48 protein-coding genes and 1 pseudogene (2 of these 49 cut by a window edge) are annotated in these 57,671 nt (G+C 62.5%); 29 read left to right on the top strand and 20 right to left on the bottom strand.

Going from position 1 to position 57,671, the window contains the following annotated elements; translation table 11 throughout:
- Positions 1-285: the 5' end (the start) of an AraC family transcriptional regulator gene (locus AD659_RS02660; protein ID WP_053118109.1), read on the bottom strand. Its footprint begins 507 nt before the window's first position; 285 of the gene's 792 nt are visible here — the first part of the coding sequence; the start codon lies at positions 283-285; its stop codon lies off the left edge, out of view.
- Between the two features lie 79 nt (positions 286-364).
- Here AD659_RS02660 and AD659_RS02655 point away from each other — a divergent pair, with 79 nt between their 5' ends.
- Positions 365-1,393, top strand: a complete 1,029-nt coding sequence (locus AD659_RS02655) for a bile acid:sodium symporter family protein (protein ID WP_053118107.1) — start codon at positions 365-367, stop codon at positions 1,391-1,393.
- Here the strand turns inward: AD659_RS02655 and AD659_RS02650 are convergent.
- Positions 1,380-2,657, bottom strand: coding sequence for an acetyl-CoA C-acetyltransferase (locus tag AD659_RS02650; protein WP_053118105.1), 1,278 nt, complete (start codon positions 2,655-2,657; stop codon positions 1,380-1,382). The genes AD659_RS02655 and AD659_RS02650 overlap by 14 nt on opposite strands.
- Positions 2,658-2,924: 267 nt before the next feature.
- On the opposite strand from AD659_RS02650, the gene AD659_RS02645 reads away from it, so the two are divergent.
- Positions 2,925-4,277 (top strand): 3-oxoacyl-ACP reductase, encoded by a 1,353-nt coding sequence (locus tag AD659_RS02645; protein ID WP_053118103.1) that lies wholly within the window; start codon positions 2,925-2,927, stop codon positions 4,275-4,277.
- Positions 4,278-4,279: 2 nt separating this feature from the next.
- On the top strand, positions 4,280-5,134 hold the full coding sequence (locus AD659_RS02640; protein ID WP_053118101.1) for a MaoC family dehydratase: 855 nt from the start codon (positions 4,280-4,282) through the stop codon (positions 5,132-5,134).
- Positions 5,135-5,228: 94 nt separating this feature from the next.
- Here AD659_RS02640 and AD659_RS02635 read toward each other — a convergent pair whose 3' ends face one another.
- Genes AD659_RS02635 through AD659_RS02620 form a run of 4 tightly spaced genes read right to left on the bottom strand, consistent with a single transcriptional unit; the run spans position 5,229 to position 7,488 of the window.
- On the bottom strand, positions 5,229-5,786 hold the full coding sequence (locus AD659_RS02635; RefSeq protein ID WP_053118099.1) for a DUF4136 domain-containing protein: 558 nt from the start codon (positions 5,784-5,786) through the stop codon (positions 5,229-5,231).
- A 20-nt stretch (positions 5,787-5,806) separates the two neighbouring features.
- On the bottom strand, positions 5,807-6,424 hold the full coding sequence (locus tag AD659_RS02630; RefSeq protein WP_053118097.1) for a DUF4136 domain-containing protein: 618 nt from the start codon (positions 6,422-6,424) through the stop codon (positions 5,807-5,809).
- Between the two features lie 12 nt (positions 6,425-6,436).
- Positions 6,437-7,186, bottom strand: coding sequence for a methyltransferase (locus tag AD659_RS02625; protein ID WP_053118095.1), 750 nt, complete (start codon positions 7,184-7,186; stop codon positions 6,437-6,439).
- Complete coding sequence (locus tag AD659_RS02620; RefSeq protein ID WP_053118093.1) at positions 7,183-7,488, bottom strand: MazG-like family protein; 306 nt, start codon at positions 7,486-7,488, stop codon at positions 7,183-7,185. Before AD659_RS02620 ends, AD659_RS02625 begins: the two co-directional genes overlap by 4 nt.
- A gap of 164 nt (positions 7,489-7,652) precedes the next feature.
- Between AD659_RS02620 and AD659_RS02615 the strand changes: the two genes are divergently transcribed.
- Positions 7,653-7,946, top strand: a complete 294-nt coding sequence (locus tag AD659_RS02615) for a hypothetical protein (protein WP_018607618.1) — start codon at positions 7,653-7,655, stop codon at positions 7,944-7,946.
- Between the two features lie 198 nt (positions 7,947-8,144).
- Positions 8,145-9,494, top strand: a complete 1,350-nt coding sequence (locus AD659_RS02610) for an MATE family efflux transporter (RefSeq protein ID WP_053118091.1) — start codon at positions 8,145-8,147, stop codon at positions 9,492-9,494.
- Between the two features lie 3 nt (positions 9,495-9,497).
- On the opposite strand, the gene AD659_RS02605 is transcribed toward AD659_RS02610, so the two are convergent.
- From AD659_RS02605 to AD659_RS02580, 6 genes are all read right to left on the bottom strand, one after another.
- Complete coding sequence (locus AD659_RS02605; RefSeq protein WP_053118088.1) at positions 9,498-10,298, bottom strand: DUF4123 domain-containing protein; 801 nt, start codon at positions 10,296-10,298, stop codon at positions 9,498-9,500.
- Complete coding sequence (locus AD659_RS02600; RefSeq protein ID WP_053118086.1) at positions 10,295-11,602, bottom strand: type VI secretion system Vgr family protein; 1,308 nt, start codon at positions 11,600-11,602, stop codon at positions 10,295-10,297. Before AD659_RS02600 ends, AD659_RS02605 begins: the two co-directional genes overlap by 4 nt.
- A gap of 396 nt (positions 11,603-11,998) precedes the next feature.
- Positions 11,999-13,912, bottom strand: coding sequence for an arginine decarboxylase (speA, locus tag AD659_RS02595; protein WP_053118084.1), 1,914 nt, complete (start codon positions 13,910-13,912; stop codon positions 11,999-12,001).
- A 211-nt stretch (positions 13,913-14,123) separates the two neighbouring features.
- Entirely contained in the window at positions 14,124-14,495 is a 372-nt protein-coding gene (locus AD659_RS02590) for a translation initiation factor Sui1 (RefSeq protein ID WP_053118082.1), read from the bottom strand.
- 169 nt (positions 14,496-14,664) lie between these two features.
- Positions 14,665-15,222, bottom strand: a complete 558-nt coding sequence (locus AD659_RS02585) for an NUDIX hydrolase (RefSeq protein WP_053118081.1) — start codon at positions 15,220-15,222, stop codon at positions 14,665-14,667.
- A 3-nt stretch (positions 15,223-15,225) separates the two neighbouring features.
- The gene (locus AD659_RS02580) at positions 15,226-16,293 is read right to left on the bottom strand and encodes a DUF2333 family protein (RefSeq protein WP_053118079.1); all 1,068 of its coding nucleotides are present in this window, start codon (positions 16,291-16,293) and stop codon (positions 15,226-15,228) included.
- A gap of 284 nt (positions 16,294-16,577) precedes the next feature.
- On the opposite strand from AD659_RS02580, the gene AD659_RS02575 reads away from it, so the two are divergent.
- From AD659_RS02575 to accC, 5 genes are all read left to right on the top strand, one after another.
- Positions 16,578-18,248 carry a GGDEF domain-containing response regulator gene (locus tag AD659_RS02575; protein WP_053118077.1) on the top strand — a complete coding sequence of 557 codons (1,671 nt, stop codon included), beginning with the start codon at positions 16,578-16,580 and terminating at the stop codon, positions 18,246-18,248.
- 52 nt (positions 18,249-18,300) lie between these two features.
- Positions 18,301-20,247, top strand: a complete 1,947-nt coding sequence (locus AD659_RS02570; RefSeq protein ID WP_053118075.1) for a methyl-accepting chemotaxis protein — start codon at positions 18,301-18,303, stop codon at positions 20,245-20,247.
- A 268-nt stretch (positions 20,248-20,515) separates the two neighbouring features.
- Positions 20,516-20,968: a type II 3-dehydroquinate dehydratase gene (gene aroQ, locus AD659_RS02560; protein WP_018605716.1), complete on the top strand. Its 453-nt coding sequence runs from the start codon at positions 20,516-20,518 to the stop codon at positions 20,966-20,968.
- A gap of 48 nt (positions 20,969-21,016) precedes the next feature.
- Positions 21,017-21,481 (top strand): acetyl-CoA carboxylase biotin carboxyl carrier protein, encoded by a 465-nt coding sequence (gene accB, locus AD659_RS02555; RefSeq protein WP_053118072.1) that lies wholly within the window; start codon positions 21,017-21,019, stop codon positions 21,479-21,481.
- Between the two features lie 17 nt (positions 21,482-21,498).
- A complete protein-coding gene (gene accC, locus AD659_RS02550) occupies positions 21,499-22,854 on the top strand; it encodes an acetyl-CoA carboxylase biotin carboxylase subunit (protein WP_053118070.1) in 1,356 nt (451 codons plus the stop codon).
- A gap of 81 nt (positions 22,855-22,935) precedes the next feature.
- On the opposite strand, the gene AD659_RS02545 is transcribed toward accC, so the two are convergent.
- Both AD659_RS02545 and AD659_RS30110 read right to left on the bottom strand, forming a co-directional pair.
- The gene (locus AD659_RS02545; protein WP_231987630.1) at positions 22,936-26,451 is read right to left on the bottom strand and encodes a dermonecrotic toxin domain-containing protein; all 3,516 of its coding nucleotides are present in this window, start codon (positions 26,449-26,451) and stop codon (positions 22,936-22,938) included.
- 3 nt (positions 26,452-26,454) lie between these two features.
- Positions 26,455-26,907 carry a hypothetical protein gene (locus tag AD659_RS30110; protein WP_231987632.1) on the bottom strand — a complete coding sequence of 151 codons (453 nt, stop codon included), beginning with the start codon at positions 26,905-26,907 and terminating at the stop codon, positions 26,455-26,457.
- A gap of 190 nt (positions 26,908-27,097) precedes the next feature.
- On the opposite strand from AD659_RS30110, the gene prmA reads away from it, so the two are divergent.
- The 8 genes from prmA to AD659_RS02505 all read left to right on the top strand — a co-directional run bounded on the left by prmA (position 27,098) and on the right by AD659_RS02505 (position 37,445).
- Positions 27,098-27,976 carry a 50S ribosomal protein L11 methyltransferase gene (prmA, locus tag AD659_RS02540; protein ID WP_053118068.1) on the top strand — a complete coding sequence of 293 codons (879 nt, stop codon included), beginning with the start codon at positions 27,098-27,100 and terminating at the stop codon, positions 27,974-27,976.
- Between the two features lie 30 nt (positions 27,977-28,006).
- A complete protein-coding gene (locus tag AD659_RS02535; protein WP_053118066.1) occupies positions 28,007-29,230 on the top strand; it encodes a DUF3426 domain-containing protein in 1,224 nt (407 codons plus the stop codon).
- Positions 29,231-29,414: 184 nt separating this feature from the next.
- Positions 29,415-30,422, top strand: coding sequence for a tRNA dihydrouridine synthase DusB (dusB, locus tag AD659_RS02530; protein ID WP_053118064.1), 1,008 nt, complete (start codon positions 29,415-29,417; stop codon positions 30,420-30,422).
- On the top strand, positions 30,419-30,739 hold the full coding sequence (fis, locus tag AD659_RS02525; protein ID WP_003186237.1) for a DNA-binding transcriptional regulator Fis: 321 nt from the start codon (positions 30,419-30,421) through the stop codon (positions 30,737-30,739). Before dusB ends, fis begins: the two co-directional genes overlap by 4 nt.
- Positions 30,740-30,822: 83 nt before the next feature.
- Positions 30,823-32,430 (top strand): bifunctional phosphoribosylaminoimidazolecarboxamide formyltransferase/IMP cyclohydrolase, encoded by a 1,608-nt coding sequence (purH, locus tag AD659_RS02520; protein ID WP_053118062.1) that lies wholly within the window; start codon positions 30,823-30,825, stop codon positions 32,428-32,430.
- Between the two features lie 188 nt (positions 32,431-32,618).
- Entirely contained in the window at positions 32,619-33,914 is a 1,296-nt protein-coding gene (gene purD, locus AD659_RS02515; protein ID WP_053118060.1) for a phosphoribosylamine--glycine ligase, read from the top strand.
- 99 nt (positions 33,915-34,013) lie between these two features.
- Positions 34,014-36,788 carry a hybrid sensor histidine kinase/response regulator gene (locus AD659_RS02510; protein ID WP_053118058.1) on the top strand — a complete coding sequence of 925 codons (2,775 nt, stop codon included), beginning with the start codon at positions 34,014-34,016 and terminating at the stop codon, positions 36,786-36,788.
- A 60-nt stretch (positions 36,789-36,848) separates the two neighbouring features.
- The gene (locus AD659_RS02505) at positions 36,849-37,445 is read left to right on the top strand and encodes a MarC family protein (protein ID WP_053118056.1); all 597 of its coding nucleotides are present in this window, start codon (positions 36,849-36,851) and stop codon (positions 37,443-37,445) included.
- 20 nt (positions 37,446-37,465) lie between these two features.
- Here the strand turns inward: AD659_RS02505 and AD659_RS02500 are convergent, their stop codons facing one another.
- On the bottom strand, positions 37,466-38,287 hold the full coding sequence (locus AD659_RS02500) for a hypothetical protein (protein WP_053118054.1): 822 nt from the start codon (positions 38,285-38,287) through the stop codon (positions 37,466-37,468).
- 238 nt (positions 38,288-38,525) lie between these two features.
- Here AD659_RS02500 and AD659_RS02495 point away from each other — a divergent pair, with 238 nt between their 5' ends.
- Positions 38,526-39,173, top strand: a complete 648-nt coding sequence (locus AD659_RS02495) for a hypothetical protein (RefSeq protein ID WP_053118053.1) — start codon at positions 38,526-38,528, stop codon at positions 39,171-39,173.
- 77 nt (positions 39,174-39,250) lie between these two features.
- Here the strand turns inward: AD659_RS02495 and AD659_RS02490 are convergent, their stop codons facing one another.
- From AD659_RS02490 to cobG, 5 genes are all read right to left on the bottom strand, one after another.
- Entirely contained in the window at positions 39,251-46,330 is a 7,080-nt protein-coding gene (locus AD659_RS02490; protein ID WP_053118050.1) for a TcdA/TcdB pore-forming domain-containing protein, read from the bottom strand.
- A gap of 391 nt (positions 46,331-46,721) precedes the next feature.
- On the bottom strand, positions 46,722-48,407 hold the full coding sequence (cobJ, locus tag AD659_RS02485; protein ID WP_408003318.1) for a precorrin-3B C(17)-methyltransferase: 1,686 nt from the start codon (positions 48,405-48,407) through the stop codon (positions 46,722-46,724).
- 11 nt (positions 48,408-48,418) lie between these two features.
- On the bottom strand, positions 48,419-49,150 hold the full coding sequence (locus AD659_RS02480; RefSeq protein ID WP_053118048.1) for a precorrin-2 C(20)-methyltransferase: 732 nt from the start codon (positions 49,148-49,150) through the stop codon (positions 48,419-48,421).
- Complete coding sequence (locus AD659_RS02475; protein ID WP_053118045.1) at positions 49,150-49,776, bottom strand: precorrin-8X methylmutase; 627 nt, start codon at positions 49,774-49,776, stop codon at positions 49,150-49,152. The genes AD659_RS02480 and AD659_RS02475 overlap by 1 nt, the downstream gene beginning before the upstream one ends.
- Positions 49,776-51,089 carry a precorrin-3B synthase gene (gene cobG / locus AD659_RS02470; protein WP_280140185.1) on the bottom strand — a complete coding sequence of 438 codons (1,314 nt, stop codon included), beginning with the start codon at positions 51,087-51,089 and terminating at the stop codon, positions 49,776-49,778. The genes AD659_RS02475 and cobG overlap by 1 nt, the downstream gene beginning before the upstream one ends.
- A 370-nt stretch (positions 51,090-51,459) precedes the next feature.
- Here cobG and AD659_RS02465 point away from each other — a divergent pair, with 370 nt between their 5' ends.
- From AD659_RS02465 to AD659_RS02420, 10 genes and pseudogenes are all read left to right on the top strand, one after another.
- Complete coding sequence (locus tag AD659_RS02465; RefSeq protein WP_053118041.1) at positions 51,460-52,671, top strand: bifunctional cobalt-precorrin-7 (C(5))-methyltransferase/cobalt-precorrin-6B (C(15))-methyltransferase; 1,212 nt, start codon at positions 51,460-51,462, stop codon at positions 52,669-52,671.
- Positions 52,664-53,761 (top strand): cobalt-precorrin-5B (C(1))-methyltransferase, encoded by a 1,098-nt coding sequence (locus AD659_RS02460; protein ID WP_053118039.1) that lies wholly within the window; start codon positions 52,664-52,666, stop codon positions 53,759-53,761. The genes AD659_RS02465 and AD659_RS02460 overlap by 8 nt, the downstream gene beginning before the upstream one ends.
- Before the next feature lie 11 nt (positions 53,762-53,772).
- On the top strand, positions 53,773-54,495 hold the full coding sequence (locus AD659_RS02455; protein ID WP_053118183.1) for a cobalt-precorrin-6A reductase: 723 nt from the start codon (positions 53,773-53,775) through the stop codon (positions 54,493-54,495).
- Positions 54,496-54,854: 359 nt separating this feature from the next.
- Positions 54,855-55,214, top strand: a complete 360-nt coding sequence (locus AD659_RS02450; protein ID WP_053118037.1) for a DUF6124 family protein — start codon at positions 54,855-54,857, stop codon at positions 55,212-55,214.
- A gap of 220 nt (positions 55,215-55,434) precedes the next feature.
- Positions 55,435-55,587 (top strand): annotated as a pseudogene (locus AD659_RS02445) (addiction module antidote protein); the annotation flags it as partial.
- Between the two features lie 195 nt (positions 55,588-55,782).
- Positions 55,783-55,983 (top strand): helix-turn-helix domain-containing transcriptional regulator, encoded by a 201-nt coding sequence (locus tag AD659_RS02440; protein WP_408003287.1) that lies wholly within the window; start codon positions 55,783-55,785, stop codon positions 55,981-55,983.
- A gap of 153 nt (positions 55,984-56,136) precedes the next feature.
- Complete coding sequence (locus AD659_RS02435) at positions 56,137-56,535, top strand: DUF2946 domain-containing protein (protein WP_053118035.1); 399 nt, start codon at positions 56,137-56,139, stop codon at positions 56,533-56,535.
- A gap of 46 nt (positions 56,536-56,581) precedes the next feature.
- The gene (locus tag AD659_RS02430; protein ID WP_053118033.1) at positions 56,582-57,061 is read left to right on the top strand and encodes a copper chaperone PCu(A)C; all 480 of its coding nucleotides are present in this window, start codon (positions 56,582-56,584) and stop codon (positions 57,059-57,061) included.
- Between the two features lie 58 nt (positions 57,062-57,119).
- Positions 57,120-57,515 carry a DUF2946 domain-containing protein gene (locus AD659_RS02425; protein WP_082343503.1) on the top strand — a complete coding sequence of 132 codons (396 nt, stop codon included), beginning with the start codon at positions 57,120-57,122 and terminating at the stop codon, positions 57,513-57,515.
- Positions 57,516-57,598: 83 nt separating this feature from the next.
- On the top strand, positions 57,599-57,671 hold the beginning of the coding sequence (locus AD659_RS02420) for a TonB-dependent copper receptor (RefSeq protein ID WP_053118029.1). The gene runs 2,054 nt beyond the window's last position; only the first 73 of its 2,127 coding nucleotides appear in the window; the start codon lies at positions 57,599-57,601; its stop codon lies beyond the right edge, outside the window.

The following is a 57,671-nucleotide window of genomic DNA, read 5'->3' as shown; positions in this document are numbered from 1 at the left end:
ATGGACATACAGGCTGCGCATTTCCGCCCGGGTGGAAGTCACCACCTGATGCTCCAGGTCCGCCGGGATCCAGATGCCCCGTTGTGGCGGGGCAAAGAAACTTCCCGCAGCGGTGTGTACGCCAAGAACACCGCTGATGGCGTAGGAAAACTGCACCCAGTCATGACAATGGGCTTGGGTCCAGGAACCGGCGTTCAAGCTTTCGACACGGGCGTAAAGCGGCCTCGGCAATTGCGCCAGGTCGGGAATGCGTCGTTCGAGCTGCTGGTGTCCGTTAGGCGGCATTGATTGGCCTTATGTCGCAAGACGACTGATGAGGACGACGTTAGGCTAAGTCGACTTTTCTTACAACTTGCGGTGCCCTATGCAGATCTTCAGACACCTCAAACGCCTGGTGACCGACTGGTTCCTGTGCGGCATGTTGCTCGCCACGTTGCTGGCGTACTTCTTTCCAACCTTCGGTGCCACGGGCGGCGCCATGCATGCCGAATGGGTAGTCAATATCGGCATCTTCGTAGTGTTCTTCCTGCACGGGGTCAACCTCTCCGGCGAACAGATCCGCCACGGCCTGAAGAACATCCGGCTGCACGTGATGGTGCAGGCGTTCACCTTTGGCGTATTTCCGTTGCTCTGGCTGCTCAGCAACTGGCTATTGGGCAGCCATGTGCCGGCGCTGCTGATGCTGGGGTTCTTCTACCTCTGCGCCCTGCCCTCGACGATTTCTTCCTCGGTGGCCCTGACCGGCAGTGCAAAAGGTAACGTGCCGGCGGCGATTCTCAACGCGAGCCTGTCTAGCGTACTGGGGATTTTCCTGACACCGTTGCTGGTCAGTTTCGTCGTCGGCAGCGGCGCCGGGGGCATCGACCTGGGTTCAACCTTGCTCGACCTGTGCCTGATGTTGTTGCTGCCGCTGGTACTGGGGCAGTTCCTGCGGCGTTGGCTGGCCGGCTTTTTCGGGCGGTACAAACGCTACACCAGCATCATCGACAAGCTGGTGATCCTGCTGCTGGTCTATGCGGCGTTCTGCAATTCGATGGTGTCCGGCATCTGGCGCCAGCAAGGCAACGGCGTGTTGCTCAGCGCAGCGATTGGCAGCGCCGTGCTGCTGGCAATCATCCTGTGGGCGACCACCCGCACCGCCCGCGCCCTGAAATTCAGCAGTGCCGATGAAGTCGCCGCGGTGTTCTGCGCCAGCAAGAAATCCCTCGCCGCCGGAGTGCCGATGGCCGCACTGATTTTCGGCAACCACCCGGGCCTGGGCCTGATTCTGCTGCCGATCATGATCTACCATCCGCTGCAGTTGATCGTCTGCTCGATCCTGGCCGAGCGCTACGCCAGCCAGCACCAGGCACTGGCGTCCCGCCAGGAGGGCGTCCTCGTCAACGCTCGATGATCGCCGTTACGCCCTGGCCGGCGGCGGCACAGATGGAGATCAACCCGCGACCTCGCCCGGCGGCATCCAGCAACTTGGCGAGGTTGGCGACAATGCGCCCGCCCGTGGCGGCAAACGGATGCCCGGCGGCCAGGGAACTGCCCTTCACGTTCAGCCGACTGCGGTCGATGGACCCCAGCGGCGCGTCGAGGCCCAGGCGGCTCTTGCAGTAGTCCGGGTCTTCCCAGGCCTTCAGCGTGCACAACACTTGGGCGGCGAACGCTTCGTGAATCTCGTAGTAATCGAAATCCTGCAAGGTCAGGCCGTTGCGCGCCAGCAATCGCGGCACGGCGTAGACCGGGGCCATCAGCAGCCCTTCGGCGCCATTGACGAAATCCACCGCCGCCGTTTCGCCGTCGCGCAGGTACGCCAGGATCGGCAGTCCTCGGGCCTTGGCCCACTCTTCGCTGCCCAGCAGCACCAACGAGGCGCCATCGGTCAGCGGTGTGGAGTTGCCGGCGGTCATCGTGCCCTTGGCGCTTTTTTCGAAGGCCGGCTTGAGGGAGGCGAGTTTTTCCAAGGTCAGGTCCGGGCGCAGGTTGTTGTCCCGGGTCAGGCCGAGAAACGGTGTCATCAAATCGTTCTGCCAACCTTCGGCGTAGGACGCGGCCATTTTCTGATGGCTTTCCAGGGCCAACTGGTCCTGCGCCTCCCTGGGGATCTGCCAGGTCTGGGCCATCAACTCACAGTGCTCGCCCATGCTCAGGCCGGTGCGCGCTTCGTTGATGCGCGGCAGGTCCGGCATCAGGTGTCGAGGGCGCAATTGCAGGAAGGTCTTGATTTTATCTGCGGTGGTCTTGGCGCGATTGGCTTGCAGGAGGATCTTGCGCAGCCCCTCATTGACGGCGATCGGCGCGTCCGACGTGGTGTCGACGCCGCCGGCAATGCCGCTGTCGATCTGGCCCAGGGCGATCTTGTTGGCTACCAGCAGCACCGTTTCCAGGCCCGTGCCGCAGGCCTGTTGTACGTCGTAGGCCGGCGTGGTGGGCGACAGCCGCGAACCGAGCACACATTCACGGGTCAGGTTCATATCCCGGGAGTGCTTGAGCACCGCACCGGCGGCCACTTCGCCGATGTGCAAGCCATGCAGGTTGTAGCGTTCGATCAACCCCTCGAGGGCGGCCGTCAACATCGCCTGGTTGCTGGCGGTGGCATAGGGCCCGTTGGAACGGGCGAAGGGAATGCGGTTACCACCGATGATCGCGACGCGGCGTAGCTGTGTCATGAAGAACTCCCTGTGTAGGTCTGAATGTGCCCATCACCTTATGAAACTCAACCGATCACCTGTGGGAGCCGAGCTTGCTCGCGATGAACGATGACGCGATCGCCCTGAAGAAACGAGGTGTCTGCATCGCGAGCAAGCTCGCTCCCACAGGGATCCGGAGCTCTGGAAAAAGCGCTCCCGCTCAAGCTTAGGCTTTATCTCGCCGATCGAACGACTGATTGCCAATCATGGTCCACACTTGGAACCTCATCAGCCGGAGTGTGTTCCATGTCTGACCGTTATATCGACTTCGCCAATTCGCCCATCGGCCGGCGTATGGTCGGGTCCCTCGGCTTGCCCTCGCCAGTGCGCCTGGAACGCTGGCAGGCCGGGCGGCTGCGGCCGATCGAAGGCGCACTGCTGCTGGGCGGTGGGCCGTTGACTGAACAGATCGGCATGTTTGCCAAGCGCCTGACCGACAGCATTTTCATCTACGGCGGCGAACCGACCCTGGCCACCGAGTGGATCCCCGGCCACGGCCCGAAAATCAAGGCCGTGGTGTACGACGCCAGCCATCTGGTGCAGGCCGACCAGCTCAAGCAGTTGCGGGAATTTTTCCAGCCGCTGATGAAGAACCTCGACCACGGCGCCCATCTCGTCATCCTGGGTCGCGCCCCGGAAAACCTCGCAGACCCGTTCGCCGCCAGCGCCCAGCGGGCGCTGGAGGGTTTCAGCCGCTCCCTGGCCAAAGAGCTGCGCCACGGCGCAACGCTGCAACTGTTGTACGTCGGCGACGGCGCCGAAGCCCAGTTGGAAGGTGCGCTGCGATTTTTCCTGTCGCCCAAGAGTGCTTTCATTTCCGGGCAGGTCATTCGCCTCAATGCCTGTGACACCCAGGTGCAAGACTGGACCCGACCGCTCACGGGGCTCAAGGCGCTGGTCACTGGTGCGGCCCGCGGGATCGGCGCGTCCATCGCCGAGACCCTGGCCCGCGATGGTGCCGACGTGATCCTGCTGGACGTCCCCCAGGCCAAGACCGACCTCGACGCCCTGGCGGCACGCTTGAGCGGACGCAGCGTCACGCTGGATATCTGCGCCGACGATGCGGCCGCCCAGTTGATCGAGCACCTGCCCGACGGCGTCGACATCGTGGTGCACAACGCCGGCATCACTCGGGACAAGACGCTAGCCAACATGACCCCGGAATTCTGGGACGCCGTGCTGGCCGTCAACCTCAACGCCCCGCAAGTGCTGACCAAGGCGCTGCTCGACAGCGGCACCCTGCGCGACAATGGCCGGGTCGTTCTGCTGGCGTCCATCAGCGGCATTGCCGGCAACCGTGGGCAGACCAACTATGCGGCGAGCAAGGCCGGGCTGATCGGCCTGGCCCAGGCTTGGGCACCGCTCTTGCAAACACGCGGCATCAGCATCAACGCCGTGGCGCCGGGCTTCATTGAAACCCGCATGACCGCCGAAATCCCCTTCGCCTTGCGCGAGGCCGGGCGGCGCATGAGTTCCCTCGGCCAGGGCGGTTTGCCCCAGGACGTCGCCGAAGCCGTGGCCTGGCTCGCACAACCGGGCACCGGCGCCGTGACCGGGCAGGCCTTGCGGGTGTGCGGACAAAGCCTGTTGGGAGCGTGACCATGACGATCCAATGGCATGAAGTCAGCAGCCCGCCATCGATGTCCGGGCTGTATTCAAAAGCGGCGACACGGCGCAAGGTCACCGGAACGACCTTGCCCGAGGCGGGCCTGCGCCAAGTGCTTCAGGTCGACCCGCAACGCCTGGCGGCTTATCGCAAGGTCTGCGGTTTCGCCGATAACGGGCTGCTGCCGCCAACCTATCCCCACGTCCTGGCGTTCGCCCTGCAAATGCAATTGCTCACGGCTCGGGACTTTCCCTTTCCGTTGTTGGGGTTGATCCACCTGAGCAACCGCATTCGTGTATTGCGGCCCATGGGCGGGGTCGGCCAGGTGCGGACCAGCGTCCATGTCGAGAATCTGCAAGCCCACCCCAAGGGCGCGGTGTTCGACCTGGTGACCCGCCTCGATGATCAATTGGGGCCGCTGTGGGAAGCCCGGAGCCAGATGTTGTGCAAGGGTGTCCAGCTTGACGGGACGCTCGTGGAGGACTCGATTCAGGCTAGCCTGCCATTGGTTGAGGTGGCGCGCTGGGCCGCACCGGCTGACATCGGTCGGCAATACGCCAAGGTCTCCGGCGACTACAACCCGATCCACCTGAGCGGTATCAGTGCCCGGCTGTTCGGCTTTCCCACCGCCATCGCCCATGGCCTGTGGAACAAGGCCAGGACCCTGGCGGCGCTGGATGACCACCTGCCCGAGGCCAACATCGAGATCGATGTCACCTTCAAGAAGCCGGTGCGCCTGCCCAGCGAGGTGACGCTGCTGGCCAGCGCGGCGGGCTCCAGCGGGCAACTGCAACTGGTGGGGGCTGGAGGTTTGGAGCATATGGTAGGAGAGTGGCGGCCGGTGGCCTGAGCACCATGAGGGTCTCCATACCCTTCCCCCTGTGGGAGCGAGCCTGCTCGCGATAGCGGTGGGTCAGCTTGCATCCATCTTGAATGCGCCGTGGTCAGCGCGGCGGGTAGTTGGACAGGATCCGCCCCACCGTCTCGCGCACGGCCGTGTTGCGGTCGGTCGGATTGGGGGAGTTGCTGAGCAGTTGTTCATCACTGCCACGCCACACCAGCTTGCCGTCCTTGCCATCGAGCAGGTCGATCTGCACGGTCGCGACTTTGTAGCTGATGTTGCGGGTTTCGTTGTACATCGGCCCGCCCCAATAGCCATTCCAAGGGCCGCCCCAACCGCCGCCGTAGTTGGTGGTGACCTGTTGCTGGCGGTCCTCGACAATCAAGTAGGCCTGGACCTGCACATCGCCACGCCCACCCACCGCAGCCGGGCGCAGGCCACGCTGGTCGAGTTGATCGGCCACCGCCTGGCGGATCCGCTGTTCGGTCAGGTCGCTCTTGATGCGCGGGTCATCGGGGCGATATTGCAGCGCCGGGTCTTTCCAGCTCCAACTGCGATACGCCGCGAAATCACGGCTCGTGTCGAAGTCATGATTGACTTGGTTTGCGGCACAGGCCCCCAGCAACAGGGTGAAGGCCAGTAGAGCAAGACGGCGAAACATGGTTTTTCTCCGTTGCGTAATCAACTTGGGGGATACGCCGACATGGCTTTTTCCACCGCTTCGCGAATGGCATCGGTGCGCTCGGTCTGGCTGCCCCGCTGGCCGGTCTCGGCGCTGGCGCTCCACACCGGCTGACCGGTGCGGGCATCGAACAGGTCCACCCGAACCACCACGACTTGTTCCTGATACGTGCGCACCATCGGCACCGGATGGTACATGCCATAACCCGGACCGTAGCGGTCATAACGGTTATAGCCGCCGTAGTAACCGGCATCATAATCGTCCCGAACCTGACGCACGCGGGTCTCCAGGCGCAGGTCGGCGCTGACGAACAGGTCGGCGGGCCGGTTGTCATGCAGCGGCCGCAGGCCACGTTGGTCAAGGGCATTGCTCACCGCTTCGGCCACCTGGGCCGAGTCCGCCCAGGCAGTACCCGATGGCAGGCGTCCGTCGCGCCAGGCCCAACTGCGATAGCGTCCGTAGTCACGGGGCGGCGCAGGGTAGGCGCTACGGTCGAATACCGAGGCGGCCTCGGGCGGCGCCGGCGGCAGCGGATTGGAGGTGGCGACATAGGGGTTGCTGCCCTGGCAGGCCACCAGTCCCAGGCACAGCACCAACAACCCTGAACGAACTTTCATTTCGCGCTCCGCTTACACCGGACGGCAGATCCAGTGCAGATAACGTCCCAGCCCGGCAAACGCCGGATGGCGACGGTGGGCCAGTTCCATTTCCAGCAACTGCGCAAGCTCCACTCGGCCCTGGAACTCCACCGGCATGTAGTCATGGAAAACCCGCACGCCACTCTGGCTTTCGACCTGCCACAGGCCTTCAAGTTGCGCCGCCAATTCGCGCGGATCAAGGGGTTGTTGCGGCGTCAGGCTCTGTTTTTCACCGGCCATGTCGTTTTTGCGCAACTTGCGGAAATGCCCCTTGAGCAGATTGCGATAGACCAATGCGTCGCGGTTGTAGAACGCCAGGGACAGCCAACCGCCAGGCGCCGTCAGTTGATGCAGCACCGGCAGGATCGCGTGGGGCTCGGCCAGCCACTCCAGCACCGCGTGACACAATACCAAGTCGTAAGGCTCGGTCAGTTGGCCGAGCAGGTCCTGCCACGGCGCCTGGATGAACGTGGCCGGCTGGCCGGCCTCGGCAAAACGCTGGCGGGCACCGTCAAGCATGGGCTCGGCCGGCTCGGCCAGGGTCACTTGGTGGCCGTGCTCGGCCAGCCACAACGACATGTGGCCCAGGCCAGCGCCGATGTCCAGCACACGCAACGGGCGTTGCGGCAAGCTTTCCAGCAAATCGGCCTGAAGCACTGCCAGGCGGATCGCGCCCTTGGCCCCGCCGTAGATTTTCTCCGCGAAACGCGTGGCGAGCTGATCGAAATGACGGTCGCTCATTGGCCGAACCGCCGTTCGCTGTCGGCCAGCTTGCTGCGCACCACCGCGTCCATGTCCAGGCCCAACTCGCTGCACAGCAGCAACAGGTACAACACGATGTCACCGACTTCCTGCCCGGCGTGGGCCAATTTCTCCGCCGGCAACTGGCGGGACTGGTCCTCGGTCAGCCATTGAAAAATCTCTACCAGCTCGGCCATTTCCACACTGGCGGCCATGGCGAGGTTTTTCGGGCTGTGGAATTGCCGCCAATCGTTACGATCACGAATGGCATGCAGGCGTTCGGTCAGTTCAACAAGGTTCATCGGGTTCTCCTGAATGCGCATAGCTTCAGGGGGATGACCGGGGAAGGCAAGAGCCTCGATACGAAGCGGCGGTTTGCCCCATAATCGAACCAACTCGGCCGCCACAGCTCCTACAATCAGGAGCCAACGGCTCAACGCAGATTCCCTCCCATCAGGATGCACATATGCAGGCAGAAAGCTTTTTCGAATGGCTCGGCCAGGCGCTCGGTTCGGTGATCCGGTTCATCGTCGACCTGCTCAGCGGCCTCTTCAACACCCTGGCCAACGCCGGCGGCAACTTCGTCGATGGGCTGTCACGCACCCTGGGCATGGACACGTCGATCATCAGCATCATCGCGCTGATCCTCGGGCTGATGCTGCTGTACTCGGCCATCCGCGCCTTCATGCGGGCCTCGATTGTCATGGGCATCATCTGGCTGGTGCTGGGGTTGTGGTTGTTGAGCTGGATCATTCACTAAAGCCCTCACCGATCCCAAGCAGAACACCACCTTGTGGCGAGGGAGCTTGCTCCCGCTGGACTGCGCAGCAGGCCTCCCAAAAAACAGGGCCGCTACGCGACCCAGCGGGAGCAAGCTCCCTCGCCACAATGGCTCCGACTTACGCACAGAACGACCAGGCGAGAACCCGCTACAATCGCGCTCCATCAAGGAGCCCGCATGTCCAACCTGATCACCGACTGGCGCGACCGCCTGACTCATCGCCGGGTCTGGGCGCTGGCTGCGCCGATGATTCTCTCGAACATTTCCGTGCCGCTGGTGGCGCTGGTGGACAGCACGGTCATCGGCCATCTGCCCCATGCCCATCAGTTGGGCGCGGTGGCGGTCGGGGCGAGTTTGTATACGGTGCTGGCCTGGGCCATGGGTTTCCTGCGCATGGGCACCACCGGGTTCGCCGCCCAGGCCGCCGGGCGTGGCGACGGCGCGGCGTTGCGGCAAGTGTTGCTGCAAGGCCTGCTGTTGGCGATGGGGCTGGCGGTGCTGCTCGGTGCCGTCGGCGTGCCGTTGAGCGACGTGGCGTTGCACTTCATGCAGCCGTCCGCCGAGCTCAACCAGTTGACCCGCGACTTCTTCCACACCCGACTCTTCGGCTTGCCGGCGGCGCTGGCCAGCTATGCGCTGGTGGGCTGGTTCCTCGGCGCCCAGAATGCCCGGGCGCCGTTGGCGATCCTGCTGGTGACCAACCTGGTCAACATCGCCCTGAACCTGTGGTTCGTGATCGGCCTGGACTGGGGCGTGACCGGTTCGGCCCGAGCGTCGGTGATTGCCGAGTGGACCGGTGCGCTGGTCGGCCTGGCACTGGCTCACAAGACACTGCGGGCCTGGCCCGGACAAATTGCCTGGACGGCCCTGGGCGTGTGGCGGAACTGGCGTCCGCTGCTGGCGGTGAACCGGGACATTTTCATTCGCAGCCTGGCACTGCAAGCGGTGTTCTTCCTGATCACAGTGCAAGGCGCACGCCTGGGAGACGCGACCGTGGCGGCCAATGCCTTGCTGCTCAACGGCCTGCTGTTGACCGCCCATGCCCTGGACGGCCTGGCCCACGCCGTGGAAGCGCTGTGTGGCCATGCCATCGGCGCTCGCGACCGCCTGGCCCTGCGCCGCTCACTGGTGGTGGCCGGCGGTTGGTCGCTGATCGCCAGCCTCGGTTTTGCCCTGCTGTTCCTGCTCGCCGGCCACTTGTTCATCGACATGCAAACCGACATCCCTGACGTGCGCGCCACCGCCTACGGCTACCTGCCTTATCTCGCGACGTTGCCGCTGATCGCGGTCTGGAGCTACTTGCTCGACGGCCTGTTCATCGGCGCCACCCGCGCCCGGGAAATGCGCAACGGCATGGTCTTGACCCTGCTGCTGGTGGCGCCAATCGCCTGGATGCTTCTGGGTTTGGGCAACCATGGACTGTGGATCAGCTTCCTGCTGTTCATGGCCCTGCGCAGCCTGACCCTCGGTGCGTTTGCCTGGCGCTTGCAGCGGCACGACCGTTGGCTCGGCGCGCCGACGCAATAACCTTCACCCTTGACGGCCCTGCCAGCGCCGCCGCAGGCGATCGAGTCGCTCGCGCTGCGAACCACCACCCTCCGGCCCTGGCATGGGCCGGGCATCGGGGTATTGCAGGCGCAGCCACAGCCAGTCATCGAGCACCGTCCGCTCGGTAAACCCCAGCGCCAGCCCCTGCTGCAAATCTTCCCAGAGCCGACGGTAATCGCGCCCGGTGGAAAGGGACCATTGCCACGCGTGACGTTCCAGCAGGCATCGCTGCAACTGGCCCTGCTGTCGGTCGCTGAGGCCGTGCTCCTTTTCCAGCGCCGCCACCGACAATCCGGGGTTGGACAGTTGTTGCCAGCCTTGGCTGCCGATCGCCCGGTCGGCCCATGTGCCACCAAACCAGCGCAACAGGCTGATCGGCCCCAGCCAGCAACTGAGCTCATGGGAATCGCAACCGTCGAAGAAGTAGCTGGCGGTGTGCGGGTTGTAGTAGTTCAACAAGGCTTTGTGGTGCAGGCCCAGCGTCACCGTCAGCATGCGCCGCAGATGCGCCAGCAGTTGCACGGCAGGCTTTGGACTGACCAACAACAGCCCCGGCCAGGCGCGCGGGTCCAGGTGACAAAGGCTGGCCAACGCAGGCGATTGGCGCAGATCCACCAACAGCGGACCGTGCTCGCGAAGCCCATGCAACTCGGTGCCTTCGAACAGGGCAAAGCACTGGGCGTCGGCGAACTGCGCGTGCACCCGCTGCGCCGCCTCAGGCGCACTCGGTCCGTCGAGCAGCAACCACTGTGGCGTCGATCCAGGCACGACCACGGCGCTCATCGAGCAACGCCCGCGCCGCGCCCCATGAGCATGCGGCAGGTGCACAGGGGTTGGGCGCAGGGGCTGAAAGACCCGCCCTCGGGCAACAAGCACAACAACACCAGTGGCTCGGCCTCCCGTATCGCCGACAACAGCACCGGATCGACCACCGACGACTCGCGTGTTTCGCCTGGGGATGACTCATCGGCGATCTCGGCCGAGGCTGGCTCGCTGAGAAATGCACTGATCAACGGCCGATCCGGATCGCCTTCGATAAAGCTCACCAGCACCTCGGTCCCGTCACCCAGCGCGCCCGCTCCGCCAGCCGCCAGCTCAGGCGCCAAAGGCAACCAGCAATGACTGGGGCTGGAACCTTCGCCCTGATAGACCCAGTCAAACTCCACCGCCACGCGCCCCGCCCCCAGTTCCGGCGGCTCATCCACGGCCACGACCCAGCCGCGTTGCCGGCTCACCATGCGTGGCTTGGCCGGGATGTTGTCCGGCACGAACAGCACGCCCCGAGGAATGGCCTTGAAATGATTGCCATACACACCCGCCTGGGCGCGATGCTCGACCTTCGTCAACAGCCAGCGCCGGTTCCAGCCGGCAAACGGATGGGCCGTCAACGTCAACACCTGGCCCCCCTGCAGGTTCGTCAGATCGCTGCGCCCCTGGGCGACCTGCTGCCCCGACACATCGGTTTGCACGCTGAAGGTCCGCACCGCGGCAGTCGGCCCGTCGTCCTCATAGACCGCCTTACCGGCGGGGGGAAAGCTGTGCGGGTTGTCAGCGAACACCAGGCAATGCCCATCCCGGGCGTGTTCGAAATGAAAGTGGATGCCCGCCTGGGCGCACACGCGCTGGAGAAACCGCAGGTCCGATTCCCGATACTGGGTGCAGAAATCCTGCGGTGGATAATCGCCACTCAGGTCCAGGCACAAGCTGCGACCGCTGATGCCATGGGCCTTGAGTACCTGGCGAATGATCTGCGGCACCGAGCGGGCGCTGAACACCCGCTGGCTGAAGCGCTGCGCCAGACAGGCCAGCCTGGGCCCGATGCGCACCCGGCAACCGGCGCCATGCCGGTGCTGGACCAGCTCATGGAGCTGCCCATGGATGCCCCGTCCCGGGGCTCCGAAACTCAACCAGACGCTGCGGTACAGCAAGCCCGCCAGGTCGAGGCTTGCATCGTGCAACCGGAGTTCAACTTCATAGACAAAGGGTTCGCTAATGGCTTCGCTACCCGTGAAGGCCACGACGTCAACGGGCTCGGGCAGACCGGCTATCTCCAGACGAAATGCTGGTTCGCGGGCTGGATCGGACATCGGCGTTTCTCTACAGGAGGGGCGGCCGGGGATTCTCGCCGACCGTCATGGCCGCGTAGAGGGGCGAAGTACAGGTTAGGAAAGGGACTACACGAAATAAGGACATCACCGATTAAATACACCGGTGTGAAGAAATAGCCGTGGCATAAACAAAAATGCCCTCCGAGACTCTCCGAAAAAACCCGCAATGTGCGGTGTATTTTCTGACAGCCCCGGCGGGCATTGTTAATCAGCCAAGAGGTGGAGCTGATGCCATCCTGTGGCGAGGGAGCTTGCTCCCGCTTGGGGGCGAAGCAGCCACAAAAATGGGTCCGCTGCGCAGCCCAGCGGGAGCAAGCTCCCTCGCCACAGTGAATCGCGCCAACCTTGAGGGAACGGCTGTTGGCGCTTTCTCTATCAGGAAGACAGATAAGACGAACGCGTCAGCCCCAAGCGCAAGGCATCGAGGAACTGAGTGCGTTCGGCGGCGCTGATGCGGGCGCTGGCGCACTTGTCGCGGTAGTGCGTCATCAACTCTTCCGGCGACAAGTGCACGTAGCGCAGCATGTCTTCGATGGTGTCGTGGGTCTCGATACCGGCGTGGTACACGCTGCCGTCGGCGTTCTGGTAGATGTTCACCGAGTCGGTGTCACCGAACAGGTTGTGCATGTCACCGAGGATTTCCTGGTAGGCGCCCACCAGGAAGATGCCCAGCAGGTAGTCTTCCCCCGGATTGAGCGCGTGAACCGGCAGGCTGGTCTCGATGCTCTGCTCGTCGACGTATTGCTTGATCTTGCCGTCGGAGTCGCAGGTCAGGTCTTGCAGCACGGCGCGGCGCAGCGGCTCTTCGTCCAGGCGATGCAGCGGCAGGATCGGCAGCACCTGGCCGATGGCCCAGGTGTCCGGCAGGCTCTGGAACACCGAGAAGTTGCAGATGTACTTGTCGGCCAGCTTGTCGTTGAGCTCATCCAGCACCTGGCGGTGCGAACGCTGGCGGGCCTTCAACGAGTTGTGCAGGCGACGGCACACGGCAAAGTAGCACTGCTCGGCCAAGGCTTTTTCCGCCAGGGTCAGCTTGCCGTCGGCATATTGGGCCGCCACATCGCTCATGTAGTGCGTGGCGCGCCAGTAGGTCTCGGTGACCATCTCGATGTCGGTTGGGCCCAATAGATCAACCAGCCATTGCACGGTTTCCGGCAGTTCCTGCTTGTTGTCGATCGCCGGCACGTCGTCGTTGTGTTTCTCGACGTCGGTCACCTGCACCACCAGCATCGCGTGGTGAGCAGTCAGCGAGCGGCCGCTTTCCGAGAAGATGTGCGGGTGCGGCAGGCCCTGGGCATCGCAGAATTCCTTGAGCATGCCCACCACGACACCGGCGTAATCGTCCATGTCGTAGTTGATCGAACTGGCATTGCGCGAGTGCGTGCCGTCGTAGTCCACCCCGAGGCCACCGCCGACGTCGATGTGATCCACCGGCAGGCCGAGGTTGCGCAGCTCGCCGTAGTAACGGATCGCTTCCTTGAATCCGTGCTGGTAGTCCGCCAGGTTGGCGATCTGCGAGCCCATGTGGAAGTGCAGCAGGCGGATGCCCTGGTCCAGGCCGGCGGCGCGGAAGCGCTCGACCACCGACAGCAATTGTGCGGCCGACAAGCCGAACTTGGACTTCTCGCCACCGGTATCGGCCCACTTGCTCGACGCCAGGGACGACAGGCGCACGCGCAGGCCGACCTGCGGCTTGACCTTGAGCACCGCGGCTTCTTCGATCACCAGGCCGACTTCGGACTCTTTCTCGATGACGATGAAGACGTTGTGACCGAGCTTCTGGCCCATCAGCGCCAGGCGAATGAATTCACGGTCCTTGTAGCCGTTGCAGACGATGGTCCCGCCTTTCGGCGCCAGGGCCAGCACCGCCAGCAGCTCCGGCTTGGAACCGGCTTCCAGGCCGATGGAGACGTTCTGGGTGGCGATGATGTTCTCGATCACCGCTTCCTGCTGGTTGACCTTGATCGGGTAGAGCGCGGTGTACTTGCTCTGATATTCCAGGCGCGCGATGTTGCTGTCGAACGCGCCGGTGAGCTGGCGCACACGGTCTTGCAGGATGTCGGGGAAGCGCACCAGCAAGGGCAGCGAGAGGCCGCTCTGGCGCAACTGGTCGACTTGCTCGTACAGGTCGATGGGCGAGCTGCCGGGACCGTTCGGACGGACTTCGACGCGACCGGCTTCATTGATCGCGAAATACCCGGCCCCCCAATGGCGAATCCCGTAAACGCTGCGGCTGTCCGCAACTGTCCATTGGCTGCCATCGTCTTTGCGTGTGCGTCGTACGGACATCGAAGTCCCCTATAAAGAAGTCAAAATGCACCATCCGGTCGGAGGCTGGGGCAGTCTAGAGAGTGAAAATGACGAATTGCCTGTTAGCAAGGTAGACCCTGCTCCCAGCGATGAGTTTAGAAACCCGTTCAGAACAGACTCTGTGAAAACCATGCGGGCGACCTCGAACATCGGGTTCGGGTCCAGCCGAGGGTGGTTTTCACAGAAGCTGCTAGCCGCCGGATTTCTTCGCCTTGAAACCGTGCTTGAGCAGTTCCGCCAGCAGCAGCTCGACGTGGTCGCCCTGGATCTCGATGATGCCGTCTTTCAACGCACCACCGGTGCCGCAGCGTTTCTTCAACGTGGTGGCCAATTCCTTGAGCGCGTCTTCGGCCAACGGCACGCCGGTGATCGTGGTCACCGTCTTGCCGCCGCGACCTTTGCTTTCACGGCGCACACGGGCAATGCCGTCACCGGCAGGGATGGCGGTCTGTTTGCAGATGCAGGCATCCACCGGTTGACGGCAATCAGGGCAATGACGACCGGCGTCGGTAGAAAATACCAGGCCGCCCAGGGCGGCGAAGGATGCGGCTTTTTTGGCCACCGGCAATCCTCTTGGGAGGACAAAGACTGGTCGAGGGGTGAACGTGCCTCGACCGCGAAACCCCACTCAGGCAGGGGCAGCGCTACTGGACCGCAGAGACGGCTCAGCTTGAAAAGTCGCGCAGTGTAACGGCAAAAAGCCGACTTGCTAAGGGCCAATCAGCGCCAATTTATAGCTTCTTTGCGACGCCGCCGCCATGAACGCGCAAATAGCGTTCGAGCGCCGCCAGGGAGTCCGGGCAGTAAGGCATGCGCTGGATTTCATCGAGCACCTGTTCGAGGGGCAGGAAGCGCGCTTCGAGGACTTCTTCGGGTTGCAGGACCAACGGGCCGTCCCACACCGCCGAGAACGCCGAACACCACAGGCGACTGCCCGGGTCTTCGAAATAAAAATGGTCGTGGGCGGTCAGCTCCACGCCGCTCACGCCCAGTTCTTCCGCCAGCTCACGGGCGGCCGACTCGGCGTAGGTCTCGTCGGCCTGGACCATGCCGCCCGCCGCCACATCCCAGAAACCCGGGTAGATGGCCTTGCTCAGGGTGCGCCGGTGAACGCACAGTTCACCGGCCGAGTTGAACAGCATGATGTAGGTGCCGCGCCCGATCAGGCCGCGCTCGCGCAACTCCGAACGCACCAGGCTGCCGAGCAGATTGTCGTGCTCGTCGACCCATGCGATCAGCTCGGCATCCGAGGCCACTCGGTGAGCGACCTCCCGGGGGCTTTCGCTCATGGATCAGCCCTGGTTCAGCAACTGCCGCAAGTCGATGACCGCTGCGTTGGCCCGGGAAATGTAGTTGGCCATGACCAGCGAGTGGTTCGCCAACACACCGAAGCCGCTGCCGTTGAGGATCATCGGGCTCCAGACCGGCTCCTGGGAGGCTTCCAGTTCACGAATGATCTGCCGCACGCTGACCGTGGCGTTCTTTTTCGCCAGCACATCGGCGAAATCCACTTCGATGGCACGCAGCAGGTGCGACAGCGCCCAGGCCTGGCCGCGGGCTTCATAGAACACGTTGTCGATCTGCAGCCACGGGGTCTCGACCACCTCTTCGTCCACCTGCGGCACCTGGCCCGGGGCCGGGACTTCGGTTTTCAGCGAGGTGTTGAGCTTGACCCGGCCAACGCTGGCCGACAGGCGCTGGGACAACGAACCCAGGCGCGTGCCGACATCCCCCAGCCAGTTGTTCAGGTTGTCGGCGCGGGCATAGAACAGCGCGCTTTTCTGGTTCGGGTCGGACAGGCGCGCCTGATAGCGGCTCAGGGAGTTGATGCCTTCCTGGTATTCGGATTCGCTGGAGGGCAGCACCCAACTGCGGTTGTCGAAGTTGAAGCGCGGCTCGGCCTTGGCCAGGTCGGCGTCTTCGGCGGACTGGGACTGGGAACGGGCGAAGTCCTTGCGCAGGGCGCGGCTCAGGTCACGGACCTGCACCAGCACGCCGTATTCCCAACTCGGCATGTTGTCCATCCACAGGCCTGGCGGGAAGCGGTCGTTGGAAATGTAGCCGCCCTGCTTGGTCAGCAGGGTCCCGGCCACGGTCTTGAGCGTCTCGACCGTGGTGTAGCCCACCACCATTTGCCGGCCATCCTTCTCAGCCGCGGCCTGGGCATTCTGCTGCACGGGGAACAACGCGGGCTCCTGGCTCCAGTACCAGCCGAGGGCAATGGTCACTAGCAGGTAAAGGCCGATCAGCGTGGCCAGTGCGCGGCTGAAAAAAAGCCCACCCAGGTAGCTGCGGGTGGCCGATTTCGGCTCGGCGGCGCGTTCAGGCGCGCTGCCCGCGCGGTTTTTCCAGTCCAGCATGGCGATGTTCCTTCAATCACTTGAGTTCTCGGTTCGACCACAACCCTACGCCATCGTGCCTGATTTGAAACGCGATAATGCGGCGCCAATCATGCCGGGCGCGACAGGGCAATCGAACAGCACTATAAAGGAAGCGTTGCCATCGGCCTACGAGACTGTCCAGTCACAAACTGAATTGAGCGACTGGACAGAATATTGACGTATGACACTCATGCGAAGGAAAAGAGGTGCTAGCATAGAGCCACCAGTCGATCTCAGCATGCACCCTAACTAGTAGTCAGGATATGACCGAGCCAGAAGACCCCAGCCGTGAGCGCCTCAAGCACCACTTTGCCCAGCGGGTAATTCATCAGGCTCGCCAGATCCTGGAGATTTGGCAGCGCCTGCAACGCAGCGAGTGGTCAAGCACCGACCTGTCGGAGCTCAGCGAAGCCAATCTGCGCCTGCTGCGCTTTGCCGAGCGCTTCGAACAGCCCGAGCATTCCCAACTGGCCCACGGCATCAGCCAGTCGCTGCAAGCGGTGGACGCCAATCGCGGACGCTTGAGCAGCCACCTGATCACCGAAATCAACCGCCTGATGCAGCGCCTGTCTCGTACCGGCCTGCGCCACGGCGACCAGCTCGAACAAACCTTCCTGCCACCGCTGCGCAAACCCATCTACGTGATGCTGCAGGACCATGACCGCGCCGAACGCCTGGCCAAGCAACTGGAGTTCTTCGGCCTCAGCGCCCAGGCGCTGGACAATGTCGCGGCATTCCGGGCCTCGATGGTCGAGCGCCTGCCGGCGGCGATTGTCATGGATGTGGACTTCAGCGGGCCTGGCACGGGGCTGAAACTGGCTGCCGAAGCCCAGGAAGGCCTGGAACAACCGTTGCCACTGCTGTTTTTCAGCTTGCTGGAAACCGACACGCCGACACGCCTGGCCGCAGTGCGCGCCGGTGGACAGGAATTTCTCACCGGCACCCTCGAAGCGTCGAGCCTGCTGGAAAAGATCGAGGTGCTGACCTGCGTCGCCCAGTACGACCCCTACAAAGTGCTGATCATCGATGACTCCCGCGCCCAGGCCTTGCACACCGAGCGCCTGCTCAACAGCGCCGGCATCATCACCCGCACGCTGATCGAGCCGATCCAGGCCATGGCCGAGCTGGCGGACTTCCAGCCCGACCTGATCATCCTCGACATGTACATGCCAGCCTGCACCGGCACGGAACTGGCCAAGGTGATCCGCCACAATGACCGCTACGTCAGCGTGCCGATCATCTACCTGTCCGCCGAAGACGACCTGGACAAGCAGCTCGACGCCATGAGCGAAGGTGGCGACGACTTCCTGACCAAACCGATCAAGCCCCGGCACCTGATCACCACCGTGCGCAACCGTGCCGCGCGGGCGCGCAACCTCAAGGCGCGGATGGTGCGCGACAGCCTCACCGGCCTGTACAACCACACCCACATCCTGCAACTGCTCGAGGATTGCAGCTTTCGCGCCCGTCGCGAAGGCAAGCCCCTGAGCTTCGCCATGCTCGACATCGACCACTTCAAACGGGTCAATGACAGCCACGGCCACCCCATGGGCGACCGGGTGATCAAGAGCCTGGCGCTGTTTCTCAAGCAGCGCCTGCGCAAGACCGACTTCATCGGCCGTTACGGCGGCGAAGAGTTCGCCATCGTCATGCCCGACACCGACATCGACGCCGCCTGCAAGGTGCTGGATGAAATTCGCCAGCGCTTTGCCGAAATCCACTACCCGGCCCAGCCCCATGATTTGTGGTGCACCTTCAGCGCTGGCGTGGTGGAGATGAGCGATGACTCCGACAGCCTGATGATGGCCAGCCAGGCGGACGAAGCGCTGTACCGCGCCAAGCACGCCGGACGCAACCGGGTACAGAGCGCCCGACAATCAAAGCAAAGTGCCACTTTTTCATCGGAATCCACTGACTCGGTCATAAACCTGTAACTCAAGCGCAATAAATTCAGGCACTTACGATTCTGCCCCCGGTAGACCCTTGATGCGCCTGAAGCTGCTGACCAATCTCAACACCCTTCTCTTAGTTGCCGTGTGCGTGGGCCTCGGGGCCACCTTATGGTGGTCACAGATCGCCCTGGAACGGCCCTACTTGCTGATGGAGCGCTACCTGGGCCTGTCGCGGCAGTTTCAGGGCGACGTGGCGCGCAACATCGAGGACTACCTGGCCAGCGGCGACGCCTTGCGCCTGAGCGCGGCCACCCAGGCCTTGGATACCCTGCAAAAAGACCTCGATCAGTTTCCGCCGGAACTGGCCAAGACCCTGCGGCCGAGCCTGTCGAACCTCGACGGCTTCAGCAAGACCGATCTGCTGGCCGCCGGCAAACTGGCCGGCGACCCCCAGGCCTTGCTGTTGCAGGCTGAGCGTGAACTGAGCGCCAGTCTCGATCAACTGGCCCAATACGCCCATGGCACACCGGCCTACTTGCCCCCGTTGTTTGCCGCTTCGCAGCACCTGGGGCGGTTGTCCCTCACCCGGGACAAACTGGTCAGCAGCGGCCGAAGCGAATTGGCCGCCGACGTCGAACGGGAATTGGCGAGCATCCGCCTGGAAGCTGAACGCCTCGACAGCCTGCCGCTGCTGGGTGTCACCGCCAGCAGCGAATCGGGCAGCGATGATTTCGCCGCGCTGATGGGCCTGGAAACCCAGGAAAAAGCCGCCGCCGAAGATGCTGGCATCGCCCTCAAGCGCGAACTCAACAGCCTGCTCGGCCGCTACCCGGCGGAATTGACCCGCACCCGCGAGCTGATTCAGAAACGCACTGAGCTAAGCAGCGCCACGCATCTGAAAATCGCCGATGTGCAAACGGCGATCGACACCTTGGAGCCGGTGGTACGGGCCCAGCATGGGCAGATCCAGGGGGAGGTTCGCTTGATCCAGGGCGTGATGATCGGCCTGATCCTGCTGATCGCGCTGCTCATCGACACCTTGCAACGGCGCCTGGCCCGCACCTTGACGCACCTGGCGCCGGCCCTGTCGACCTGGGCCGAGGGGGATTTCAGCCGGGACATCCAGGTGGGCGCCAGCAATCGCGAGATGCAAGACATCGAGGCTTCGCTCAATCGCCTGCGCGCTTACCTGGTGGACCTGGTGGGCACCATTCGAGTGAACGCCGAACAGGTCGCCGGCAGCAGCCGGGCTCTGGCCGAGCTGAGCGGCGAATTGCACAGCGGGGCCGAGCACCAGGCCGGCGACACGGCGCTGATCCGCGACTCCCTCAGCGAGCTGGAGGCGACGATCCAGCAAGTCGCCGGCGATGCCAGCCAGGCCGCAGACGCCAGCCGCAGTGCCGGGCAAGCGGTGGAGCAAGGGCAGAAAGTCATCGGCCTGAGCCTCACGGGCCTGCATGCGCTGGTGGGGGAAGTGCAGGACAATGCGCAGATGATCGAACAACTGGCCGAGGAATCGGCCACCATTGGCGGCGTGCTGACGGTGATTCGCTCAATTGCCGACCAGACCAACCTGCTGGCCCTCAACGCCGCCATCGAAGCGGCTCGTGCAGGGGAAATGGGCCGGGGCTTTGCGGTCGTGGCCGAGGAAGTCCGCTCCCTGGCCCAACGCACGGCCGGCGCCACCGCCGAAATCCAGACCCTGATCGCCCGCTTGCAACTGGCCGCGCGCCAATCGGTGGACGGCATGCGCGCCCAGGTCGAACACGCCGAAGCCACTGCCAGCCAGGCGCAAGCGGCCGACGGCGCGCTGGATGAGATCGTCGGTGCCATCCAGACCATCGCCGACACGGCAGTCCGCATCGCCGACGTCACCGCCCAGCAAAGCGGCGCCGTCAGCGAAATCCGCGATCACAGCGAGCGGATTCACCAACTGGGCGGGGACAACCTGCTGCGCATCGGCCAGGGCCGGGAACAGGGCGACCATCTTCTGGTGCTGGGCGGGCGCTTGCACACGGCAGTGCAGGCGTTTCGGGTTTAGCGCCACAGATCCCCTGTGGGAGCGAGCTTGCTCGCGATAGCGGTGGGTCTGCTGGCATCGATGCTGGATGTGCTGCCGTCATCGCGAGCAAGCTCGCTCCACAGGGGTTCGGTTTCCAACCGTATGACTGGATCAGGGACCTGGGTCACAAATTTCGCGTAAACATCGGTCATCGTGCTGGCTATTGCCGAGAACTGGACAGTCATTAAGGCTTTGCGGCATAGTCGCCGGGTTCTGATACCTGCTCACAGATAACAAGGAACAGCAGATGGCGACCCTATTGGTCCTGCACGGACCCAACCTGAACCTGCTGGGCACCCGTGAACCGGGCGTCTACGGCGCCGTGACACTGGCCCAGATCAACCAGGACCTGGAGCAGCGGGCCCGCAACGCCGGCCATCATTTGCTCTATCTGCAAAGCAACGCCGAATATGAATTGATCGACCGCATCCATGCCGCGCGTGGCGAAGGCGTGGATTTCATTTTGATCAATCCAGCAGCTTTTACACATACAAGTGTCGCATTACGTGACGCGCTGCTGGCGGTGAGCATCCCATTCATCGAAGTGCATTTGTCCAACGTGCACAAACGCGAACCTTTCCGCCATCACTCCTACTTCTCCGATGTAGCAGTGGGAGTGATCTGCGGCCTTGGCGCCAGCGGTTACCGACTGGCCCTGGAGGCCGCCCTAGAGCAGCTTGAGAAACAGGCAACGGCTTGAACAACAAGCGTTAAACGCCCCTGACCGACCCTTGGGAGTTGATGATTCATGGATATCCGTAAAGTTAAGAAATTGATCGAATTGCTGGAAGAGTCCGGCATCGACGAGCTCGAGATCAAGGAAGGCGAAGAGTCCGTACGCATCAGCCGCCACAGCAAGACCCCGGCCCAGCAGTTCTACGCACCGGCCCCGATGCAGGCTCCGGCCGCCGCGCCTGCTCCAGCAGCAGCCCCGGTTGCCGCCGCAGCCCCAGCCGCACCGGCCGCGCCAACGCTGAACGGCACCGTTGCCCGTTCGCCAATGGTGGGCACGTTCTATCGCAAGTCTTCGCCATCCTCGCCGTCCTTCGTTGAAGTCGGCCAGACCGTGAAGAAAGGCGACACCCTGTGCATCGTCGAAGCCATGAAGATGATGAACCACATCGAAGCTGAAACCAGCGGTGTGATCGAATCCATCCTCGTCGAAGACGGCCAGCCGGTTGAGTACGACCAACCGCTGTTCACCATCGTTTGAACCGCGGGGAGCCTTTGATGACTGCGAAGTTGGAAAAAGTCCTGATCGCTAACCGCGGTGAGATCGCCCTGCGGATTCTGCGTGCCTGCAAAGAGATGGGCATCAAGACCGTCGCCGTTTACTCCAAGGCCGACAAAGAACTGATGCACCTGGGCCTGGCGGACGAATCCGTCTGCATCGGTCCAGCGTCGGCTGCGCACTCCTACCTGCACATCCCGGCGATCATCGCTGCTGCCGAAGTGACCGGCGCCACCGCCATTCACCCGGGCTACGGTTTCCTGGCGGAAAACGCCGACTTCGCCGAACAGGTGGAAAACTCCGGTTTTGCCTTCATTGGCCCGAAAGCCGAGACCATCCGCCTGATGGGCGACAAGGTCTCGGCCAAGCACGCCATGATCGCTGCCGGCGTGCCGACCGTTCCGGGTTCCGACGGCCCGCTGCCTGAAGACGAAGAAACCGCTTTGCGCATCGGTCGCGAAGTCGGTTATCCGGTGATCATCAAGGCCGCTGGCGGCGGCGGTGGTCGCGGCATGCGCGTGGTACACAAGGAAGAAGACCTGATTTCCTCGGCGAAACTGACCCGCTCCGAAGCAGGCGCGGCGTTCGGCAACCCGATGGTCTACCTGGAAAAGTTCCTGACCAATCCACGCCACGTCGAAGTCCAGGTGCTGTCCGACGGCCAGGGCCAGGCGATCCATCTGGGCGACCGCGACTGCTCGCTGCAACGTCGTCACCAGAAGGTCCTCGAAGAAGCGCCGGCACCGGGCATCGACGAGCAGGCTCGCGAGGAAGTCCTGGCGCGTTGCGTCAAGGCCTGTATCGACATCGGCTATCGCGGCGCCGGTACCTTCGAGTTCCTGTACGAGAACGGTCGTTTCTACTTCATCGAAATGAACACCCGTGTTCAGGTGGAGCACCCGGTTTCGGAAATGGTCACTGGCATCGACATTGTCAAGGAGATGCTCAGCATCGCCGCCGGCAACAAGCTGTCGTTCACCCAGGATGACGTGGTCATCCGCGGCCATTCGCTGGAATGCCGGATCAACGCCGAAGACCCGAAAACCTTCATGCCAAGCCCAGGCACGGTCAAGCATTTCCATGCCCCGGGTGGCAATGGCGTTCGCGTCGATTCGCACCTGTACAGCGGTTATGCCGTTCCGCCGAACTACGATTCGCTGATCGGCAAGCTGATCACCTACGGGGCGACCCGTGACGAAGCCATGGCGCGCATGCGCAATGCGCTGGACGAGATCGTGGTCGACGGGATCAAGACCAACATCCCGCTGCACCGCGACCTCGTACGTGACGAAGGCTTCTGCAAAGGTGGCGTCAACATCCACTACCTGGAACACAAGCTGGGCAACCAGCACTGATGTTTCAAGTGGAGTAGAAAAGACCCCGGTCCATTGGCCGGGGTCTTTTTTTATGCGCGCTTCAAGCAGGCCGGAAACGGCTCACTTCAGCACGACCGTGGAAAACGCGTGCGATTCGACCGTCGAAGCAGTCGCCGGCCTGCCCCGTCGGGTGAGTACAACGCCACTGGCATTTTCCACCAGGAGGTCGCTGCGCATGCGCGCCATGAACCCGCGAGCCCGCATGGACACCGGATCGGTACTGTTCTTCGCTCGCGCCAGCACGGGTATGTAGAAGCGTTCGACCTGACTGCCAGACGTCTTGAATACCGACGTGACGCCTGTGCGCAGATCCAGTGACACGCCATAGGTATTGCCCAGGCAGGAAGAATACGACCAGTGATCCCAGGTCGGTCGCAGCCCGTGCTTCCTCATCACCAGCCTGACCGGCTCGCCGATGTCGGTCCCCGTCAACCAGTCCCCGCCAACCAGGGTGGCACGCACCTCCTTGGCCGATCCCCCCAGGCGTCCCAGCACATCCCGGACACTGCGCTCGATCAGCACGCGGATGTTGTGATCGAAATGAATGACCGCCCCGACCCGGGTGGTCGGGTTGTACAACGAGGCGATCACGCACGTCTGGGCATTGAGCGAGAACAGGTAGTTGTCCGCCGCTTCGCTGAACCTCGCCACCACGGCTTCACCCTGCAATGCGCCCCTTGTCACGTCCGGAAAGACATGCCCGGGGAACGCCTCGCGCAGATCGCCTATTCGCCCCAAGTTGCGCACTTCGCCATTGCCGCCGCTCAAACCAACCCTGTTGTGGGTCCACTTGCCGTTCGCCATCCGCCGTATGGGCACGTTGAATAACGCACCGGGGCGCCTGGCATCCACCAGGCACAAGCCATCGAAGTAGCGGTCCCTCTTCACCTGGTAATACTTGCCCTTGCTTGCGATGTAATAAGTGCTTCGCGGTTGCGAAGCGCTGGGCAAGCTGCGATAGGTGCCGAAAAAAATTCCCTCCTCCGTCACCCGCTGTAAATTCTCCGGTGTCCTGCGGGCCGCCTGCCGCGGCTTGAGGCGGATGGCCGGGATGGGCGGCCCGGACTCTTTGGCGACAACCGATGACAGGCGTCTCAGGCGTTGGGCGGACAATGGCAAGGGTTTCACGGCGAGTTGCACGTACCTGGCCGCATGCCCCAGTGCGATGGCCACGCTTGGGGCACCGAGCGTGGCAAACAGCGTTCCCCAGGTCGCGACCAGCCAATGGCCAAGCGCGCCCTCCGTGTCACCCTGCACATGCGCCTCGATGGCCTGCCTGGCGCTGACGGCAATCAAGCCGACATCCAGCAACAAGGCAAATGGCGGGTAAACCATGCACACCGGAACCGCCGCGAAGATCAGGCCCTTGAACACCTGGCTGCGGATCATTTCGGCACGACTGCTGGTGATGTCCTCCACATCGGTGACAGCGCGTTCGATGCCAGCATCGAACTCGGTACGGACATCGGTCAGGCGGTTGACCTCGCGCAATGTATCGACGCGCCGGGTTCCGTTCGCCAGGGCTTGCAGAGTCCGCCTTACCGCGTCACGCGCGGTGAGTGAGACCCGCTCCAGTAGGTAATCTTGCAGTTGCGCTGCGACGCTCCCGGAAACATCCAGGTATCGGCGAAACAGGATGCCGTCCGGCGCGTCGGGTGTGTACAGCCAGTAAAACGCCTGCGGATCGAAGTAGGCGAACACATAGACGCCCAGCACGACATGGCCATCGACGGTCAACTTGATCACGCCTTCGCGCGCCACGGCGGTGCCGGGGTACGTGGCGCGGTCCGCTGGTCGCCCATCGCTCAAGAGCGTGACTTGTCGGGTCAGCCATTGGAACTCATCGGTGCTCAACATCGACTTGCCATGGGCAACCCGCAGGTCGCGGTCCATCCGGGCCAACAGCAGGTAGCGGCAGGCCTCGCGACGCTCCGAATATTCTGGCGCGGTGGCGTCAAGGAACCCGGCGCGGATGTGCCGGGCATAGCGCTCCCCCAGGTAAGCCACGCGAATGTAGGACGCCAGATCGGCACTGCGAACCTGCTGCAAATCCTGCCCGACAGTAGACCGCACGCCCTTGGCCGGGTCATCGATGTCCGCGTTGTGCTCGTATCCGAAGATGGCGAGATCCAACAGGCTGGCGGTTTTTTTCCGGGCGGCCAACCCCGGGCTGTAGTCGATGAGGACCGTGGCCGGATCGACCGGTTCAAGCACACCTTTGCGACGCATATAAGGCGTGATCACCTCGGCAAAGGTGCGCTTGGCGAAGTCCATGAAGGCCTCATAGCCCACAAGCTGCTCGTCGAACACTTTTTGCTGGACCAGAAACGCCTGGCTCAAACCACTGATGTTGCGCCGGGACTCGAGCGGTAACGCCGAGTACCAGCGAGGCGACTCGTCCAATTCCACCTGCGTCAGGTTATTGGCCAGGCCGGTCAGGACAGCGTTCCGCAGACAGTCGCTTAAACCTGCCTCCGCGCCCCTCGGGTCTTGTTCCAGATCCCATGAAGCAGGCTTCTCCAGCACGTGGGCAAAATACTCTCGCGCCTGCCCACGCTCGGTCGCCGAGAGTTGCTGCAACAGATATTCGCGACCGGCCTCGTGCTGGGTCCAGGCCCCTACCTCACCGTTCAGGGCTCGCAGCGAGGGCATCTCGATCCACTCCTGGCCATCGGGTTTGCCGGGGGCGTACAACACCAGGCCACTGACACCATCCCCCACGTCTTCGCGGTAAAACACCAAGAGTTCGGCACACTTCAGACCGTTGGGAAGCACCAGGCCGGCGACACGCAACCCATCGACGGTGGACGTCGCGCCGTCACTCGTCCATAGGGCACTGAGGTGGTCATGGCCGGTCACCGACAACTGGCCCGCGCAACGCGCGACAAACGCACTGTGCTGCAGCCGCACCCAATACCAATCGAGCATGGCGTCCTGCAGGTCGGCACGTTCATAGCGCTCGGCCAGCGCCGACAGGTACCCGGCAGGCGCATCGACGTTTGCCAACAATTGGGCAATGAAGACTGATGAAAGCGGCTGGTTACGGAGCATGCCGCCGTTCTCGACCAGAAACACCGACACCGCGTCCGGCCTAACCGGGCCTGCCGCCACCAGTTCACTCAAGCTGTAGCTGTGGACTGGCTGGCCAACGACGGTTCGCCACTGCAACTGCACACGAATACTGTCCGGCTCGACCACCATGTCCAATTCATGCCTGACATAGTCCCGGGTCAATTGCCGAGCGAAGGCCCGCAGCGAACCCAGGCCATCGACCCGCTCATCTACCCGTGCCTGTGCAAGCGCGACCTGCTGTTCCAATGCCCGCAGCCACTCACGATCCGGACCGCTCAACGCTCGCAGCCAGTACGGCAATTGCAAACGAGCTGTCGCACCAAGCTCCCGGCGCTCCGATGTCGTCGCCAGCGCAGTCAAGTGACTCGTCCCGCGCCAGGCGTCCTGGAGTGTTTCGATCCGCTCTCGCAACTCATCGACGTCCAGGCCAATCAGGCGATCAGGCTGAAACAGCTCGTCAACCGCAACCAGGTGCTCATCGAGTTTTTGCCTGACCACCTCCACGAGCTAGGCGTCATGTGCCGCCATTCGCCAATGCCGCCGCAGATAGTCTTTGTAGTGACTGACAAACTGTGTGGCCGCCCCCTCCACCGCCTGGACAATGAATGCCCGGCGCTCGGCCGAAAACCCCAGGTCTGCGCCGTCGGGCCAACGGTAGGGCGCGTCCTGTTCCTCGTCATACACCAATGGCGCCTGGTCGATCATGCGCTGCAGCACGGTGTCGAGCAGCCTATCCAGGTAATGGGGATCGATATTGCCTTGGTAATGGTAGGTGCGCAGCTCGACCAGCAGGTACTCTTCCATCAGCTCCAGCAAGCTCATCTGGGCCTGCAGCCGTGCGTCGATAGCCACCTGCCTGCCTATCAATTTCTCCAGGGTCGCCTGCGCGCCGGCCACCTGCGGGGCAGTGACCGGCCCCGTGCGTTCCATGTTGCCTTGCCGTTTGGCAGTGATGTCCATACACATTCCTCCCTGCTGTGTGGACCGGCACCTTATCCGTCCTGCAAGACGTCCATGGCATACATATATATATCGAAACACCGCTCGGTCGGCGCAGACGCGCTTATCCACTTTGATGGCGACCTGGCGTACACTGCGCGCCTTTGCAGCCCTGCGCTGCCCCCTGTAGATTTTTTCAAAGGTGCCCGCCATGCCTTGGCTGCAAGTACGCCTGGCCATCAGCCCGGAACAAGCCGAAACCTACGAAGACGCGTTTCTTGAAGTAGGCGCGGTATCGGTAACCTTCATGGACGCCGAAGACCAGCCGATCTTCGAGCCGGAGCTCAATACCACCCCGTTGTGGTCCCACACTCACCTGCTGGCCCTGTTCGAAGGCGGCACCGAGGCGGCCAGCGTGCTTGCCCATCTGGAGCTGCTGACCGGCAGCCCGTTGCCCGAACATCACAGCGAAGTGATCGAGGACCAGGACTGGGAGCGCAGTTGGATGGACAACTTCCAGCCGATGCGTTTCGGCCAGCGCCTGTGGATCGTCCCTAGCTGGCATGCCGCGCCGGAGCCGGACGCGGTCAACCTGCTGCTGGACCCGGGCCTGGCGTTCGGCACCGGCACCCACCCGACCACCGCGCTGTGCCTGGAATGGCTCGACGGCCAGGACCTCAAGGGCTGCAACGTACTCGACTTCGGCTGTGGCTCGGGGATCCTGGCGATTGCCGCGCTGCTGCTGGGTGCCCGGGAAGCGGTCGGCACCGACATCGACGTCCAGGCCCTGGAAGCCTCCCGCGACAACGCCGGACGCAACAACATTGCCGAAGCCCTGTTCCCGCTGTATTTGCCGCAGGACTTGCCACAGGTCCAGGCCGACGTGCTGGTGGCCAATATCCTCGCCGGCCCGCTGGTGTCCCTGGCGCCGCAACTGTCGAGCCTGGTCAAGCCGGGTGGACGCCTGGCGCTGTCGGGCATCCTCGCCGAACAGGGCGAAGAAGTCGCCGCCGCTTATGCCGCAGACTTTGAGCTGGACCCGATCGCCAATCGCGATGGCTGGGTGCGCATCACCGGACGTCGGCGCTAGAATGAGCGCCTGTATCCACCGGATTGCCGCATGACTGATAGCTTCGTCACCCAGTGCCCGCATTGCCACACCCGTTTTCGCGTCAGCCATGCTCAATTGAGCGTGGCCCGCGGGGTGGTTCGTTGCGGCTCGTGCCTGCAAGTGTTCAATGCCGCACGGCAGTTGCTGGAGCAACGCACTGGCAAGCAAGCGCCGCCGGTCGCGCCGACCGCCAAGCCTGCCGCCGAAGCTCCGCCCCGGGCGATCAGCCAGAAACAATGGAGCGCCGCCGAGCTGGACCTGGATGACCTGGACAAGGAACTGGCGCGCCTGGAACGACGTGACAATCGCGCCCCGGGCAATGCCGGCCGGCGCCGGGAAGACAACCTGAGCGCGCAGCGCGATTCGCTTTCCGGCGAACAACAAGCCTGGCCCGACAGCCTGTACAGCGAAACCTCGGGCGAACGCGCCGAAACCGTCCTCGACACCCCCTTTGAACCGTTCGAACCCCACGAACCGGCGCGGCCGCCGCGTACCGAGCCGTCCCTGTCCCTGACGTTGGAACCGCTGGAACCGGACGACGAACCGGGCGCCCCGCTCCGCCTCGCCCCGGACGACGAACCCGACGAACACTTGGAGCGCCTGTCCGCCACCGACGAGCTCGACGACGAACCCGAGCAACCGGTGCCACTGCGCAAGTCACGGGAACGCCAAGAGCCGGGGATACGCGCCGAGGCCCTCCACGACCTGGACGACGACCCGCTGCAACTGGACTGGCGCAAACGCCGCTCGCCGTGGGGTCGCCGCTTGTTGTGGGCCCTGCTGATACTGCTCGCCGCCGCAGCCCTGGGCGGCCAATACATCGCCTATCATTTCGAAGAACTGGCCCGCCAGGACCAGTACCGGCCATGGTTCCTGCAAATCTGCCCGACCATCGGCTGCGACGTACCCTCCAAGGTCGACATCGCCAAGATCAAGAGCAGCAATCTGGTGGTGCGCAGCCATCCGGAGTTCAGCGGCGCCCTGGTCGTGGACGCGATCATCTACAACCGCGCGCCCTTCTCCCAGCCTTTTCCGTTGCTGGAACTGCGCTTTGCCGACCTCAACGGGCACCTGATCGCCAGCCGCCGCTTCAAGCCCGGGGAGTACCTGGGCGGCGATCTCGAGGGCCGCGGCGAAATGCCGCCGCAGACGCCTATCCACATCGCGCTGGATATCCTGGACCCAGGCCCCAAGGCGGTGAACTACAGTCTGAGCTTTCATTCCCCTGAATGAACGGGCCAGGGTCGTTCGATTGACGGCAACTTTCTGACTGCCCTCACCCAGACCAAACCGCTGGCGATAACAAAATAGCTGTTCAGATTTTATCCAATTCGATCTTTATCCAGTCATCGAGAGCGGGTATCATGCCAACCCTTTTTCGAAGTCTCATGATCCGGCCCCACTTCAGGGAAGTCCTATGTCGGCGGTACGCATCGGCCCATATACATTGCAGAACGGCCTGGTTCTCGCCCCCATGGCGGGCGTCACCGACCAGCCCTTTCGTCAGTTGTGCAAACGATTGGGCGCGGGCTTGGTGGTTTCGGAAATGGTCACCAGCGACATGAGTTTGTGGAACACCCGCAAATCGCGTCTGCGCATGATCCACGAAGGCGATCCCGAGCCCCGCTCGGTACAGATCGCCGGTGGCGACGCACAGATGCTGGCGGAGGCGGCCCGGGCGAACGTCGAGCTGGGGGCGCAGATCATCGACATCAACATGGGCTGCCCGGCGAAAAAGGTCTGCAACAAGGCCGCCGGCTCAGCCCTGTTGAAAGATGAAGCGCTGGTCACCGAGATCCTGCAGGCGGTCGTCGCCGCGGTCGATGTGCCGGTGACCCTGAAGATCCGCACCGGGTGGGACCGGGAGAACAAGAATGGCCTGGTGGTGGCGAAGATCGCCGAACAGGCGGGCATCACGGCGTTGGCGGTCCATGGCCGCACCCGGGCCGACCTGTACACCGGCGAGGCCGAGTACGACACCATTGCCGCGATCAAGCAGGCGGTGTCGATTCCGGTCTTTGCCAACGGCGACATCGATTCGCCGGAGAAGGCCCGGTACGTGCTGGACGCGACCGGTGCAGATGGCCTGTTGATCGGCCGGGCCGCCCAGGGGCGGCCATGGATTTTTCGTGAGATCGAACACTACCTGCGCACGGGCGAAAAGCTCGCTGCGCCGCAGTTGCCCGAGGTGGAACGTATTCTGCTAGAGCATCTGGCCGCGCTACATGCCTTCTACGGAGAAGTCATGGGCGTACGCATCGCTCGCAAGCATGTGGGCTGGTATCTCGCAACCCTGCCGGGCGCCAGGGAGTTTCGCGCCCGTTTCAATCGTTTGGATGGTACGCAAGCACAATGCGCCGACGTTCAGGCGTTCTTCGCTGAGCGTTACAAGAGCCTGACAGGGGACGAAGGGGTGGCCGCATGACGATGATGACCGAGACTTTAGTGAGTGGAACAACACCCGTGAGCGACAACGTGAATTTGAAACAGCACCTCAATACGCCCAGCGAAGAAGGCCAGACCCTTCGCGGGAGTGTCGAGAAGGCGCTGCACAATTATTTCGCCCACCTTGAGGGCGCTGCCGTCACGGATGTGTACAACCTGGTGCTTTCCGAAGTCGAGGCGCCTCTGCTCGAAAGCGTGATGAACTACGTCAAGGGCAACCAGACCAAGGCCAGTGAGCTGCTGGGCCTGAACCGCGGCACCCTGCGCAAGAAACTCAAGCAGTACGATCTGCTGTAAGCATTCAATCAAACCAGAAAGGCGCCCGCATAAAAAACGGTCGCCTTTTTTGCTGACTTCCCTTGCTTTTGATGGAAATTGAAATGACCGACCAGACCACCCGCCTGCCGATCCGCCGCGCCTTGATCAGCGTCTCCGACAAGACCGGGATCCTCGAATTCGCCCGCGAGCTGCAACAGCTGGGCGTCGAGATTCTCTCCACCGGCGGGACCTTCAAGCTGCTGCAGGACAACGGCGTCGCCGCAGTGGAAGTCGCGGACTACACCGGTTTTGCGGAAATGATGGACGGTCGGGTCAAGACCCTGCACCCGAAAATCCACGGCGGGATCCTGGGCCGTCGCGGCATCGACGACGCCATCATGAACGAACACGGCATCAAGCCGATCGACCTGGTGGCGGTCAACCTCTACCCGTTCGAAGCCACCATCAACAAGCCTGGCTGCGACCTGCCGACCGCCATCGAAAACATCGACATCGGCGGCCCGACCATGGTCCGCTCGGCGGCCAAGAACCACAAGGACGTGGCGATCGTGGTCAACGCCAGCGACTACGCCAGCGTGCTGGACAACCTCAAGGCCGGTGGCCTGACCTACGCCCAGCGTTTCGACCTGATGCTCAAGGCCTTCGAACACACCGCCGCCTACGACGGCATGATCGCCAACTACATGGGCACCGTGAACCAGGCCGCTGAAACCCTGAGCACGGAAGGCCGCAGCGAATTCCCGCGCACCTTCAACACCCAGTTCGTCAAGGCCCAGGAAATGCGCTACGGCGAGAACCCGCACCAGAGCGCGGCGTTCTACGTGGAAGCCAAGCCTGCCGAAGTCGGCATCGCCACCGCCACCCAGTTGCAAGGCAAGGAACTGTCGTTCAACAACGTGGCCGACACCGACGCCGCCCTGGAGTGCGTGAAGAGCTTCGTCAAGCCCGCTTGCGTGATCGTCAAGCACGCCAACCCGTGCGGCGTGGCCGTGAGCCCGGACGCCGAGGGTGGCATCCGCCAGGCCTACGAACTGGCCTACGCCACCGACACCGAATCGGCCTTCGGCGGCATCATCGCCTTCAACCGTGAACTGGACGCCGAGACCGCCAAGGCCATCGTCGAGCGCCAGTTCGTCGAAGTGATCATCGCCCCTTCGGTCAGCGAAGAAGCCCGGGCCATTGTCGCTGCCAAGGCCAACGTGCGCCTGCTGGCCTGCGGCCAATGGTCGGCCGACCGTGCGCCGGCCTGGGACTACAAGCGCGTCAACGGCGGCCTGCTGGTCCAGAGCCGCGACATCGGCATGATCGGCAGCGACGACCTCAAGGTCGTAACCAAGCGTGCCCCGAGCGAGCAGGAAATCAACGACCTGATCTTCGCCTGGAAAGTCGCCAAGTACGTCAAGTCCAACGCCATCGTCTACGCCAAGAACCGCCAGACCATCGGCGTCGGCGCCGGCCAGATGAGCCGCGTGAACTCGGCCCGCATCGCCGCCATCAAGGCTGAACATGCCGGCTTGCAGGTCCAGGGCGCGGTCATGGCCTCCGATGCGTTCTTCCCGTTCCGCGACGGCATCGACAACGCGGCCAAGGTGGGTATCACCGCCGTGATCCAGCCGGGTGGTTCGATGCGTGACGCTGAGGTGATCGCTGCAGCCGATGAAGCCGGCATCGCCATGGTCTTCACCGGCATGCGCCACTTCCGTCACTAACAAGACGACGGCCGCACTGAAGCCGGTATCTGCTGCGTTGGAGCCGACCTCGATGATGCTCATTGCCAGAAGGCAACTCCGCTCATCGAGGTCGACTCCGCCTTGCATCTACCGACTTCATTGCGACCTCCTACGGCACAAAATGCCCTAGGCTCCAAACAGAATCAGCGTCATCCGAGGTTTTTGAAATGAATGTTTTGATCATTGGCAGCGGTGGCCGCGAACACGCCCTGGCCTGGAAAGTGGCCCAGGATCCCCGTGTGCAGAAGGTTTTCGTGGCCCCGGGCAATGCCGGCACCGCCACCGAAGCCAAGTGCGAAAACGTCGCCATCGACGTGCTGGCCCTGGAACAACTCGCCGACTTCGCCGAGAAGAACGTTTCGCTGACCATCGTCGGCCCGGAAGTACCGCTGGTGGCCGGCGTGGTCGACCTGTTCCGCTCCCGTGGCCTGGACTGCTTCGGCCCGACCTCCGGCGCCGCGCAGTTGGAAGGCTCGAAAGCGTTCACCAAGGACTTCCTGGCGCGTCACAAGATCCCGACCGCCGATTACCAGAACTTCACCGAAATCGAACCAGCCCTGGCGTACCTGCGCGAGAAAGGCGCGCCGATCGTGATCAAGGCCGACGGCCTGGCCGCCGGTAAAGGCGTGATCGTCGCCATGACCCTGGCCGAAGCCGAAGACGCCGTGCGCGACATGCTCGCCGGCAATGCCTTCGGTGACGCCGGTTCCCGCGTGGTGATCGAAGAGTTCCTTGACGGCGAGGAAGCCAGCTTCATCGTCATGGTCGATGGCAAGAACGTCCTGCCTATGGCCACCAGCCAGGATCACAAGCGTGTCGGCGATGGCGACAGCGGCCCGAACACCGGCGGCATGGGAGCGTACTCTCCGGCGCCTGTGGTCACGGCCGAGGTACACCAGCGCGTCATGGACCAGGTAATCTGGCCAACCGTGCGTGGCATGGCCGACGAAGGCAACGTCTACACCGGTTTCCTCTATGCCGGCCTGATGATCGACAAGGCTGGTAACCCAAAAGTCATCGAATTCAACTGCCGTTTCGGCGATCCTGAGACCCAGCCGGTGATGCTGCGCCTGCAATCGAGCCTGGTCCTGTTGGTCGAGGCCGCGCTGGCCCAGGCCCTGGACAAGGTCGAAGCCCAGTGGGATCCGCGTCCGAGCGTCGGTGTCGTATTGGCGGCCGGCGGTTACCCAGGCGACTACGCCAAGGGCCACGCGATCCAGGGCCTGGACGCTGCCGCCCGGCTGGAAGGCAAGGTCTTCCATGCGGGCACCGCATTGAAGGATGGGCAAGTGGTCTGCGCCGGCGGTCGTGTGCTTTGCGCCACCGCCATGGGCGCCAGTGTCGACGAAGCTCAGCAGCAGGCCTACAAGCTTGCCGCCGAGATCGACTGGGAAGGTTGTTTCTACCGCAAGGACATTGGCTACCGCGCCATTGCCCGCGAGCGTGGCGAAAATCTGGAATAACCCGGCCATTCAGCCAGGCAAGGGTCTGCGGCCCTTGCCTGACTGTTCCGGCGCCGCGCATAGTTATAATCTGGCATCAACCTACGAAGGGATTTCGCCGTGCGCTGGCTCAGGATTGCCATAGGCTTTACCGTCACCCTGCTGACGCTGCTCTGCATGCTCCCGGCCCAGGCCGCGCCAGGCAGTGGCTGGGCGGTATTGCTCGACGAACAGGGCGACCTGACGCTGAGCGACATCCGTTCTGCCCGCTACACCAATCAATTCAGCCCCATCGACCTCGACCGCCTCAAGGCCGCCGAGCCCGGTGGTGCATTGTGGCTGCGTTTCCGCCTGGCCCCGGACAGGCACGAACAAATCCTGCGCATCTTCGCACCCGATCTGTCACGCCTGAACCTCTACGTGCTGGACGGCGACGCCCTGGTCGAGCAACAGGTCAGTGGCAATGCCACGCCGCATACCGAACCGGCAGTGCCCAGCAGCGACTTCATGCTGCCCCTGCCGCGCAGCGATAAGTCACTCGACGTCTACCTGCGATTGGCCTCGCGCCATGAACTGCGCCCCTACGTCACGTTGCAATCGGCCGTCACAGCGGCAGCCGATCAGAACCAGACGCTGATCTACGGGTTGTTGTTCGGCTGCATCGCCATGCTGATCCTGCACAACCTCACCCGCTACGCCTATACCCGTTCCCGCAGTTGCCTGTGGCTGGCCGCCTGTGAAGGGCTGTTGATGCTCAGCCTGGCGCTGTTGCTGAACCTGGCCGGGCCCTGGCTGCCCGACTGGCCGGCGGTACAAACGCCCGGGGCCTACCTGGCCTTGCTGCTGACGGCGCCCTGCGGCCTGATGTTCGCCTACCGCTTCTTCGCGCCACTGGGGCCACACCCGTTGAACCGGTTGCTGCTGGGGGACATTGTGTTCGTCATGCTGTGCAGCCTGCTGCTGTTGTTCGTCAATACGCTGCCGCTCAATATCATGACCTACGCCCTGGTGGCCCTGGCCGGCCTGAGCATGCTGTTCGTCAGCGCCTGGCACTGGCAAAAGGGCTACCGCCCGGCCCGGTTGTTCGTCGCGGCCATGGTGATCTTCAACCTGGGCACGTTGATCATCCTTCCGGCACTGCAAGGGCTCACGGAAGTTCCCCCCCAGGGCTTGATCATCACGCTGCTGATCTTCATCTGCATCAGCGGCCTGTTGATGAGTGTCGCCCTCGGCGAGCGCCAGCGCTCGATCAACGAAAGCCGCTTCAGCCTCAGCCGCGACCTGGCGGCGAGCAATGCCGAGATCAATGCCAAGGCCGAGTTCCTGGCCAAGATCAGCCACGAGATCCGCACCCCGATGAACGGCGTGCTGGGCATGACCGAACTGCTGCTGGGCACGCCGCTGTCGGTCAAGCAGCGCGACTACGTGCAGACGATCCACAGCGCCGGCAATGAACTGCTGACGCTGATCAACGAGATCCTCGACATTTCGCGGCTCGAATCCGGCCAGATCGAACTGGACGACGTGCAGTTCGACCTCAATGCACTGATCGAGGATTGCCTGAGCATCTTCCGCGCCAAGGCCGAACAGCAGAATGTCGAGCTGATCAGTTTCATCCAGCCCCAGGTACCGCGCGTGATCAGCGGCGACCCGACGCGGCTGCGCCAGGCGCTGCTGAGCCTGCTGGAAAACGCCCTGAAGAAAACCGACGAAGGCGAGGTACTGATCGTCGTCGCCCTCGACGAGCGCAGCCATCAGCCGCGCCTGCGCATCGCCGTGCAGGACAGCGGAATGCCGATGGACGCCCAAGAGCGCGACACGCTGATGCACGCCGAGTTGCACAGCAAGAATTTCCTTTCGGCCACGCGCCTGGGCGGAAACCTGGGCCTGGTGATCGCCCGCCAGCTGATCATCCTGATGCACGGGGAATTCGGTATCAAAAGCGGCAGCAACCAGGGCAGTACCCTGTGGCTGACCTTGCCGCTGGACCCGGATCGCCTCGAACACCCGACATCCGACCTCGATGGCCCGCTGCAAGGGGCACGGGTGTTGATCGTCGACGACAACGACACCTGCCGCAAAGTGCTGGTGCAGCAGTGCAGCGCCTGGGGCCTGAACGTCAGCGCGGTGCCATCGGGCAAAGAAGCCCTGGCATTGCTGCGCACCAAGGCGCACCTGCGCGATTATTTCGACGTGGTGCTGCTGGACCAGAACATGCCGGGCATGACCGGCATGCAACTGGCGGCCAAGATCAAGGAAGACCCGAGCCTGAACCACGACATCCTGTTGATCATGCTCACCGGTATCAGCAACGCGCCGAGCAAGATCGTGGCGCGCAACAGCGGGGTCAAGCGCATCCTCGCCAAACCGGTGGCCGGCTATACCCTCAAGACCACCCTGGCGGACGAGCTGAACCAGCGTAACCGGGGCCAGGCAACGAACGTGCAGGTGAACGCCGGCCCTCCCCTCCCGGTGAAGGTACCGAGCGATTTCCGCATCCTGGTAGCCGAGGACAACAGCATTTCCACCAAGGTCATCCGTGGCATGCTCGGCAAGCTCAACCTGCAGCCCGATACCGCCAGCAACGGCGAAGAGGCCCTCAAGGCCATGAAGGAGCAGCGCTACGACCTGGTCCTGATGGACTGTGAAATGCCGGTTCTCGACGGTTTCTCCGCCACCCAGCAGTTGCGTGCCTGGGAAGTCGGCAACCAGCGCACCCGTACGCCGGTGGTGGCACTGACGGCGCACATCCTGGCCGAACACAAGGAACGCGCGCGCCAGGCCGGGATGGACGGGCACATGGCCAAACCCGTGGAACTGTCGCAGCTGCGCGAGTTGATCGAACACTGGGTGGCCCAGCGCGATCAACAGAACCGTACAGTGCATACATCCTGACCCGACAGGCGCAAAAACGCTGATAGACTTCCGTCCTTTCCTTCGTCCCGAGTCTCGAACATGCTCCATGTGCTGTTCAGCGTTTACTTGAAAATGTTGGTGCTCTACAGCCCCTTCTTCGTACTGTCCTGCTTTATCAGCCTGACTCGCGGTTATTCGCGCAAGGAACAACGTCGCCTGGCCTGGAAGGTCGCGACCGCAACGCTGATATCCAGCGTATTGCTGTACCTGTTCGGGCGAGTGATTTTCAGCGTGTTCGGCATCACCGTGGATGCGTTCCGTATTGGCGCTGGCAGCGTGCTGTTCATTTCGGCGCTGGGCATGGCCCAAGGCAAGTCGGCCGTACAGACCGACAATGTCCAGCAGGACGTGACCATCGTCCCACTGACCATTCCATTGACCGTTGGCCCCGGCACCATCGGCGCCCTGCTGGTGATGGGCGTGAGCCAGCCGCACTGGGACGACAAACTCATGGCCATCATCAGCATTGCCCTGGCCAGCTTCACCGTCGGTGTCGTGCTTTACCTGTCCAGCCGTATCGAGCGGATTCTTGGCGACCAGGGCTTGCAGATCGTCAGCCGCCTGATGGGGCTGTTTGTCTGTGCCCTGGCGGCGCAGATCATTTTTACCGGGGTCCGGGGCTACCTGGTGCCGTAGCGATGGTGGTGACTGAACATTCAGGCGCGTTTGCGACGGCTGAATCGTTGTTTCAGCACCTCTTTGCGATGCTCGCCCAGGTACTCTTCGATGTCTTGCCTGAACGCTTCATAACGAGCCGGGTTGAAGGTCACGAACGACTTACCGCGCAAGATCTCTCGCGCTGAAGCTTGCCAGTTCACGAAAAGAACCCCGCCGTTATTCGAAGAGCCAGACTGTTTTATCGAGGCGCAGGACGCGATCAGAATACCGTTGGGCAACTGCTCGCACGGGATGACGGACAAGCGCGCGCCATCGGCAGACTTGGCCTGAGTGTCGAACAGATCGAGGGTTCCCTTGTCCTGCTTCAAGCCATCAATCGTAGAGCTTGCGATAGTCCCGAGCACGGCAGCCGCCGGGATGCTGGCTTTCGCACCATCAACGATCCCTCTGACGATATCGCTGATGACGTTGTCCATATCCACCCGCAGGGAGCTTTCGGAATAACGCGAATAACCGTCATCGGCCACGAAACACCCGAGGTCTTGCAGGCAGCGGATGAACGCGTCATACCACTTGAGGGTGTTCTTGCCGCCGGGCACCTCAAAGTTGGCCTCCATGATTGCCATGGTCATCAGGTTTTCCATGATCGCCATATTATTGAGCGACATGTTATTGCCATAGCCTACGAGCGCATCCCCCAACATGAGCGCATCCATTGCCTGGGTCGGGCTGTCCTGCAACTGCACGATAGACCTGCGTACACGCCGGCGGGCAGAAGCCAATGCCTTACGTCGATTGATACGCGCGCCGATCAATTCAACACTTTGTGCCACGCTGTTTTCACTTTCAAACTGTTCCATATAACTTCCTTGGTTAAATAAATGACCGCTCCTGCGGACAGACAACAATCTAGATTACCCAGCCAAAAACCAACAACCCCAAACTGAATACAACTTATGTAGCCAACCCAGAATCCGCAGCACAATCTCCACAACTAAAACATTCAGACTTCAATTAATCACCCCCATACACTTGAAGCCCGCGACCGTTGTTGTATTCATAAAGCACCGCCTACCTACCCTGACAGAGAGTGTTTTTATGAATCAACTAACCGGACTGGTCACAGGCCCTACTCTGCTTTCTTACATCGAAGTACCGTCTTTGCAAGACCACAACGACATCGCTGACTGCAATAACATCGCCACCCGCTCGGCCGACCTTGGCCATCATCGCTATGCGGACCCCAAGGGCTGGTTTGAAGAGTATGCCCGTACGTTGAATTTCCTCGGTTGGTCGCTGTATGGCGATACCCTCCATACGCGCACGCAACATATCGTCTCGGGCTCCGTGGCGGACTTCCTGGTGGAGAGCGCCCAGGCCATGCGGGACTCGCGGCAGGCGAATGCGATGATCGATACGCTGGACACATTGAAGACCAACAACCCGGCCATGCTGTCCCTTGATAAAGAAACTCGGGAAGGCGAGACATTTCAAATCATTCCCGCTCGATACGACCTCCAAGGCAATCTCAATATTGCCCTGTATAAGCTCGAACTGAGCGTTGACATAAGAAGGCGCAGCTTTTTGTTCTGGAACTGGGAAAAGCGCTCCGCCAGCATCGTCCAGCGTAAAGCGTTCCTGAAATTGAACAGACGCGAATTGGACAGCAAAAGAATGCTCATCAAAAAGAAACTGGACGAGCACCTCATGAAACGATTTGCCTTGCGCAAGGGGATCGTCTCCTGAGTCATCAAGGGCGACACAAAAAAGGGTTGTCGATGAATATCACCGCCAACCCTTCCTTCACTCCACGTTGCCGACGATCAACTCACCAGATTACTTTCCTCGACAGTCGATCCCTTCAACAGTGCTTTCAGCGTAATACCGGCCTGGGCGTCTGGCAGAGCGCTCAACCGCTCCACCAGTGTCGAGACGGCATAATGTCGATTCCCCCCGAAGCTGAGCAACGCATCTCCACGGAAGTTGACGTCCGTTGAATACACTTCACGAAAGATCACGCTGTGTCCGCTGTCAGGATCAATGATCACCAGATGCTCATCGACCTTGCTCAGCAATAATGGGTCAGGGTCATCCAGCGCCCAGATCAACTTGCCGGGAATGATCGCCGCGCCGCTCAACGAATGCCGGCAGTCGAGGATGACCGAGGTGACCCGCAACCAGGCAGACTTTGACAACCGGTAACTCACCGCGCCTTGGCCCATGCGCAGGACCAGGGTCGTGACATCGTCCGGTATCAGCGGCAGAAGATCATCGATCTTCATTTCGTGGCCCTCGACGGCCAGCACCTCGCCTTCACGCTGGACGTAATTAAGTGGCCCCACATGCCCCATCACCGGAAAGGTCAGAAGTTTTCCGTTCTGGTTTTCATGAAGCAATACGTTGGTCTGCCGCTGGGTTCCCAGTAATTCGAAGGATTCCGGAATGGCGGTCCTGGGAACCCGAATCACACGCCCGGTCTCGGTGACGAACCACTTCAGGCTGCCGGGCTCCTCCACCGACAGCAGCGCACTGCACAACGACTGGGCGGCCAGTTGCTCAAGCCGCTCCTGCACCCGGTCACCTTGGGCGACAACCCAATCATGCGTGACGCCGGTGATCAATGCCGGTTCATGATCACGTAGCGTGACCACCACGCCTTCGAAGGTGACGCCAAGCAGCCCTGGCCCGTCGACCGTCAGCTCGACAAACTGCCAGGGCGCCCACTCACGCTGTGCGACGGGTAACGCGTCATCCTTCAGCAATCGCAAGCCCTGGCCAAAAGCAGTCTCCAGTTGCTGCGGATCGATAAACGCCTGGCGATAGACCTCACCATTCGACACATCGAATAACCAGGCGGCCTCACCCTCCGGGGTTACCCCCAGCAGGCGCACTTCCTTTCCGTACCCTCCCTCCGCCAGCAAGAGCCTGTTGCCGACGTACCAGGCACACAACTTCGCCTCGCCACTGAAGTTCGTCAAACCGACAAGGGCAAAACTTTCGCTCGCGTATTGCCGGGCCAGAGGCTCCAGGGCAGACCACCAATGCACCCGGTCCTTGAACCATGCCTCGTTCAAGCCGCCCAACACCAGGCGGCCCTGGCTCGTCAGGTTGAAAAACAGGCCATCAGAGGTCAGCGCCAGGTAGCCGCCATCAACCGCAATGACATTTTCCAGGTTGCGGAGGCGCCGCCACTGCACGGACCACTCGCCTTTTCCCGCCACGAGGGTGCGCTGCTTACGACAAAGTTCTTGTGTGAGCCTGTGGTAGATGACGAACGTATCGCTATCGTCCGCCGGTGAGAGCAGCGTCAGGTCGGTCATGTTCTTGATCGAGTCGGGCCAGCCACGGTGATGATTGCGCCTGGGCGAGGGACGGACGATCAAGCGATCGCTGCGACGAATCCAGGCCATGTCCCGCAGCCCTGGCTCGGATTGCCAACAGATCGAAACAAACGGCGCCGGTTGCCAATTGACGGTGACAAACCCGTCGCTTTCGTCAGCAGACGCCATAAAGGGATAACCGCTGCCCAACACGTTCGACCAGTCAGGCAAGGCCTCGCGGGCACTCAAGACCGATTCCATCGCCAGGTCCAGGTCGCGAGTGACCGAACTGAGCAGCACTTGCCCATCATGGATCACGTAGACCAGAACATCGCGGGTCTGATTAGCACACGTGATTTCCTGGACCACATGAATCACCCCCTGCGCGTCCACCTCGACGCGCTTGATGGCACTCTCATCTTTCGAGGCCCACAGCCAGTAACGATGGGTCAGCAGGCCGGTCACCGCGTCGACCTGCCAGACAATGACATTCTGCGGATCGTAGAAATACGCGTGGCTGCCGGACACTGCGCCCAGCAGTGCCTGATCGACATCCGGCAGGTCGTTACGGATGTACAGGAAACGGTCCGCCTTCGCGTCGTACCAGGCCGAGGTGTATCGGGGCTCGTCGGGTTTCTCGAACGGAATCAAGTAGTGGTGAACAGGCGTATACGGCATCACCAGGCGGTGCTGTCGAGCCAGGGTCCTGAGGTGTCCCTGCAACACCTGTCGATCCATGCCCGCAGGCACATCCTGTTCGACAAGGGTCAGCCGGCGCTCACCCAACTCAACCCGGAACACTTGATTGTCGGTGACCCGGAGCAGCACTTCATGAGAACCCGGCCCAAAGAACCGCACCTGAACGTCACCGACGAACAGTTTCCCCTCATCCTCGAACCGGATATCGCCTTCGTTGACCCAATGAGCGTCCAGCACCCAAGCCGATTTCTCCGAACGCCTCGACTGGAGGCTCAGGTTCACGCCGGGATTGAGCTCCAATGCGCATCGTTTGCCAGCGCCCCGAACCTGATAGGTGATTTTTCCGTGCCAGGCCTGCGCAAGCACGGGCACCACCAGTGAGCGATCAACGTCATCGAGCCACACTTTGATCACCGTTGGCCGATAGTCCGGGGCAAACAGGCGATGGAGGATGTAGTCACTCGGAAACGAATAGAAGGAAAACAGAAACAGCCAGCCGCCATCCGCTTTCCTTTTCTCCAGACGCCGTGCAGTGTCGAACCCCGTGTCATGGTGCAGGCTGGCGAATGGCAGCGCCTTGTACTCATAGCGGTAACAGGTTTGCGGTGTGCACGGCAGCACGATGGCCTGGCCAGCGGGGAACGTGATGCCGACTCGATCCGGCAAGTCCAGCTCTCGACGAATATCAATCGCCCGATGGTAATCGTCATCGAACGTCGGCACGCCGAAATGATCGCGCAACGGATACAGCTTGGGGCTGTCCAGCACCAGCTCGCCGCGGCTCAGATCCAGTGTCTGGACGATCAGCGATGGGCGTGGCAGCCATGCACCGCTGCCGGCGTTGAACCCATAGGGCTGAAGGTGAGACTTGGCCACCTCATCGAAAAACAACCCGACTTGCCTGGCTTCCTCGGCGATGGTGGCGAACCCCTGGGCCAATGCCGCCACCCCCACCGCCAACCCGCCCAGAATCACCGCGGCCCCACCAAGCAGCGCGCCAGCGGTGGTCGCGCCAGCGGCATAGGCGCCCACCGACAACACCAGACTGGCCGAGTCGAACGCCAGTTGGGTGCCGAACTGGGCGCGTTCAACTTCATTTTGTGCGGTCGATAACTGGTAGATGTCGAACCCGACATTGGCCAACTGCAGCAATCCCCCGGTCGCTTCGCTCACACTGGTCCCCACCGAAGCCTTGACGACGGGCGCGACGGTACGGGCAATCAGTTTTTCTTCTGCCAGCGCTTGCCGGACCAGACCGATCAACCCGGCAATGTCGACCACGTTGCCATGCACCAATTGTGCGTAATTGACATAGGCATGCAGCCGGACCGCCAGGGTGAGGGGTCGATCCCCCCCCTCCCGTCCTCTCAATGCGTTCATCAGCGCTTGTATGGCGAAACCGGCGTTAAGGGTATGGACGCTCCCCACCTCGGTAGGATCGCTCGCAACCGAGGGTCTATTGGCCAAGGCCGAAAAACGCTCCGAGAGATAGTTCTTTATCCGCAAGAGTCGATGGTCGTCCGTGGTGATCCGCACCAGTTGGCTGGGATTGGCAGGATCCACCAGGCTCATCCGATACCCCCCGTCCGGCATGATCTCCAGGGTGTCGAACAACGGCACAAGATGGGACGCCAGCTGATTCACCTGCTGGAGATGCAGGGTCACGTCACTGATCTGTTGCGCCCACCAATGACCGTCCAGTGCCAGCAGGCAACTGCCGAGTCGAGGATTGTTGTGGAGTGACTGCCCTCGGGCACTGGCCACCCGTTGCCTGACAGGCACTTTCGACTGTCCAGGCAAGGCGCCGGGCCGCAGCAGTTGCGAGATCTTCATTGCACCAGGCAAGGACAGTTCCAACACCCCCGCGCCTTGCAATTCGACCAGGTCGAAGGTCGGGTGTGTCGCATCGCCATAGGCTGCGTAATAGCGGGCCATGTCCTGCTCGAGGAAGAACTGTTCCAGCGCTTGTTTGAACTGTGTCGAATCCTCGAATTCGAACACGCCAAAATTCGGATCGTAGAAGTGATAAGTACTGCGTTCGCCCTCAAAGGTCTTGGCCACCAGCATGGCGTGATTGTCCGAGTTGAGCATCAGCGTGGCGGTCGTTGCCCTGGCTTGCAGAGTGTCCACGACCTCGTTCAGGTTCGAACGCGCCAGCGCACGGCCGACTTCACTGAGCTGCACGTCGCGCAACGACTCCACGCCGTTCAGGAAGGTCAGCGAATCGCTGGCCTCGGGCTCAATGACCCCAAGGAAGAATCGCTCGCGCAGGGTATTGACCGCGACCGGGCCCTCCGACAGGGCCGCCGCCATCGCGAGGGCCAAGGGATAACAACGTCCGCCGACCCGGTCACCCTCGCCCTGAAGCAACAAATCCTGCGGTACGAGTTTGATCGTGCCGGCTTCAAAACCGTCCAGGACCACACCGACGCGCTCAATGATCCGGACCCGGTGTTCCAGTTTCGCGGCCTGCTGGATCCGGGCAACCTGCTGACCCCACTGGCGTAGCGTCAGCGGCTGTTCCAGGGCGATTTTCTTCAATCCCAGCGCGGTCTCGTCACGCTCTGGCAGAGAGTCGGCTGCGCTGGCAAGCCCGGCCAGAAATGCCGGTGCCTGCTGCTGGTACAACGCGCGCTCGATCGTCGCGTAGCTGCCGGCGGTGCCCGGTTTGCTGAAGTTGTTGATCAGGTTATCCAACTGTGGGCGCACCGCGTCGAAACTGCGGTTATCCAGCGCCTTTGCCCCGGTCAAGGCGCCCAGCAGCAGACGCTGCAAGGGGCTCAACTGAGCGACATCAAAATGACCTGCGGCGAGTCGATTCAAGAGTTCAGCGAGAGACCACTGTTGCGCCTGTGGATCGCTCAACGATGCAGGCGCCAACACCGTAGCGCTTTGGGCGCGGATCGACTGACGCTCATCAAAGCCCAGGGGGATGGCCCTGTCGAACGTCACCACACCGTTATGGCCGCGATTCATCGCCTGCATGAAGGGCGCACCCAACTCATCGGCCAGATGTTGCAACAGGTCGGTGGACAACACGTGGCGCCCCTCGATCAACGGCCAGCCTTCGTCAAACCGCAGGGTGCGGTATTGCAGCAACTCGGCCAGCTCACCGGCATAACGGGCCTTGAACCGACCTTCCTGCCAGCGCTTTTTCTCGTTCTCGAGCCATTGCCCGAGGTCGCTCTCGTTCTCTTTCCAGGAGTGATCCAGCTCTTCCTCGGTGGCCCGGTTGACAGTGGCGAAGGGCGGAATGGCAGCCGCCGCTTGCCACTTTTCCGCGGTGCCCGGTGTGAAATGCGCCCGTTGGTAAGCCATCATCCCCTCGCGCATGGCACTGGGGCCGGTCAGATAGATCGTCCCTTCACTTTGGGGGCGAATACCATCGCTGTAATAGGTAGCGGCAGCCTCCACCAGAAAAGCCGCGGCCATTTCCACTTCTGGCGCCAGCTCATGAAAAGCACCGAAAACCTTCGTAGCGGCCTGCCGCGCAAGTTCGATCATGGATTCGGCATCGGTCAGGGCAACGTTTTGCTCATCGGCCAGGCGCGCGGTGGCGTCGACGATTTCATAATTGAACCGGAACCGCTCGAGTACGGCCTGAAGCATCGCGGACTCAGGGTGAGCCATCAGGAACGCGTTACTCAACGAATGCTGTTCGGCAACCGCTCGCAGTTCGTCCGGGCGAGCCAGGCGCTCCATCGGCGTGCGGAAAACGCGATCCAACCCGGGTCGACTATCAGCGAAACGCTCAAGCGCCCCGCGATGCTCCGGCGGGATCATCTCAAAATAATCCGTGTATCGGCCACGCAACGCCTGCCGGCCAGGCATCCACTCAGGGTTTCGATCAAGCATCAACTGCAGCACACCCAGGCGCGCATCCGTCTTGAATGCCCGGATGTCCACCCCGCCCAGTTCTTCCAACAATGGCGGCAGGTTATCGACATCGGCGTAACTGCCGCCTTCGGCGAACAAGGCTTCGATGCGCACCACATCGGAGGCCGCGGCAAAATTGCCGCGCAGGCTGATCTCGCGCTCGTAGATAGCCTTCAACTGCAGGGGCGTTTCACCGTTGGCCAGGTCGCGCAGGGCCAGGTGATCGCCAGCCAGCGCCTGGAGGCTGAGCCGATTCGTGTCCCTCAGGGCCATCAATCGAGCCTCATCCTGACCATAGGCCCGAACCAGCAAATCGATTCGCGCCTCATCGGCGCTGCCACCGTTTTTCACGGCCTTCGTGATGTGCGCATACATCTGCTGTTTAAGAACGATGGCGCGTTCTTCATAACGGTCACCCAGCGCCACCCCATCGACACTGTCCTGCCCGCCATGGAGCATGGCATCGGCCTTCGCGGCCTCGACGATGATCCGATTGGTTTCATAGGCCAGCAACGCGTCGCTGTCATGCCAAAGGTTGAGGCGATAACCCTGCGCGCCCATCACCTGTTTCCAGATATTGATGTAGTCACGTTGAATGGCCCCGACGCCGCCGCCAAGCCAGACGAAATGCAGATTCTTCGGCACCTCGGTAGCGGGCAATCGCAACTGCTCGAAGCTGTTGTGCAGGCGCGCTTCGAAGTTTTCTATTTTGTCGTGGATCTGCCCCAGGGTCGCAGCCCCGGCACCTTCGGGGCCCGACGGCAGCTCCGGCGTACGACGTCGTCGGCTGGCGCCCTGTAAAGCCCCCAACGCTTGCTTGAGCAAGCCCAGCGGCTCCAGCATTTGTGGGGAATCCAGCAAGGCGATACAACCGAAGTAATACCGAAGCACCGCATCATATTGATCGGTGCCTTTGTATGAAATTAATGCTTGTTCAAGATCTTTCAACTTCAACAAGCCCACAAAGTCGACGTAAAGATCCGTCGATGAAAACTTGGCTTCACTCATTAACAACACATCCATTTATTGTAGATAAACAGCCGGGAGCGGCCTGACCAGATCGCTGGCAGACCATCGAATATCAATATTTGTTAAATACTCCCGAGCATGGGCTTCTTTTCAAGCGAAGTTAAAACACTCCCCCAAAAACAAACCCGACTCACGGCCAAAACGAGAAAGGAAAATAACCTACTTTTTCACCGCCATACAACCAACTGGAAAACCCAATGAATTTCCAAATAAAACCCACACCGACTGTTACAAGCCGCGCACTTTTACTTGCTGTTTCAGCAATTAAAAGTACAACTTCATCACGTTAATTTAACAGACTTTGAAACATGGCTACAGCCATCGGAAAGAGGGTCAGGCGACGGCGATCCGAACAGATCGCCGGGGTTCATCAGAGCGGTTTGCTGCCATACCAGCGCGGCGTGTACACCCACTCGCCACCTTCGGCGCGAGGGAATACGCAGGTCGTGGAAGAACCAATCAGCACCATGGTGCGCATGTCGACTTGCTCCGGGGTCAGTTGCCCCAGGGTGGTGACACGCAGGGTCTGGCCCGGGCGACCAATGTCACGCCCCAACACCACCGGCGTCCGTGGGGTGCGGTGCTGGCCGACGATCTCCAGCGCACGCCCCAATTGCCACGGCCGTGCACGGGAAATCGGGTTGTAGAAGGCCAGCGCCAGATCGGCTTCGGCCGCCAGGTCCAGGCGTTTTTCGATGATCGACCAAGGCTTTAGATTGTCCGACAGCGACATGACGCAGAAGTCATGCCCCAACGGCGCACCGGCCTGGGCGGCGGTGGCGAGGGAGGCTGACACGCCGGGCAGGATCTCCAGATCCACCTGGTGCCAGGCCGGATCACTGGACTCGTGCAACGCTTCGAGCACCGCCGCCGCCATGGCGAAGACACCCGGGTCGCCGGAGGACACGACGATCACCGAACGGCCTTGTGCAGCCAATTCGAAGGCGTGCCGGGCACGCTGCATTTCTTCGCGGTTGTCGGTGCAGTGCAGCACCTGATCGTCGCGAAACGGGCCGGCCATGCGCACATAGGTTTCGTAACCAAGCACATCGGTGGCCCGCGCCAGTTCGGCTTTCACCGCCGGTACCATCAGTTCGGCAGCGCCCGGCCCCAGGCCGATCACCGCAAGGCGTCCACGCGGGCGACCGATCAGGGCCACCTCCAAGGGCTGCGCAGCGACGGCGACGGTCAGGTATTCCGTTGTTGAAAAGAGAGTCGCGTCCGGTACCGAACGGCGGGCCAAGGTGGCGGTATCACCCGTCGTCGCCACGAAGCGCAGCGCCACCCCGAGTTCCAACGCCGCTTCACGCAAGGCTGTGCAGGCCATCAGCGCATCCGCCGCCACCAGGCACGCCAGGCTTTGCACCGCGACGTTGGCCTGCTGCAAAGCCGCACGAACCGTGCCCGGCAAATCCGCTACCTCGGCGCCCACGACCACCGCGACGCTGCGCGGATAAATCAGCAGTTCATGGGCGTTCGCCTCACGCTCGGCGTGGCCGACATGGATCGTGCGCCGGGCTTGCGGGTCTTGCGGCAACTGCGCCTGATCCAGCCACGGCGCCGCGCCTTCGATGCGCACCGGTTCACCGGCCAACAGGTCGGAGACGAAGCGCTTGCCCTGCTCCAGGTCGCCGAGGCTGTAGCCGCTCGGCGGATTGAGCAGACAGGTGCCGAAACGCAATTCGCCGCTGGTGGTGATCGCCGGCGCGACTTGCAGGGTTGCCGCGATGTCACGGGCCATGCCATTCACACCGCCCAGGCCGCCCAGCAACGGCACCACGGCGCTGCCATCTTCGGCCACCGCCAGCACCGGCGGTTCGGCGCCTTTTTCCAGCAACAGCGGCGCCAGGGTACGGATGACAATGCCCGCCGCGCACAGGGCGATGATCGGCGTGTCCTGTTGGTAGAGTTCACGCAACGTCGCACCAAATTCCAGGTATTGCCGATCCCCCTCGACCCGTCCGGCCAGGCCGTGGATCAGGGCATCGGGGTAGCGCTGCTGGATCCGTCGGGCCGTCGCCAGGCTGCCGGGGCCGAGGATGACAATGGCCGGCATCTTGGCGGCTATCAACCCTGCCACCGTTCGCCCGGCACGATGATCAGCGAGAAGTACGGCGAAGACATCGGCTCGACCTCATCCAACGGCACGATCTTCTGGTTGGTCATGGTCGCGCGCTCGACATACAGCGCCCGCCCGTCCATGCCCAGTTCCTGGAGCACTTGGCGAACCTTGGGAAAATTGCGCCCCAGCTTCATGATCACCGCCGCATCGGCATCGGCCAGGCGCCGCTTGAGGTCATCGTGAGGCAAGACGCCGGAGAGCACCGACAGGCTCTGGTTGCGATAGACCAGCGGCGCACCGAGCACCGAGGCCCCGCCGAGCATCGAGCAAACGCCCGGGATGACTTCGGCGACATAACGCTCGGCCAAGCGATCGTGCAAGTACATGTAGGAGCCATAAAAGAACGGGTCGCCCTCGCAGATCACCGCCACGTCACGACCGGCGTCCAAGTGCACGGCCAGTTGCTCGGCAGCGGTGTCGTAGAAATCGGCGATCACCTCTTCGTAGGACAACGGCGCCGGCAGCACTTCGGTGGTAACCGGGTAGACCAGCGGCAGCAACGTCTGCGCATCCTGTAGATGGGCCTCGATGATGCCGAAGGCGTTGCCCTTCTTGCCCTTGGCGACGAAGTACGCCACCACGGGCGATTCGCGCAGCAGGCGCAGGGCCTTGACCGTAATCAGTTCCGGGTCACCGGGGCCCACGCCGAGGCCGATCAGACGTCCAGGCTGCTGCATCATTCAATCTCCGTAGCGAGGGCGTTGACAGCGGCGGCGGCCATGGCACTGCCGCCCAGGCGGCCTTGCATGATCACGAATGGCACGCCACGGCTGTTGGCCGCGAGCATCGCCTTGGATTCGGCGGCGCCGACAAAGCCCACCGGGAAGCCGAGGATCAAGGCCGGTTTCGGCGCGCCGACATCGAGCATTTCAAGCAAATAGAACAGCGCGGTCGGCGCATTGCCGATGACCACGACACTGCCTTCCAGGTGCGGACGCCACAACTCTAGCGCCGCCGCCGAACGGGTGTTGCCCAATTCCAGGGCCAACGCCGGCACGCCCTCGTCGCGCAAGGTGCAGATCACCGGGTTGTTGGCCGGCAGGCGAGCTCGGGTCACGCCCTCGGAGACCATCCGCGCATCGCACAGGATCGGCGCGCCGGCAGCCAGCGCCCGGCGCCCGGCCGTGCCCGCGCCCTCGGAAAACTGCAGGCCATCGACGGCCTCGACCATGCCGCAGGCGTGGATCACCCGCACCGCGAGTTTCTCCAGGTCGGCCGGAATACGCGCCAGGTTGGCTTCGGCGCGGATAATCGCGAAGGAGTTGCGATAGATCTCCTGACCGTCGCGGATGTAATCAAGCATTAAAGGGGCTCCGGGGGGCGAGCGTCGAGCCAGTGGCCGAGCGCTTCAATAGTCAGATTGTGTGCCTGCAACGCGCCGAAACCCGGCAGCGTGGCATCGCGAAAATACAGGTCGTAACGACCAGGGGCGACCGCCAGCAAGGTGGCAGGCGCGACATGGGCCGCCGCGCAGGAACGCGGGCAGCCGGAAAGATGGATTTTTATTAGCTGGCCTTGGCTTTGCAGCAGATCGGCCAACCGGCGGGCGTCGGCCTTGGTGTCGGCCAGGGCCTTGGCGCAGCCACTGGAGCCGGTACAGGCAACGAGTTGTGCCAAGGGCTGGTCGCTCGAACCTAAAAATCCCAGTTCCTCGAGCCGCGCCAACACTTCGTCAGCATCTTCGCGGCGCATGCTGGGCAGCAACAGGCTTTGCCAGGGCGTGAAACGAAGGCTGCTATCGCCCTTCTCCCGCGCCAGTTGCGCCACTCCCCGTAGCATCACTGCATCGAGCCGGCCCAGGGGGGCCATCGCTCCGACGTAGACACGGTCGTCGTGCTGAGGATGGACACCGATGTGCAGTCCATCGATGGACGCATCACGCCGCCAATCCGGGCAAGGTTGCAGGGGCACGCGGCGGGCCAACCGGGCGAGAAATTCATCCGCGGGAGTTTCAGCCAACACGTGGCGCATGCGGTTCTGGTCCGGGCGGGCCAAGTCGAGGAACAGCTCCAGCACCGCCACCACCAAGGCATGTCCCTGGGCCAGAGGCACTCTGCCCGCTGGCTTATCCAGCGGGGTGCCGGCCAAGCCGAAGGCCAGCCAGGGGTCGCCGTCACGGACCAGGGCCGACAGCCACAGGTCGTGGTGATGTTCGAGCATCGCCAGTGCTTCTCCGCCATCCAGTTGTACGGCGAACTTGGCCGACAGTTCATGGAAGCGTTCATGGGTTTGCAGGGTGGCGAGGATCTGCTCGGCCAACGGGCGGGTATCGAACAGCATCTGCCGGTCGATCCCGGCCGAGGGGCTGAGCATCAGGTTGCGCACGTCATCCCCGGCCGGTTTGCGCGGGCCAAGCCCGGCGGCCAGCAATGGCTCGATCAGCGCGCCGTGCCCGGGGCCGATCCCGCGGATCTGCAGATTGGCCCGGTTGGTCGCCTCGATTACGCCGCCGGCGAACCGCTCGGCCACGGAGGCCACGGCGTCGGCCTGATCCGCGAGGATGGAACCTCCATCGAGCTTGATCCGACAGATCCCCCCGTCCAGCGCCTGGACGACACGCAGCAACCCCGGACAACCGGAGGGGCGTACGACGTGGGAGGATGGACGTTCGTTCAAGGGAAGACCGGCAACTGAGAAACGCCACATTGGCGAAGGAGCGCCATTATGCCTGCTTTGCCAGGGGTCATGAAAAGCTTGCTGGTCGGATTGCCGTGAGATTGCTCAGAACACGGGCGGCCTGATCCAATGATGTTGCCTGTACTATCACTATCGCGAGCAGGCTCGCTCCCACAGTTTTGATCGAAGTGTTCATTAATCCTGCGCTTACCCAAAATCCCCTGTGGGAGCGAGCTTGCTCGCGATAGCGGCCTGTTGGTGACAATGATGTTGCGCCAGGCGCCTGATACGCCGGGGCGCGGTATGATGGCGGCCCGGTTCGCGGCGGCAACACGCCTGTCGATCAACCCCATCTATTCGAGGAACAGAGATGACCCCCTGGCTGACCGTAGTGGGCATCGGTGACGACGGCTTCAAGGGCCTGGGCCGAACGGCTCGCCATGCCTTGCTGCGGGCATCGCGGATCCTGGGCAGCACTCGCCAGTTGGAGCTGTTGCCACTGTGTATCCGCGGCGAGCGGGAGCTGTGGCCCAGCCCGTTTTCCCTGGAACCGCTGCTCGCTCGGCAGGGCGAACCGGTGTGTGTACTGGCCAGCGGCGATCCGATGTTCTATGGCGTGGGCGCCAGCCTGGCGAAGCAGGTGCCGAGTGATCAAATGCTGGTCATCCCCGCCCCCTCCTCCTGTTCACTGGCCGCGGCGCGCATGGGCTGGCCGTTGCAGGAGGTGGTCACGCTGTCGCTGGTGGCGCGCCCCCTGGCGGCGCTCAATGGGCATTTATCCACAGGCGTCAGGCTGTTGCTGCTGAGCAATGATCGCCACAGCCCTGCCGCAGTAGCGAGCTTGTTGCGTGAACGCGGATTCGGCCCGAGCCCGATGACCGTCCTGGAGCATCTGGGCGGCAGCACAGAACGACGGATCGACGGTTGCGCCGCGCAATGGTCCGATGAAACCGTCGCCGACCTGAACCTGATCGCCCTCGAATGCCGGACCGAACCGTCGACACCGCGCCTGTCCCGCCTGGCCGGCTTGCCCGATACCGCGTTCGAGCATGACGGCCAGTTGACCAAACGCGACGTGCGCGCCATCACCCTGGCCCGCCTCGCCCCAACCCCCGGCGAGCTGCTCTGGGACGTCGGCGCCGGCAGCGGCTCCATCGGCATCGAATGGATGCGCGCCCACCCCAGTTGCCGAGCCCTGGCCATCGAGGCCGACGAAGGCCGCCAAGGCTTGATCGAACGCAATCGCGACACCCTCGGCGTACCGGGCCTGCAACTGATTCGCGGCAGCGCCCCGCAAGCGCTGGACAATCTGGAGCGTCCAGACGCGGTGTTCATCGGCGGCGGCGTCACCCGCGAAGGCGTGCTCGACGCCTGCTGGGCCCAACTCAAGCCCGGCGGCCGGCTCGTCGCCAACGCCGTGACCCTGCAAAGCGAAATGACCCTCATGCACTGGCGCGAACGCCACGGTGGGGAGCTGACCCGCATCCACATCGCCCAGGCCCAGCCATTGGGCGAATTCGACACCTGGCGCCAGGCCTTGCCGATTACCTTGCTGGACCTGACGAAACCTCTCGATGCGTGACGAAACCGCCGAACAACCCGCCCCCCTGCGCAGCGGCCTGACCACCGGCAGTTGCGCCACCGCCACCAGCCTGGCGGCGGCCCGCTTGCTGCTGCGCGGCACCGAAACCGACGCCGTGGAAATCGTACTGCCCAAGGGCAAACAGGTGCAGATGCGCCTGGAGTTCTGCCGGTTGACCGACCAGGGCGCCGAGGCTGGGACGATCAAGGACGCCGGCGATGACCCGGACGTGACCCACGGCGCCCTGCTGTTTTCCCAGGTGCGCTTGATCGCCGAACCCGGCGTGCGTTTCGTCGCCGGTCGCGGCGTTGGTACGGTGACGCGACCGGGGTTGGTGCTGGGCGTCGGTGAGCCGGCGATCAACCCGGTGCCACGCAAAATGATCGGCGATCACCTGGGCCGACTGGCCGAGGAAAGCGGTTATGCCGGTGGTTTCGAAGTCACCGTCAATGTAGAGGGCGGCGAAGCCCTGGCGCTGAAAACCATGAACCCGCGCCTGGGCATCCTCGGCGGCCTGTCGATCCTCGGCACCAGCGGTATCGTCCGGCCCTTCTCCTGCGCGGCTTACATAGCCTCGATCCACCAGGGCATCGACGTGGCGAAGACCAACGGTTACCTGCACATCGCCGCCTGCACCGGCAATGCCAGCGAAGACACCATGCGCCGGGTCTACAACCTGCCGGAAATCGCCCTGATCGAAATGGGCGACTTCGTCGGTGCTGTGCTCAAGCATGTGCGCAAGGTGCCGGTGGAAAAACTCAGCCTCTGCGGCGGCTTTGGCAAGATCAGCAAACTGGCTGCCGGCCACATGGACCTGCACAGTCGCCATTCGAGCATCGACCTGCCGCAATTGGCCGAATGGGCCGCCGCGATCGGTGCCGATGAGGTTCTGCAGAACGGCATCCGAGGAGCCAATACCAGCCAACAAGCCCTGGCGATGGCCAGCGCCGCCGGCATCGCCTTGGGCGACGCGGTGTGCGAGCACGCCCTGGCCTTCGCCCGCAGTGTGGTGCCGGCTCAGGTCCAGGTCGAAGTCTTCGCCATCGACCGCCAGGGCGGGATCGTCGGCCACGCCGGAGCTTGGTCATGAAGAACGTTGCCATGAAACGTATCCTGCTGCTCGGTGGCGTCACCGAAGCCCTGGCCATCGCCCGCACCCTTGGGCCCCAGCACATCTACAGCCTGGCCGGCATCGGCCGCGTCCCCACCGACCTGACCTGCCAGGTGCGCGTCGGCGGTTATGGCGGCGCCGAAGGGTTGGCGCATTTCATCCGCGCCGAGGGCATCGGCCTGCTGCTGGACGCCACCCACCCCTACGCCGCCCAGATCAGCCACAACGCCGCCCACGCGGCCCGCGCCTGCGCCATCCCCTGCTGGGCCCTGCGCCGCCCGGCCTGGCAACCCCAGGCCGGCGATGACTGGCGGGAAGTGGCCGACTGGGCCGAACTGATCCAGGCCCTGCAACCCTTCCACCGCCCCCTGTTCACCCTCGGTCGTGAGCCGCTGCAACATCTGCATGAAATCCCGCCAGAGCAATTCTGGACCCTGCGTGCCCTGGACGTTTACCCCGGCAATGAGCGCTGCGAAGTGATTGGGGCCCGTGGACCGTTTCACATCGAGGGCGAACGCGAGCTGTTCGAACGGCGGCAGATCGATGTGCTGGTCAGCAAGAACAGCGGCAGCACGGCTACTGAACCGAAGCTGGAGGTGGCGCGGGAGCGAGGGGTGCCGGTGTTGGTGTTGAAACGGCCGGTGTTGGCGGGGGTGGATCGGGAGTTTGAGACGGTGGATGAGGTGTTGCGGGGACTGCGGCAGTTGGTCTGACAGAAACCTGCACCGTCCTACAAGCCTGTCCCGTCAGAACTACGTCAGCAGGCTACGTCACCTTGCGCCGCTGCCTACAACTACGCCAGAATCCGCCGGCTTGTGTGCCTTGGAGGCCGTCGGTAACTTGATTCCCATCACTGCCCTTCAATGATCGGGTTTAGTCGCCCGAGGTTTTCAGCGGGTTCACAAGCTTCGTCAGTCAGGTATTTCATCCCTGCACTTGATGGTGGTTGTGCGCAGGGCGCCTTCGGGCGCGCCGGTAATGCTGGACTCCCCGGTCGACTAACCTGCGCACAGCCGCCGCCCTTCGTTTAGTCGCGAAACGGTTGCGGCTCCATAACATGGAGTTTCCAGCAATGTTCAAGAACACACCGAATCCTCCAACCCCGGACGACCACACATCCCGTTGCCAGTCGGCCAATGCCAAAAAACTCGACGACGCGGCCACCCGCGCCTTGGACTATTACCTCAATCCGTCAGCCGACAAAGAACCATCCGACAGGCTAGATACCCTTTTCGTCATCGCACCTAACATCGACGCCGAATGCCTGCTCGCCAACCTCAGCGAAACCCTGGCCTCGGCCAATGCCATGGTCAGTGACCTCGCATTCGATCTGGAGGGCTCGCGACGACATATCGCGCAAGGGGTCCAGCAGATGATTGAGTTGAGCCAGTTGTTGGCGAATCGGGCATTGGATGTGGTCGACCCTAGATAAGCGACAGGACGTTGGGTTTGATCAAAATCGATTGGTCAAACCCACCCCTGTGGCGAGGGGATTTATCCCCGCTGGGCTGCGAAGCAGTCCCAAAACATAAGCTCACAGTTTTGTCTGGCGGACTGCATTCACTGCTCTTGGGGCTGCTACGCAGCCCAGCGGGGATAAATCCCCTCGCCACAATGAATGCTCACGCCATTAGATTTTCAAAGGTAATGCTATGCCTCTCACACGAAGCTATAAGCACACGATCATCGAACGCGTCAGGTGTGATCCTGAATTCGCCAAAATCCTGCTGGATGAAGCCGTCACTCTGCTTTTGAACGGAGAGCAGGAGATGGCGAGAATGATCCTTCGCAATCTCTTCAATGCCATCTGAGCCCTGTGGCGAGGGAGCTTGCTCCCGCTGGGCTGCGCAGCAGCCCCAAAGAAGGTGAACGCTATTTTCCTGAAACACCGCAATGTCCGGTTTAGGGCCGCTTCGCGCCCCAGCGGGAGCAAGCTCCCTCGCCACAAGGATCTCATGCACCGTCAGAAGGTGGATGACATTACCAATGGAGAGTCAGTCATGGTCGAAAAACTCACGCGTTTCGACGCTGCAACCTATCTCAATACATATGAGGAAATGGTCACTTATCTGGTTGCCTGTTTCGAAGAGGATGCCGGTGATGGGATACTGATTCGCGCAGCCCTTAACGACGTCGCACAGGCAAAAGGGATGATGCAAGCCACTCCCAATGAAGATATAGAACAATCGAGTACCAACTGATCAAAATCCCTCACCACAAAAGCACTCACTTGAAGATCTGTTGCTACTGTTAACACCAGCCCTGCGACCCTACACCGCACGTGGCCTTTTTACTTCTGTCCCCCGATCAGGCTAAATACCGCCACCTGATCGCCCAACCGAGCGGATTGCCCCATGTCCCGACAACGGCTTGCATTAGCCTGGATCGCCTGCTTCGCAGTGCTGTTCAACATGCTTGCCATGCCGCTTGCCAACAGCGGGGGGGCGACGGCCAGTTCGCCAGCCGAACAAATGTTGTGGGGCAGTTTCTGCTCTTCCAGCGGCACGAAAATGGTCGCGGTGTCCCTGGGCAAGTTCGAACAGGGCGCGCCCCAGAAAGATACTCATTCGACCATGCAGCATTGCTGGTGCTGCTCAGGTCCGGCGCCGTTGGTGGCGCTGGCAGGGCATGCCCCACAGTTGTATCTGGATGCACAGCTGGCCCATCGCAGTGCCGTCCATTCCAAGCTGGACAGCCCCACGCCACGCCAGCAATGGCCCAGCCTCAATCCCCGCGCCTCGCCTCTGGCCTGATTCTTCCCGCATCAAACTGCGCCCTGAATCGTTCCGGAGAATTGCCATGTTGAACAGACTTATCCTGCTGGCTGCCCTGCTGCTTCCCGTCGGCCTCGCCCAAGCTCACCAATACAAAGCGGGCGAGCTTGAGATCGCCCATCCGTGGTCCCAGGAATTGCCGCCCAATGCGCCAACCGTGGCCGCGTATTTCGTGATCCACAACAGTGGTACCACCGCTGACAAACTGCTCAGCGTCGACTCGCCCATCGCCGGCAAGGCCGAGCTCCATGAGCATGTGATGCAAAACGACCTGATGAAGATGCAACCGGTGCCTGTCGTGAATATCGCCCCCGGTGCGACCGTCACCTTCGCGCCGATGGCGTATCACGTGATGCTGCTGGAGTTGACAGACCGCAGCCTGCTCAGCGACGGCAAACGTTTCCCCATGACCCTGCATTTCGAAAAAGCCGGGGATGTCACGGTCGACGTTGCGGTGCAGAAAAAAGCACCCGACGGCACCAAGAAACATATGCACGGCCAATAAGACGTAGCCGCCCATGCAACCTCGTCGCGCCAGCCTGTCCACGCACCGCCGTCAGCCCATGAGCCTGACCCGCGGCAGCTGGATCAGCCTGTTCGCCATGCTGATGATCTTTATCGGCCCGCTGATTTCCCAGTCGATGCCGATGGGTCAGCGCATGTCTTCGTCCATGCCGGTGTCCATGAGCATGGACATGGAGATGGGCATGGACATGACGGCGCACGACGCGCCGGCAGCCGAACATTGCCCGCCCCAGAGCGAGCACCATGCGTTGTGGGAGAAGTGCGGTTATTGCAGCCTGCTGTTCAATTGCCCTGCGCTGCCTGGCGGTCACACCTTCGCCGTCTTCGACACGCCCCACACCAACACCTACACCAGCCCTTCCCCACGCCTGGGCCATGCCCGGCCCGCGTTCTTCCCGGGTGCCCGCACCCGCGCACCGCCCCTCGACGCGTAAGCCCGACACTTACCTCACCCGGTCGCACAAGACAGCCCCAGGCTGCCCGACCGTGTCGTCTACGTTTGTTCGATGGAATCATCATGTCCAGGTTTTCTGCTGGCATCGCGTTGGGCTCTGCCCAGGTTCGCTGCCCCCTGAACGAGCCACGGGTTC

The sequence above is a fragment of the Pseudomonas thivervalensis genome, from assembly GCF_001269655.1.
GTDB classification, from domain to species: domain Bacteria; phylum Pseudomonadota; class Gammaproteobacteria; order Pseudomonadales; family Pseudomonadaceae; genus Aquipseudomonas; species Aquipseudomonas thivervalensis.
This window is presented reverse-complemented; position numbering and strand designations above follow the sequence as displayed.

Excerpts from the sequence above, each read along its gene's own strand:
- AD659_RS02600 (WP_053118086.1), bottom strand. The coding sequence starts at position 11,602 with ATGTCCGATCCAGCCCGCGAACCAGCATTTCGTCTGGAGATAGCCGGT.
- AD659_RS02455 (WP_053118183.1), top strand. The coding sequence starts at position 53,773 with ATGAAACGTATCCTGCTGCTCGGTGGCGTCACCGAAGCCCTGGCCATC.
- AD659_RS02435 (WP_053118035.1), top strand. The coding sequence starts at position 56,137 with ATGTCCCGACAACGGCTTGCATTAGCCTGGATCGCCTGCTTCGCAGTG.
- AD659_RS02640 (WP_053118101.1), top strand. The coding sequence starts at position 4,280 with ATGACGATCCAATGGCATGAAGTCAGCAGCCCGCCATCGATGTCCGGG.
- purH (WP_053118062.1), top strand. The coding sequence starts at position 30,823 with ATGACCGACCAGACCACCCGCCTGCCGATCCGCCGCGCCTTGATCAGC.
- AD659_RS02585 (WP_053118081.1), bottom strand. The coding sequence starts at position 15,222 with ATGAGCGAAAGCCCCCGGGAGGTCGCTCACCGAGTGGCCTCGGATGCC.
- cobJ (WP_408003318.1), bottom strand. The coding sequence starts at position 48,407 with ATGCCGGCCATTGTCATCCTCGGCCCCGGCAGCCTGGCGACGGCCCGA.
- AD659_RS02440 (WP_408003287.1), top strand. The coding sequence starts at position 55,783 with ATGGTCGAAAAACTCACGCGTTTCGACGCTGCAACCTATCTCAATACA.
- dusB (WP_053118064.1), top strand. The coding sequence starts at position 29,415 with ATGTCGGCGGTACGCATCGGCCCATATACATTGCAGAACGGCCTGGTT.
- AD659_RS02615 (WP_018607618.1), top strand. The coding sequence starts at position 7,653 with ATGCAGGCAGAAAGCTTTTTCGAATGGCTCGGCCAGGCGCTCGGTTCG.
- prmA (WP_053118068.1), top strand. The coding sequence starts at position 27,098 with ATGCCTTGGCTGCAAGTACGCCTGGCCATCAGCCCGGAACAAGCCGAA.
- fis (WP_003186237.1), top strand. The coding sequence starts at position 30,419 with ATGACGATGATGACCGAGACTTTAGTGAGTGGAACAACACCCGTGAGC.
- AD659_RS02475 (WP_053118045.1), bottom strand. The coding sequence starts at position 49,776 with ATGCTTGATTACATCCGCGACGGTCAGGAGATCTATCGCAACTCCTTC.
- AD659_RS02430 (WP_053118033.1), top strand. The coding sequence starts at position 56,582 with ATGTTGAACAGACTTATCCTGCTGGCTGCCCTGCTGCTTCCCGTCGGC.
- AD659_RS02625 (WP_053118095.1), bottom strand. The coding sequence starts at position 7,186 with ATGAGCGACCGTCATTTCGATCAGCTCGCCACGCGTTTCGCGGAGAAA.
- AD659_RS02535 (WP_053118066.1), top strand. The coding sequence starts at position 28,007 with ATGACTGATAGCTTCGTCACCCAGTGCCCGCATTGCCACACCCGTTTT.
- AD659_RS02480 (WP_053118048.1), bottom strand. The coding sequence starts at position 49,150 with ATGCAGCAGCCTGGACGTCTGATCGGCCTCGGCGTGGGCCCCGGTGAC.
- AD659_RS02490 (WP_053118050.1), bottom strand. The coding sequence starts at position 46,330 with ATGAGTGAAGCCAAGTTTTCATCGACGGATCTTTACGTCGACTTTGTG.
- AD659_RS02505 (WP_053118056.1), top strand. The coding sequence starts at position 36,849 with ATGCTCCATGTGCTGTTCAGCGTTTACTTGAAAATGTTGGTGCTCTAC.
- AD659_RS02650 (WP_053118105.1), bottom strand. The coding sequence starts at position 2,657 with ATGACACAGCTACGCCGCGTCGCGATCATCGGTGGTAACCGCATTCCC.
- AD659_RS02635 (WP_053118099.1), bottom strand. The coding sequence starts at position 5,786 with ATGTTTCGCCGTCTTGCTCTACTGGCCTTCACCCTGTTGCTGGGGGCC.
- accB (WP_053118072.1), top strand. The coding sequence starts at position 21,017 with ATGGATATCCGTAAAGTTAAGAAATTGATCGAATTGCTGGAAGAGTCC.
- AD659_RS02610 (WP_053118091.1), top strand. The coding sequence starts at position 8,145 with ATGTCCAACCTGATCACCGACTGGCGCGACCGCCTGACTCATCGCCGG.
- aroQ (WP_018605716.1), top strand. The coding sequence starts at position 20,516 with ATGGCGACCCTATTGGTCCTGCACGGACCCAACCTGAACCTGCTGGGC.
- AD659_RS02630 (WP_053118097.1), bottom strand. The coding sequence starts at position 6,424 with ATGAAAGTTCGTTCAGGGTTGTTGGTGCTGTGCCTGGGACTGGTGGCC.
- AD659_RS02620 (WP_053118093.1), bottom strand. The coding sequence starts at position 7,488 with ATGAACCTTGTTGAACTGACCGAACGCCTGCATGCCATTCGTGATCGT.
- AD659_RS02450 (WP_053118037.1), top strand. The coding sequence starts at position 54,855 with ATGTTCAAGAACACACCGAATCCTCCAACCCCGGACGACCACACATCC.
- AD659_RS02500 (WP_053118054.1), bottom strand. The coding sequence starts at position 38,287 with ATGGAACAGTTTGAAAGTGAAAACAGCGTGGCACAAAGTGTTGAATTG.
- AD659_RS02495 (WP_053118053.1), top strand. The coding sequence starts at position 38,526 with ATGAATCAACTAACCGGACTGGTCACAGGCCCTACTCTGCTTTCTTAC.
- AD659_RS02605 (WP_053118088.1), bottom strand. The coding sequence starts at position 10,298 with ATGAGCGCCGTGGTCGTGCCTGGATCGACGCCACAGTGGTTGCTGCTC.
- AD659_RS02645 (WP_053118103.1), top strand. The coding sequence starts at position 2,925 with ATGTCTGACCGTTATATCGACTTCGCCAATTCGCCCATCGGCCGGCGT.
- accC (WP_053118070.1), top strand. The coding sequence starts at position 21,499 with ATGACTGCGAAGTTGGAAAAAGTCCTGATCGCTAACCGCGGTGAGATC.
- AD659_RS02575 (WP_053118077.1), top strand. The coding sequence starts at position 16,578 with ATGACCGAGCCAGAAGACCCCAGCCGTGAGCGCCTCAAGCACCACTTT.
- purD (WP_053118060.1), top strand. The coding sequence starts at position 32,619 with ATGAATGTTTTGATCATTGGCAGCGGTGGCCGCGAACACGCCCTGGCC.
- AD659_RS02465 (WP_053118041.1), top strand. The coding sequence starts at position 51,460 with ATGACCCCCTGGCTGACCGTAGTGGGCATCGGTGACGACGGCTTCAAG.
- AD659_RS02570 (WP_053118075.1), top strand. The coding sequence starts at position 18,301 with ATGCGCCTGAAGCTGCTGACCAATCTCAACACCCTTCTCTTAGTTGCC.
- AD659_RS30110 (WP_231987632.1), bottom strand. The coding sequence starts at position 26,907 with ATGGACATCACTGCCAAACGGCAAGGCAACATGGAACGCACGGGGCCG.
- AD659_RS02580 (WP_053118079.1), bottom strand. The coding sequence starts at position 16,293 with ATGCTGGACTGGAAAAACCGCGCGGGCAGCGCGCCTGAACGCGCCGCC.
- AD659_RS02460 (WP_053118039.1), top strand. The coding sequence starts at position 52,664 with ATGCGTGACGAAACCGCCGAACAACCCGCCCCCCTGCGCAGCGGCCTG.
- AD659_RS02655 (WP_053118107.1), top strand. The coding sequence starts at position 365 with ATGCAGATCTTCAGACACCTCAAACGCCTGGTGACCGACTGGTTCCTG.
- speA (WP_053118084.1), bottom strand. The coding sequence starts at position 13,912 with ATGTCCGTACGACGCACACGCAAAGACGATGGCAGCCAATGGACAGTT.
- AD659_RS02425 (WP_082343503.1), top strand. The coding sequence starts at position 57,120 with ATGAGCCTGACCCGCGGCAGCTGGATCAGCCTGTTCGCCATGCTGATG.